Source organism: Candidatus Tisiphia endosymbiont of Nemotelus uliginosus (assembly GCF_964264755.1).
In the GTDB taxonomy this organism is placed as follows: domain Bacteria; phylum Pseudomonadota; class Alphaproteobacteria; order Rickettsiales; family Rickettsiaceae; genus Tisiphia.
In genome coordinates, this window is record NZ_OZ183481.1 from 1095421 (window position 1) to 1153091 (window position 57671).

Annotated in this window: 43 protein-coding genes, 3 tRNA genes and 1 pseudogene (2 of these 47 only partly in view); 15 read left to right on the forward strand and 32 right to left on the reverse strand. The window is 34.2% G+C overall.

Annotation, left to right across the window (positions count from 1 at the left end; genetic code table 11):
- From ACFELW_RS05615 to mgtE, 6 genes are all read left to right on the forward strand, one after another.
- A protein-coding gene (locus ACFELW_RS05615; protein WP_375329898.1) for a hypothetical protein crosses the window boundary here: on the forward strand, nucleotides 1-3864 show its 3' portion. 1380 nt of this gene lie to the left of the window's left edge; only the last 3864 of its 5244 coding nucleotides appear in the window; its start codon lies beyond the left edge, outside the window; the stop codon is at nucleotides 3862-3864.
- A gap of 51 nt (nucleotides 3865-3915) precedes the next feature.
- On the forward strand, nucleotides 3916-6921 hold the full coding sequence (locus tag ACFELW_RS05620) for an efflux RND transporter permease subunit (protein ID WP_375329899.1): 3006 nt from the start codon (nucleotides 3916-3918) through the stop codon (nucleotides 6919-6921).
- A gap of 237 nt (nucleotides 6922-7158) precedes the next feature.
- The gene (locus tag ACFELW_RS05625; RefSeq protein ID WP_375329900.1) at nucleotides 7159-7368 is read left to right on the forward strand and encodes a cold-shock protein; all 210 of its coding nucleotides are present in this window, start codon (nucleotides 7159-7161) and stop codon (nucleotides 7366-7368) included.
- Nucleotides 7369-7794: 426 nt separating this feature from the next.
- Nucleotides 7795-9027, forward strand: a complete 1233-nt coding sequence (locus ACFELW_RS05630; protein ID WP_341759322.1) for a DEAD/DEAH box helicase — start codon at nucleotides 7795-7797, stop codon at nucleotides 9025-9027.
- A 493-nt stretch (nucleotides 9028-9520) separates the two neighbouring features.
- A tRNA-Leu gene (locus ACFELW_RS05640) sits at nucleotides 9521-9605 on the forward strand.
- Nucleotides 9606-9845: 240 nt separating this feature from the next.
- Entirely contained in the window at nucleotides 9846-11216 is a 1371-nt protein-coding gene (gene mgtE, locus ACFELW_RS05645) for a magnesium transporter (RefSeq protein WP_375329901.1), read from the forward strand.
- Between the two features lie 224 nt (nucleotides 11217-11440).
- Here the strand turns inward: mgtE and ACFELW_RS05650 are convergent, their stop codons facing one another.
- From ACFELW_RS05650 to uvrA, 3 genes are all read right to left on the reverse strand, one after another.
- Complete coding sequence (locus ACFELW_RS05650; RefSeq protein WP_341759324.1) at nucleotides 11441-11989, reverse strand: GNAT family N-acetyltransferase; 549 nt, start codon at nucleotides 11987-11989, stop codon at nucleotides 11441-11443.
- Nucleotides 11990-12004: 15 nt separating this feature from the next.
- Nucleotides 12005-12838 carry a 7-cyano-7-deazaguanine synthase gene (locus ACFELW_RS05655; RefSeq protein WP_341759325.1) on the reverse strand — a complete coding sequence of 278 codons (834 nt, stop codon included), beginning with the start codon at nucleotides 12836-12838 and terminating at the stop codon, nucleotides 12005-12007.
- A 291-nt stretch (nucleotides 12839-13129) separates the two neighbouring features.
- Complete coding sequence (uvrA, locus tag ACFELW_RS05660) at nucleotides 13130-15988, reverse strand: excinuclease ABC subunit UvrA (RefSeq protein ID WP_375330526.1); 2859 nt, start codon at nucleotides 15986-15988, stop codon at nucleotides 13130-13132.
- A gap of 106 nt (nucleotides 15989-16094) precedes the next feature.
- Between uvrA and ssb the strand changes: the two genes are divergently transcribed.
- Nucleotides 16095-16538, forward strand: a complete 444-nt coding sequence (gene ssb, locus ACFELW_RS05665) for a single-stranded DNA-binding protein (RefSeq protein ID WP_341759326.1) — start codon at nucleotides 16095-16097, stop codon at nucleotides 16536-16538.
- The gene (locus tag ACFELW_RS05670; RefSeq protein ID WP_375330527.1) at nucleotides 16522-17349 is read left to right on the forward strand and encodes an alpha/beta hydrolase; all 828 of its coding nucleotides are present in this window, start codon (nucleotides 16522-16524) and stop codon (nucleotides 17347-17349) included. Before ssb ends, ACFELW_RS05670 begins: the two co-directional genes overlap by 17 nt.
- A gap of 537 nt (nucleotides 17350-17886) precedes the next feature.
- Here the strand turns inward: ACFELW_RS05670 and dnaE are convergent.
- A complete protein-coding gene (gene dnaE / locus ACFELW_RS05675) occupies nucleotides 17887-21522 on the reverse strand; it encodes a DNA polymerase III subunit alpha (RefSeq protein WP_375329902.1) in 3636 nt (1211 codons plus the stop codon).
- Entirely contained in the window at nucleotides 21512-22816 is a 1305-nt protein-coding gene (locus tag ACFELW_RS05680; protein WP_375330528.1) for a UDP-glucose dehydrogenase family protein, read from the reverse strand. The genes dnaE and ACFELW_RS05680 overlap by 11 nt, the downstream gene beginning before the upstream one ends.
- A gap of 547 nt (nucleotides 22817-23363) precedes the next feature.
- On the opposite strand from ACFELW_RS05680, the gene ACFELW_RS05685 reads away from it, so the two are divergent.
- Nucleotides 23364-25823, forward strand: a complete 2460-nt coding sequence (locus tag ACFELW_RS05685; RefSeq protein WP_375329903.1) for a palindromic element RPE1 domain-containing protein — start codon at nucleotides 23364-23366, stop codon at nucleotides 25821-25823.
- 262 nt (nucleotides 25824-26085) lie between these two features.
- On the opposite strand, the gene ACFELW_RS05690 is transcribed toward ACFELW_RS05685, so the two are convergent.
- From ACFELW_RS05690 to rpmF, 9 genes are all read right to left on the reverse strand, one after another.
- Nucleotides 26086-27582 (reverse strand): NADH-quinone oxidoreductase subunit M, encoded by a 1497-nt coding sequence (locus ACFELW_RS05690; RefSeq protein ID WP_375329904.1) that lies wholly within the window; start codon nucleotides 27580-27582, stop codon nucleotides 26086-26088.
- Between the two features lie 20 nt (nucleotides 27583-27602).
- The gene (gene gatA / locus ACFELW_RS05695) at nucleotides 27603-29093 is read right to left on the reverse strand and encodes an Asp-tRNA(Asn)/Glu-tRNA(Gln) amidotransferase subunit GatA (protein WP_375329905.1); all 1491 of its coding nucleotides are present in this window, start codon (nucleotides 29091-29093) and stop codon (nucleotides 27603-27605) included.
- Between the two features lie 3 nt (nucleotides 29094-29096).
- A complete protein-coding gene (gatC, locus tag ACFELW_RS05700) occupies nucleotides 29097-29399 on the reverse strand; it encodes an Asp-tRNA(Asn)/Glu-tRNA(Gln) amidotransferase subunit GatC (protein ID WP_094649006.1) in 303 nt (100 codons plus the stop codon).
- A gap of 256 nt (nucleotides 29400-29655) precedes the next feature.
- On the reverse strand, nucleotides 29656-30216 hold the full coding sequence (gene frr, locus ACFELW_RS05705; protein ID WP_094649316.1) for a ribosome recycling factor: 561 nt from the start codon (nucleotides 30214-30216) through the stop codon (nucleotides 29656-29658).
- 5 nt (nucleotides 30217-30221) lie between these two features.
- A complete protein-coding gene (gene pyrH, locus ACFELW_RS05710; protein ID WP_341759333.1) occupies nucleotides 30222-30938 on the reverse strand; it encodes a UMP kinase in 717 nt (238 codons plus the stop codon).
- A 370-nt stretch (nucleotides 30939-31308) separates the two neighbouring features.
- The gene (locus tag ACFELW_RS05715; protein ID WP_375329906.1) at nucleotides 31309-31809 is read right to left on the reverse strand and encodes a palindromic element RPE1 domain-containing protein; all 501 of its coding nucleotides are present in this window, start codon (nucleotides 31807-31809) and stop codon (nucleotides 31309-31311) included.
- The gene (locus ACFELW_RS05720) at nucleotides 31799-32098 is read right to left on the reverse strand and encodes an HU family DNA-binding protein (RefSeq protein WP_341759885.1); all 300 of its coding nucleotides are present in this window, start codon (nucleotides 32096-32098) and stop codon (nucleotides 31799-31801) included. The genes ACFELW_RS05715 and ACFELW_RS05720 overlap by 11 nt, the downstream gene beginning before the upstream one ends.
- Before the next feature lie 71 nt (nucleotides 32099-32169).
- A complete protein-coding gene (locus ACFELW_RS05725) occupies nucleotides 32170-33123 on the reverse strand; it encodes a beta-ketoacyl-ACP synthase III (protein WP_375329907.1) in 954 nt (317 codons plus the stop codon).
- 6 nt (nucleotides 33124-33129) lie between these two features.
- Entirely contained in the window at nucleotides 33130-33330 is a 201-nt protein-coding gene (gene rpmF, locus ACFELW_RS05730) for a 50S ribosomal protein L32 (RefSeq protein WP_341750951.1), read from the reverse strand.
- 106 nt (nucleotides 33331-33436) lie between these two features.
- Here rpmF and ACFELW_RS05735 point away from each other — a divergent pair, with 106 nt between their 5' ends.
- Both ACFELW_RS05735 and ACFELW_RS05740 read left to right on the forward strand, forming a co-directional pair.
- Complete coding sequence (locus ACFELW_RS05735) at nucleotides 33437-33898, forward strand: outer membrane protein assembly factor BamE (protein WP_375329908.1); 462 nt, start codon at nucleotides 33437-33439, stop codon at nucleotides 33896-33898.
- Nucleotides 33899-34010: 112 nt separating this feature from the next.
- Nucleotides 34011-34085 (forward strand) — tRNA-Glu (locus tag ACFELW_RS05740).
- 826 nt (nucleotides 34086-34911) lie between these two features.
- Here ACFELW_RS05740 and ACFELW_RS05745 read toward each other — a convergent pair.
- Nucleotides 34912-35430 carry a helix-turn-helix domain-containing protein gene (locus ACFELW_RS05745; RefSeq protein WP_341759336.1) on the reverse strand — a complete coding sequence of 173 codons (519 nt, stop codon included), beginning with the start codon at nucleotides 35428-35430 and terminating at the stop codon, nucleotides 34912-34914.
- 620 nt (nucleotides 35431-36050) lie between these two features.
- On the opposite strand from ACFELW_RS05745, the gene ACFELW_RS05750 reads away from it, so the two are divergent.
- From ACFELW_RS05750 to ACFELW_RS05760, 3 genes and pseudogenes are all read left to right on the forward strand, one after another.
- Nucleotides 36051-36236 carry a hypothetical protein gene (locus ACFELW_RS05750; RefSeq protein ID WP_375329909.1) on the forward strand — a complete coding sequence of 62 codons (186 nt, stop codon included), beginning with the start codon at nucleotides 36051-36053 and terminating at the stop codon, nucleotides 36234-36236.
- A 368-nt stretch (nucleotides 36237-36604) separates the two neighbouring features.
- A pseudogene (locus ACFELW_RS05755) lies at nucleotides 36605-36794 on the forward strand (type I methionyl aminopeptidase); the annotation flags it as partial.
- A gap of 418 nt (nucleotides 36795-37212) precedes the next feature.
- Entirely contained in the window at nucleotides 37213-37476 is a 264-nt protein-coding gene (locus tag ACFELW_RS05760; RefSeq protein WP_375329910.1) for a hypothetical protein, read from the forward strand.
- A 99-nt stretch (nucleotides 37477-37575) separates the two neighbouring features.
- Here ACFELW_RS05760 and ACFELW_RS05765 read toward each other — a convergent pair.
- From ACFELW_RS05765 to ACFELW_RS05785, 5 genes are all read right to left on the reverse strand, one after another.
- Nucleotides 37576-38339, reverse strand: a protein-coding gene (locus tag ACFELW_RS05765; RefSeq protein WP_375329687.1) for an IS5 family transposase whose coding sequence is annotated in 2 segments (ribosomal slippage) — nucleotides 37576-37982 and nucleotides 37982-38339 — 765 coding nt in all. Because the reading frame shifts where the segments join, the coding sequence is not laid out codon by codon here.
- 127 nt (nucleotides 38340-38466) lie between these two features.
- On the reverse strand, nucleotides 38467-39003 hold the full coding sequence (locus ACFELW_RS05770) for an acyloxyacyl hydrolase (RefSeq protein WP_375329911.1): 537 nt from the start codon (nucleotides 39001-39003) through the stop codon (nucleotides 38467-38469).
- A 5-nt stretch (nucleotides 39004-39008) separates the two neighbouring features.
- Entirely contained in the window at nucleotides 39009-40397 is a 1389-nt protein-coding gene (locus tag ACFELW_RS05775; RefSeq protein ID WP_375329912.1) for a S41 family peptidase, read from the reverse strand.
- A 7-nt stretch (nucleotides 40398-40404) separates the two neighbouring features.
- Nucleotides 40405-42387, reverse strand: coding sequence for a DNA topoisomerase IV subunit B (gene parE, locus ACFELW_RS05780; RefSeq protein ID WP_375329913.1), 1983 nt, complete (start codon nucleotides 42385-42387; stop codon nucleotides 40405-40407).
- Nucleotides 42388-42423: 36 nt separating this feature from the next.
- Nucleotides 42424-42600, reverse strand: a complete 177-nt coding sequence (locus ACFELW_RS05785; RefSeq protein ID WP_341759341.1) for an HIG1 domain-containing protein — start codon at nucleotides 42598-42600, stop codon at nucleotides 42424-42426.
- A gap of 221 nt (nucleotides 42601-42821) precedes the next feature.
- On the opposite strand from ACFELW_RS05785, the gene ACFELW_RS05790 reads away from it, so the two are divergent.
- Nucleotides 42822-43067 carry a palindromic element RPE2 domain-containing protein gene (locus ACFELW_RS05790; protein ID WP_375329914.1) on the forward strand — a complete coding sequence of 82 codons (246 nt, stop codon included), beginning with the start codon at nucleotides 42822-42824 and terminating at the stop codon, nucleotides 43065-43067.
- Here the strand turns inward: ACFELW_RS05790 and rpoC are convergent.
- The 12 genes from rpoC to fusA all read right to left on the reverse strand — a co-directional run.
- The gene (gene rpoC, locus ACFELW_RS05795) at nucleotides 43042-47187 is read right to left on the reverse strand and encodes a DNA-directed RNA polymerase subunit beta' (RefSeq protein ID WP_375329915.1); all 4146 of its coding nucleotides are present in this window, start codon (nucleotides 47185-47187) and stop codon (nucleotides 43042-43044) included. The two genes, ACFELW_RS05790 and rpoC, sit on opposite strands and share 26 nt — an antisense overlap.
- Before the next feature lie 391 nt (nucleotides 47188-47578).
- Nucleotides 47579-51685 (reverse strand): DNA-directed RNA polymerase subunit beta, encoded by a 4107-nt coding sequence (gene rpoB, locus ACFELW_RS05800; RefSeq protein WP_375329916.1) that lies wholly within the window; start codon nucleotides 51683-51685, stop codon nucleotides 47579-47581.
- 918 nt (nucleotides 51686-52603) lie between these two features.
- Nucleotides 52604-52726, reverse strand: coding sequence for a palindromic element RPE2 domain-containing protein (locus tag ACFELW_RS05805; protein WP_375329917.1), 123 nt, complete (start codon nucleotides 52724-52726; stop codon nucleotides 52604-52606).
- A 22-nt stretch (nucleotides 52727-52748) separates the two neighbouring features.
- On the reverse strand, nucleotides 52749-53117 hold the full coding sequence (rplL, locus tag ACFELW_RS05810) for a 50S ribosomal protein L7/L12 (protein ID WP_375329918.1): 369 nt from the start codon (nucleotides 53115-53117) through the stop codon (nucleotides 52749-52751).
- A gap of 32 nt (nucleotides 53118-53149) precedes the next feature.
- Nucleotides 53150-53659 carry a 50S ribosomal protein L10 gene (gene rplJ / locus ACFELW_RS05815; RefSeq protein ID WP_341752976.1) on the reverse strand — a complete coding sequence of 170 codons (510 nt, stop codon included), beginning with the start codon at nucleotides 53657-53659 and terminating at the stop codon, nucleotides 53150-53152.
- A 21-nt stretch (nucleotides 53660-53680) separates the two neighbouring features.
- The gene (rplA, locus tag ACFELW_RS05820; RefSeq protein WP_375329919.1) at nucleotides 53681-54409 is read right to left on the reverse strand and encodes a 50S ribosomal protein L1; all 729 of its coding nucleotides are present in this window, start codon (nucleotides 54407-54409) and stop codon (nucleotides 53681-53683) included.
- 3 nt (nucleotides 54410-54412) lie between these two features.
- Complete coding sequence (gene rplK, locus ACFELW_RS05825; RefSeq protein ID WP_341759347.1) at nucleotides 54413-54847, reverse strand: 50S ribosomal protein L11; 435 nt, start codon at nucleotides 54845-54847, stop codon at nucleotides 54413-54415.
- A gap of 13 nt (nucleotides 54848-54860) precedes the next feature.
- Nucleotides 54861-55079, reverse strand: coding sequence for a palindromic element RPE1 domain-containing protein (locus ACFELW_RS05830; protein ID WP_375329920.1), 219 nt, complete (start codon nucleotides 55077-55079; stop codon nucleotides 54861-54863).
- Nucleotides 55080-55222: 143 nt separating this feature from the next.
- Nucleotides 55223-55753: a transcription termination/antitermination protein NusG gene (gene nusG / locus ACFELW_RS05835; RefSeq protein WP_375329921.1), complete on the reverse strand. Its 531-nt coding sequence runs from the start codon at nucleotides 55751-55753 to the stop codon at nucleotides 55223-55225.
- Between the two features lie 20 nt (nucleotides 55754-55773).
- Complete coding sequence (gene secE / locus ACFELW_RS05840; protein WP_341751060.1) at nucleotides 55774-55974, reverse strand: preprotein translocase subunit SecE; 201 nt, start codon at nucleotides 55972-55974, stop codon at nucleotides 55774-55776.
- Nucleotides 55975-55995: 21 nt separating this feature from the next.
- Nucleotides 55996-56071: transfer RNA gene (locus ACFELW_RS05845), tRNA-Trp, on the reverse strand.
- 211 nt (nucleotides 56072-56282) lie between these two features.
- Nucleotides 56283-57671: the 3' portion of an elongation factor G gene (gene fusA / locus ACFELW_RS05850; RefSeq protein ID WP_375329922.1), read on the reverse strand. It continues 687 nt past the right edge of the window; 1389 of the gene's 2076 nt are visible here — the last part of the coding sequence; its start codon lies beyond the right edge, outside the window — the gene reads right to left on this strand; its stop codon occupies nucleotides 56283-56285.

A 57671-nucleotide genomic window follows, 5' to 3' on the forward strand; every position in this document is an offset into this window, starting at 1 on the left:
TTAGACGATGCTATTAGGGCTAATGAAGAGTTAAAAGCACAGACAACAGCTTTGACTAAGGATAAAGATGCAGCGGTTAAGGCTGCAGCAGATGCCGCAGATAAGGTAGCAACTGTGACTAAAGAGAAAGATGAAGCGGTTAAAGCTGCAGCAGAGGCAGCAGATAAGGTAGCAACTGCGAATAAAGAGAAAGATGAAGCGGTTAAAGCTGCAGCAGAGGCAGCAGATAAGGTAGCAACTGTGACTAAAGAGAAAGATGAAGCGGTTAAAGCTGCAGCAGATGCCGCAGATAAGGTAGCAACTGTGACTAAAGAGAAAGATGAAGCGGTTAAAGCTGCAGCAGATGACGCAGATAAGGTAGCAACTGTGACTAAAGAGAAAGATGAAGCTGTTAAAGCTGCAGCAGATGCAAAGGCTGCGATGGCAAAGAAAGATAAGGAATTAGAAGCTGCTAAACAACTTGCCAAAACTGAACAAGATAAGTTGGTTGCAGAGCTTAAAAATGCACAGGCTACGATGGCAGAGAAAGATAAGAAATTAGACGATGCTATTAGGGCTAATGAAGAGTTAAAAGCACAGACAACAGCTTTGACTAAGGATAAAGATGCAGCGGTTAAGGCTGCAGCAGATGCCGCAGATAAGGTAGCAACTGTGACTAAAGAGAAAGATGAAGCGGTTAAAGCTGCAGCAGAGGCAGCAGATAAGGTAGCAACTGCGAATAAAGAGAAAGATGAAGCGGTTAAAGCTGCAGCAGAGGCAGCAGATAAGGTAGCAACTGTGACTAAAGAGAAAGATGAAGCGGTTAAAGCTGCAGCAGATGCCGCAGATAAGGTAGCAACTGTGACTAAAGAGAAAGATGAAGCGGTTAAAGCTGCAGCAGAGGCAGCAGATAAGGTAGCAACTGTGACTAAAGAGAAAGATGAAGCGGTTAAAGCTGCAGCAGATGCCGCAGATAAGGTAGCAACTGTGACTAAAGAGAAAGATGAAGCGGTTAAAGCTGCAGCAGATGCCGCAGATAAGGTAGCAACTGTGACTAAAGAGAAAGATGAAGCTGTTAAAGCTGCAGCAGAGGCAGCAGATAAGGTAGCAACTGCGAATAAAGAGAAAGATGAAGCGGTTAAAGCTGCAGCAGAGGCAGCAGATAAGGTAGCAACTGCGAATAAAGAGAAAGATGAAGCGGTTAAAGCTGCAGCAGAGGCAGCAGATAAGGTAGCAACTGCGAATAAAGAGAAAGATGAAGCGGTTAAAGCTGCAGCAGATGACGCAGATAAGGTAGCAACTGTGACTAAAGAGAAAGATGAAGCGGTTAAAGCTGCAGCAGATGCCGCAGATAAGGTAGCAACTGTGACTAAAGAGAAAGATGAAGCGGTTAAAGCTGCAGCAGAGGCAGCAGATAAGGTAGCAACTGCGAATAAAGAGAAAGATGAAGCGGTTAAAGCTGCAGCAGAGGCAGCAGATAAGGTAGCAACTGCGAATAAAGAGAAAGATGAAGCTGTTAAAGCTGCAGCAGATGCCGCAGATAAGGTAGCAACTGTGACTAAAGAGAAAGATGAAGCGGTTAAAGCTGCAGCAGAGGCAGCAGATAAGGTAGCAACTGCGAATAAAGAGAAAGATGAAGCGGTTAAAGCTGCAGCAGAGGCAGCAGATAAGGTAGCAACTGCGAATAAAGAGAAAGATGAAGCAGTTAAGGCTGCAGCAGATGCACAGACTGCGATGGCAGAGAAAGATAAGGAATTAGAAGCTGCTAAACAACTTGCCAAAACTGAACAAGATAAGTTGGATAATTTGCAAAAAGCTCAGACTGAAGTTCAGGCTAAGCTGGATAAAGCGGAGCAAGAGAAAGATGCAGCGTTTAAGGCTAATGAAGAGTTAAAAGCAAAGACAGCAGCTTTGATTAAACAAAAAGAGGAAGATGATATTGAGTTAGATAAGCTGGACGAATTAGAACAAGAACTTTTAGATATAACTACAATGTATAAAGAAAAAGAAGAGGAAATACTAGAGTTGACTGAACAGGCTAAATTGTTAGAACAGACAAAACAGAGATTAGAAGAAGCAGAACAGGAGGTAGCAAAACAAGAACAGGAGTTAGCAAATGCACTGCAAAAGTTGAAGGACGAGGCAAGTATAGCAGGTACAGCAGTAAATCCAAATAATACTCTGCAACAAAAAACAATTATGCAAAAACAGGAGGAACTAAGAAAGGCAAAGGAACTGATTACTCAGCAAGTAGCACAAGCTAAAAAAGAGATTGCACAAGCTCAGTCTTTCTTAGCTAGTAAGAAACTGGAGGCTACTGATATAAAACGCAAGGCTAATGGATTAGTTAGAGCAGCTGAGAATCTCTTCAATAATAAGAAGATAGATGCTAATAATATAAAACGCAAGGCTGGTAGATTAGTTACAGCAGCTGAGAATTTCTTAGGTGATAAAAGAATAGAGGCTAATACTATAAAACGCAATGGTTCTAGATTAGTTGAAGCAGCTCAGACTACCTTAAGTAATAAGAAGATAGATGCTACTAATATAAAACGCAAGGCTGATAAAGACTTTAGCTTAGCTAAGAATAAAGCACAGGATATGAAACGAAAGGCTGATAAAATACTTAAAGAGGTTAAGCAAAAACTTACAGCAGCTCACAGTGCGGCAACTACAGCAAATGCTAGAAAAGCAAAAGCGAGTGGAGAAGGAGATTCATCTGTGAATACAGTAGGTTCAGAAGAATTAGATGACCTACGAAAACAATTCAGTGAAGCAGAAGAAAAATTAGCAGAGTTAACTAATAATATCTCAGCAAAAGATGACGAGATAACATCCTTAAATGAGGATATCGCAGAGAAAGACGCACAGATAACAACTTTAACTGATAATATCTCAGAAAAAGATGACGAGATAACAACTTTGAATTATACTATTAAAAACAAAGAGCAAGAAATTATCGCAGAGAAACGTAAAAAGGATGAAGAGATAAAAGACTTGCAGAGTACTTATCTAGACCAAGAGAAAGCACTTAAAGCGCAGCAGGAGAAGACAGTTAAAGATTTGATCAGCGAGTTCAAAACAAAAGAAAAAGACCTTAAAGATGGTCATAAGCGGATAGTTGACAATTTGAATGACGAGTTCAAAACAAAAGAACAAGAATTAAAAAAAGACAAAACTGCTCTGCAGAAAAATGTAACAGATTTGACTAAGAATAATAATGCACAAAAAAAAGCACTTGAAGCATCACAGAAAAATTTAGCAAATCTGACTAACAGTTATAAAAACTCAACACAAAAAGCTGCAGAAAGCAAGGCAGTTAAGGCTGAGCAGAAAGGAAACGAACTGGCACTCCAAGAGAAGGAAAAGCAAATTACAGATTTGAAGCTAGAACATAAAAGGGAGGTGGAAAAGCGTCAACAAGAATTAGTTGAAATACAACAAGCAATGAAGAAGTTAGAACAACAGCTAGCTAATCCAGACCCTATAGGTGGAGTTGTAGCCCATAATGACATTAAGAGTAATAGTGCAAATGATTTAACAAAATCGTCTGATATGTTAGAGCAGAAACTTGTTATGAATAACAGACTAGTACAACAGAGCAGCAAAACTTCAGTAATCCCAAAAAGCTCCCCAACTACGGTAACTGATCCAGTAAAAACAGTAGGAGTTGGAATTAAGGGTGTATCGAATAATCCTAAATCTGTAACCCAAAAGCAGCCTGTAACTAATGCAATTGATCCAGCAACAGTAAAAAAACCAGTAATCATATCTAAACCTTTAACCCCAACTCCCAACGGAATAAACACTCCCAAGCGACAACCCATCGTACAAAAATCATCACTACCGAGGTCAATAGGGGGGCAGAGCTATAGTAGAAACTAATATGAAAAAGCTTTTCTCAATTTTAACTATCATGAATCTTTGGGTTCTTTTATGATAAAAAAATTGTTGGAACATAGTAGTATTTTTATGGTGATCAATATTGTGGTGGTACTGCTTGGGATATACGCATATTTGCAGCTGAAAATTCAACTTTTACCCAATATCCCTGCTTCAAATATTTATATTTCGATCATCAACCCGAACGTCAGACCGGATTTGATAGAGAAATACATTACTAAACCTTTTGAAGAGGTTTTTTCACATGTTGATGGTCTTGAGTCGATTCTTGCTGTTAGTCAGCTAGGAGAAAGTAAAATAACGTTAAGTATTGCCAAAAAAGTTCCGATAGAACAAGCAATTAACCAAGTTAGAGATTTGATACTAAAAAATAAGGCTCTCTTGCCAGAGGGAGCTAAAGACCCGATAATCTCGACTGAAAGCTTTTCTGCTTTACCAATGATGTATATTGCTGTGGGGTCTAATAATAATTTGTTAGTTACCGCTGAGGATATTGAAACAATCAAGAAAAAGCTTAAATATGTTGATGGTGTAGCCAATTCATCTGGTTTTGGTGTGACAGAAAAAGTGGTTAATATCGATATTGATCCGGAAAAAATTGCAAAATATTATATTCCTTTAGATAGTGTCCTTGCTTCGTTAACACTACAAAATACTGATTTTTCTGGTGGTAAATTATCAAATCAATATAAAACAGAGTATATATCTTTTGATACGACAATCAATAAGTTGAGTGATTTTGGCGATATCAATTTGGAAAGTAATAATGTTGCTATAAAATTAAAAAATATTGCTAGCATTACGCTATCAGATAAAGAGGCACTTAGTTTTGCCTATTTTGGCACGAATAAAATTGTTTTATTAGGTATTTTTGCTAAGTCAGATGCCAATCCAGTTGATGTATCAAAAAATGTAAAACATTTCCTAGAATATTACGAAAAAGCTAATCCACACTTTACCTTTCAGGTTGTTATTGATGATAGCCAAGATATTTTACAAGCTTTTCAAGAAGTGAAAAAAACTTTGATTGAATCGGTATTGTTGGTGTCAGTAATTGTTTTACTGCTAATGGGATCAGTGCGATATTCAATTATTGCAATCTGTGCAATTCCAGTCTCAATGGCTGCTTGTTTGGTTATGCTATATTTGTGTGGTTTTACACTCAACTCGATAACGATGTTGGCAATGGTCTTGGCTATAGGGTTGGTGGTTGACGACTCTATCGTAGTGATTGAGAATGCTGAACATTACTATCAGAAAAATAAAAATGCTTTAACTAGTATATTGCAAGCAATTTATGGTCTCTTTTTATCTGTTTTAATATTGATGCTTACGCTAGTAGTAATATATATCCCTATTTTGTTTATTAAAGGAGAGGTAGGAAAAATTTTACAGGAATTTTCTCTATCAATCATTGCTTGTTTAGTGATGTCCTTTATCGTTGCGTTTACTTTAACACCTATATTGTTCTTAAAACTAGCAAATAATACGCATGAAAGCAAATTTGCTCAAATTGTTAATAAGACGCTGGATATGATTACGGACAAATATAAAAGTTCTTTATTTTTTATTATACGCTATGCCAGAGTATTTTTATTCTTAGTAACTATAGTTGTAGCAGCTGGTACATATGTTGCATCAAACTCTATGAAAATAGAAATTGAGCCATTTGAAAAAAAAGATATGATTATACTTACCAACATCTTTATGCCTAATACCAATTTAAGTTACATCCATCGTTATATGGAGAAAATTACTAAAATAGTCAATAGTAGTGATAATATTAAATATACCCTAAATATTGAAGAATCGCCACGTTCAACAATTTGGATAATATTAAAAGATAAAACTAAAGCGGTGCAAACCTTGCATGAAATTGAAGCTAAACTCGCAAGAATAGCAGTAGGTGGAGATGTTTCAGTGAAGTTTGCCCAGGGGAAAAATACTGGTTCAGCAAAGGGTAACGTTGAGTTGAGCTTTTATGTCAATAACCATTCATCTATGGAGAATGCTTGGCAGGATGTTCATTTTATACAGGCTAATTCACAGAATTTATTTACTAGTGTTATCGCTATTGCCACTTCACTTGTGCAAGATTATAAAATTTGGTGTAATCAAGATAAATTATTCAAATATGGCTTAAGTCAGAAAGATATATCAAATACTTTAGATATTCTGTTTAATGCTAGAAAGATAGGAAACTTTAAGCATTATGATAATACTTATGATGTTGTTGCTAAATCAGACCCTAAATTTGGTAAAATGCTAAGTAATATACAAAATATGTTTATTACAACACAGAAAAATGGAGAAAACCTTATTCAGCTTAAGGATATATGCGATATTGATAGGGTAAATACAGTTAATCAAATTATGCGTTATAATGAGCAGTATTCCATTGAAGTAATTGCCACTGCTAAACATGGCGTTAAATTGCAAGATGCAGTGCATTCTATTGATCAGTTAAATAGTAAATTGCCAAGTGATAGTGATATTAGCTATAGTGAACAAACGAAAATGCTTATTGATTCAACATCATCATTTACATTACTAATTTTAGTATCTGTATTTGGACTCTACTTATTAATGTTTGCACGCTTTAACGATTTAATGCTATCATTTATTATTCTAATTGGAGGAATTCCAGCTGCTTTAAGTATAGCTTTATTGAGTTTATATTTTACTCAAGGGGGGTTAAATATCTATACTCAAATATCACTTATCACATTAGCGGGATTAATGACTAAGCATAGTGTATTGTTATGTAGTGCAATGCATCAAAAGGGGCAAGGAGGGATAAAATCAATAGTAACAGGAGCCACATCAAGAATCAGGGCAATTTTAATTACTTCTCTGGCTATGAGTATTGGCTTGCTGTCACTTTTCTTTGATAGTGGGAATTATGCCAATAGTCGCTTCCAAATGGCTATGGTTCTAGTAACAGGCATTGCTGTTGGATCGATATTAACACTTTATGTAACCCCTTTACTTTATATTAGTTTTTATCGTATTCGTTACCAACATACTCGTATAACGTAATTAATACGAAAATGTGCTAAAATGTCTATATTTCAAAAAAAAAATATAAAATCTATGGATATTTTATTATCCTTTATTGACAATTATTAAGAAAAAGAGTAGCATGCTACTTGAGTTTAATAATTAACTCTTTAATAGCATGAAAGCCTTATGTCTGCCTGTCAGTTATGTGGTTTAATTTCTACGGAAGAGTTGCGAATTAAGTTCAGATAAGTAACTCTATACTAAAAGGTTTTTATGACTACTAAAGTAGGTAAGGTCAAATGGTTTAATACAACCAAAGGTTTTGGTTTTATTCAACCAGACGATGGTGGGAATGACGTTTTTGTTCACATCTCAGCTGTAGAGCGTGCCGGGATCCGTAATCTTAATGGAGGTCAAAATGTAGGCTTTGATCTAGAAGACAATAAGGGAAAAATTTCTGCTGTTAATCTGCAAATAAAATAATATTTATTTAAAACTACAAGCAACTACTCAAAATTTATGAGTGGTTATTAAACTAGTGAATTTTGTGTAGTATCATCTTTTTATACACTCTGTGCATTATCTTTTATAATTCAGTGTTCACTGTAAGTAAAGCTGTAATTTTATTGGACTATTTTAAGTATACTCGAATGATTTGGGGAAATGGATTTTCAAAGCAAAAGAGTATCTATGATAGGATTGTATTTATAATTACAGCCGCTTTTACTATACAACAATTAATAACCCGCTTTATAACATAAGAACTTAATCATAAATTTATTTTTTAAGGTATAGAATATATGTTTGCTCAAATGCTTTGAAGATTTGGAGTTTAATTGCATTTAACCTTTCAATTCCTTAAAGCATTTGAGTATTTTTAATTTACGATAAATAACATTGGATTTAATAATGAAAAATTTTAATTTACCAAACGAAGTGATTATATCACTTGAACAGATGAACATCACCTCTCCTACAGAAATTCAAAGAGAGGCTATACCGATTGCGATGCAAGGTAGTGATATTCTTGCTTCTAGTCAAACTGGTTCAGGTAAAACCCTTGCCTATTTACTACCAATCGTCAATTCTTTTATACAGACAAAATCAATGGCTTTGGTACTTGTACCAACTCGGGAATTAGCTAGCCAAGTACGCACTACTTTAACCAATGTAACTACTCAAATTAAGCTTCCTAGTGCGGTTTTAATAGGTGGTGAACCAATGCATAAACAATTTACGCAGCTAAAGGCAAATCCTAAAGTGGTGATTGGAACCCCTGGTCGTATTATAGATCATTTACTACGTGGTACCTTAAAATTAAACACAGTACAATTAGTGGTACTTGATGAGATGGATAGGATGCTTGATATGGGCATGAAAGAACAGTTGGAAGAAATAAATAAATATATACCTGAAAAAAGACAGGTTTTAATGTTTTCAGCTACTATGCCAAAACATATTATTGCACTATCGCAAAAATATGTGATTAACCCTAAACGCATTACTATTGGCTCAACTACTCAGGCTGCTTCTCAAATAAAACAAGAAACTTTGCGAGTTTCTGATAAAGAGAAATTCCCTGAGCTTATAAAGCAATTAAAACAACGTGATGGTTCTATAATTATTTTTGTGAAAACTAAGCGTGGTGCCGATCAGTTGGCAAAAATGTTAAAATTTGAAGATCACAAAGCTGAAGCTATCCATGGTGATTTAACACAAGGTAGAAGGGATCACGTAATTGCATCGTTTCGCTCTTCTCGTCACAGAATTATGGTGGCAACAGATGTTGCGGCTCGTGGCTTAGATATACCACATACACAGCATGTGATCAATTATGACCTACCAATGTCTCCAGAAGATTATTTACATAGAATAGGTAGAACTGGTAGAGCAGGACTTTCAGGTTGTGCATTATCCTTCATTTCGCCAGAAGATAATATTAGGTGGAAAGCTATTGATCGCCTAATGAACCAAGGTGAGAGTACTTCAAGAGAAGAAATGACCGGAAATAAGAATCGTAGAAGACCATTTAATGGTAATAATAGCAACAATAACAATAATGGTAGAAAAAGTTATTTTCCTCGTAATAATAACGATAAAAAGCCTTATTCTGGTCGCTCTAGAAATAGCCAAGCGTCCTAATTTAGTAAAAGTAGTTGTGTTAGTAAAAACACAACTGATTTTAAAACTAATTTATAGCTAACCCGTTAATGTTCTATATAATTCCTTCATCATTGCGAGAAGGCGTAGCCGACGAAGCAAGAATAATGGATTGCCACAACCACTACGTGGTCTCGCTAATAGACGCTTGGTGAGCAGATTTTTTATTCATCATATTGTTGAGTTTCATTGAGTATATATGTTGATATATATAGAATAATTTGCTATATATAGCCAAAATTCAAGCTATATAGTCAATTCAGTAGAATTTGGGGCTAGGAGCGATGGAGCGACACCTATAAGTAATAGGAGAGCGACGAATGACAACGTCCCCAACTTCTCGTCAATTGACTATAGTTGAATTAGGCACTATCCTTATCTTAGAACAACGGATATAATCCTTGCAATCCTTCTTAGGAAGCTATAGCAGATATCTGAAGAAGTCTAAGATATTGTTGAAATAATTATATTAATTGCGGTCGTGGCGAAATTGGTAGACGCACAACCTTGAGGGGGTTGTTCTTAACAGAGTGGAAGTTCAAGTCTTCTCGACCGCACCAATTCTATATGTTTCAACTTAGTTGTCTTATAAAGCCTAACATGTTAAAATAACCTGATTATTTCTACATTGATACTCAAATGATTTGAAGAATTGTTCTTTGAAAATATCAGAGACTTGAATACTCACGTACGCTGGGTATGCTCGCTCCTCATTTTCAAAGCCAATTCTCCAAATCATTTGAGTATATAACTGCATTCTAGATAACTCGTTATCCAGAATATGCACTAAACGAGGAGTTATGCAGAGTCAACCAAAAAGTATGTTATCAATCCATCAAAACCAATTTGATGAAACGTTTGAGCAGATTAATAATCTTTTGAATAATGATGATGTTGGTAAAGCCGTGGAGATTATGACTAATCTCCATTATGCAGATCTTGCAGATTTCTTAGATAATGTAAATCATAGAACATATAAAATAATTCTTCCTTTGTTAAAAGATATACTAAAGCCTGAGACTCTAGTACAGCTTAGTGTAAGCAGAAAACCACTTATAATCCAAACTTTAGGTATAGAGAAAACGGTACATTTAATTAATCAACTTGCCATAGAAGATGCTGTTGAAGTTATAGAAGATCTTGATGATATAACAAAAGAAATGATCTTAGATAATCTCAAAATAGAAAAGAGACAACAAATTATCGAAGGGTGTACTTATCCAGAAGACAGTGTTGGTAGAGTAATTGAAAGACATTTTGTGTCATTTCAAGAAGATTGGACAGTAGCTATGGCTATAGATTTTATTAGACAGCAACATATAGCACAAGATTTTCATGCTGCTATTGTGACAGATAATAAATATCGACCTATAGGCACTATACTTCTAAGCACTTTACTTAAGCATAAAGGAAATGAATTAGTAAAATATCTGATGAATCCTGAATTTAAAATTACTGATCTCTTTACTAACTTAAGTGAGTTAAGTTTTATTTTTAAGCAATATGCTTTAACAATTGTACCAGTGGTCAATAAAAGCGGTAAATTAATAGGTACCATTTCAATAGACAATATGCTCTACATCATTGAACAACAAACAGAAAAAGATATAATGTCACTTGGTGGTGTTTATACCCAAGATACATTCTACAATCTATTTTATACTGTAAGACATAGATTTCCTTGGTTATTTGTCAATCTAATTACCGCTTGTATGACATCGATAATTATTAATCAGTACAGTGTAACTATTGCCAAATTTATAACATTGGCAGCTATCACGCCTATTGTTGCTTCTATGGGGGGAAATGCTGGAACCCAAGCCATGACAGTAACAGTTAGAGCCCTTGCCAATAAAGATATCCATCATAATAACGTATTAAAAGTACTTCTTAAAGAAGTGGTTGTATGTGGATTTAACGGTTCTATATTGGCATTAGTTGGTGCACTGTTAATCTTAGTAATGCTTTCTGATCCACAGATTAGCTTAGTTTTTTCCATAGCCGTTATCCTAACTTTCTTAATTGCTGGTCTTTTTGGTTCGGCAATACCAATTACTCTACATTATTTAAATATTGATCCTGCCACTGGTTCAGGTATATTCCTGACCGCCATAACCGACTCGTTTGGATATTTTGCCTTCCTAACTTTAGCTTATATCTTTTTGGTATAGTGAAACAGATTAAATTAGTGCATAGTACCCTACAATTTTTATTCTATAAGTATTACAACAGCATAAAAACGTCATTGCGAGAAGGCGTAGCCGACTAAGCAATCCATTCCTGGTCATTTTTTGGATTGCTTCGTCGACCTATGCTCTCTTCGCAATGACGTTTGAGGCTTGTGTACTCCTCGCAATAACATCTTGTACTTTAACTTTTTTTCCGTGAACGCTCGCTACAGCACTTTAGCATAAATATAATAATCTCTATGTATTCCTTGCACAATCTCATATTTTTTGAGCAATCCCTCTTTAACAAAATTACATCGTTCCAAAACCTTAATTGAGCGAGTATTGTCAGTTATAACAGTTGCTTGGGTGCGAACAATTCCAGCATATTCGATAAACCTTAAAATAGCTTTGATAGATTTTAGCATAATTCCTTTACCCCAAAATTCCGGATCAAGATCATAGCTTATTTCCGCTTTGAGGTGCATTGCAGAAACACTATTAAACCCAACAGTCCCTATAAGTTTATTAGTATCTTTGAGGGAAATAGCCCAGTAAAATCCCCGATGATTATGAAATAAGCTGGACCAATATCTTATCTCATCAGTAGCTTGAGCCGTGTCCGATGGACAATTTTGTTCGGTCAGGAATGGTAGCATTTCTGGCTTATTCATATAGGTAAAATAGTTTTCGGAATCATCACTAGTTAATTCCCTAAGCACTATATTACCTAGGTCTAATACAGGAAATTGATGATATATAGAGTGGTTCAGCATATGTTAGAAAATAATTTATTTTTTATAATTAGCGGGGTCAGTTACATTATTCTCTTCAAAGGCTTTAAGTCTAGTTAAGCATGAAAGACATGTGCCACAAGATAGCCCATCATCTGATGGATCATAACAAGAAATCGTTTTGGAATAATCTACGCCTAATTCTAGACCAGCCTTGATAATTTCTCCCTTTGACATATTTATTAAGGGAGCATGAATGGTAATTTGTTTACCTGACACTCCTACAGCAGTTGCCAGATTTGCCAGATTATTAAAAGCTGCTAAATATTCCAGACGGCAATCTGGATAATTAGCGGAATCAGTTGCATGTATCCCTATAAAAATATCAAAAGCTCCTATTATTTCACTAAATCCTAAAGCATAACTTAAAAATATGGTGTTACGTGCTGGTACATAAGTAACTGGTATACTCAAATGATTTGAAGAATTGGTTCCGCAAAACTTCGGGGCATTCGCGTGCTCACGTACTAAGTGTACGCTCCGCTCGCTCACCCCTTGTTTTACGTTCCAATTCTCCAAATCATTTGAGTATATAATCTGCTGCTTTGAGTATAGATCATTCTGTAATTCACTATGATCTTTATATTTTGGTACGTCTATGGCATTGTCAGTAAGAGCTGATCCGCCAAAGTTACGTAAATCAATATTTACAATTTTATGCTGTTTGATGTTATAGTTGTTAACTAATTGCTTAACCTTCTCCAGTTCAACATTATTGCGTTGAGAATAGTTGAAACTTATGGCATAAATTTCGTAATTCATTTTTTCCATCATGGCTAGTACGGTAGCTGAATCTGCACCACCACTAACTAAAGCTACTGCCTTTTTCATAATAATCTGCATCCGTTTATCATTAATATATATAGCTAATCCGATTAGCACTACTCTGCCTATTAGCGAGCCGTAGTATCACTCGACTAAGCACTTGCAAGTTATCATTCCCACTTCCCTTTGCCCTTCCCGCTTCCCATTGTCATTCCCGCGTAGGCAGGAATCTGGATACCTGCCTACGCAGGTATGACAAAACAGCATTGCTTCATCGCTACTAAGTGGCTTCTCGTAATGACCTATTGGACTTCTATATCTTTGAGTATATAGCAAAATTTTTTTCCACTAAGCTAATTATAGATAATTTTTTAAATATTTTCCAGTATGGCTCTCACTGCAAGCCGCAATATCCTTCGGAGTTCCAGTAACTACTATGCTACCACCTTTATCCCCTCCCTCAGGACCAACATCTATAACGTAATCCGCTGTTTTTACAACATCTAGGTTATGCTCAATAACTACCACCGTATTACCCATGTCAACTAATTTATGTAATACTTTAAGCAATTTATTAATATCATCTATGTGTAAACCTGTTGTTGGTTCATCAAGTATGTATAAAGTTTTACCAGTTGAGCGTTTTGATAATTCCTTAGCTAATTTTATCCTTTGTGCTTCACCCCCAGACAAAGTAGTAGCCGATTGACCAATTTTTATATAACCAAGTCCTACCTCATTTAAAGTAACCAGTTTTTCGTAAATTAATGGTACTTTCTCAAAAAAGCTCATAGCATCTTCAACTGTCATCCTAAGAACATCAGATATAGACTTATCCTTATATTTAATTTCAAGAGTCTCTCTGTTATATCTATCGCCATTACACACATCACATTTTACATAAATATCAGGTAAAAAGTGCATTTCTATTTTAATCAGACCATCACCTTGACATGATTCGCATCTTCCACCTTTAACATTGAATGAAAACCTACCAACTTTATAACCCCGAGTTTTTGCAGTTGGTAATTCAGCAAACCAGTCTCTAATATGGGTAAATGCCCCTGTATAAGTTGCTGGGTTTGATCTTGGTGTACGACCTATTGGCGACTGATTGATATCAATAACCTTATCAATATATTCAAGACCAGTAATTGATTTATATTCTCCCGGAAAGACTTTTGAAGATGGTTCTAAAAACTTTAAAGCGGCTTTATATAAAGTATGAATTATTAAGCTTGATTTTCCTCCACCGGATACACCGGTTATTGCTGTAAAACTACCCAAAGGGATCGTAATATTAACATTTTGTAAATTATTAGACACAGCCCCAGTTAAGGCTATTACCTTACCGAAAGAGGGTATTCGAGTATTTGCTGGTACTTCAATAAATTGTTTACCACTTAAATAGCTGCCAGTTATGCTATTTGCACATTGTTTAATTTCCTCAATTGTTCCTTGGGCTACTATATGTCCACCATGAATACCGGCACCTGGTCCAACATCAATAATGTGATCCGATTCATACATTGTTTCTTCATCATGCTCAACAACCAGCACTGTATTACCAAGGTCTCGAAGATTTTTGAGAGTTTCTATTAAGCGAGCATTATCACGCTGATGTAAACCAATTGACGGCTCGTCAAGTACATATAACACCCCACTAAGTCCTGAACCAATTTGTGACGCTAAACGAATACGCTGGCTTTCTCCACCAGATAAAGTACCTGACCCTCTAGACAAAGCAAGATATTCAAGACCAACATTCATAAGAAATTGTAACCTTTCCTTGATTTCCTTTAATATACGCTCGGCAATAGCTACTTGTCTTTTATTAAGCTGTTGATCTAATTGATTAAACCATTTTTGTAGTTGTAAAATACTCAAGGCAGATACTTGTCCTATATGCATATCAGCAATTTTAATACAAAGAGACTCTGTCTTTAATCTATAACCTTCACAAGCTGTACATTTGTGTTCTGCTTTGTATTTTAATAATTCTTCTTTTACTAAAGAGGAATCAGTCTTACGCTCTTTTTCTTGTAAGCTAGGTATTATTCCAGCAAAAGGCTGCTGAATAATCTGAGATTTAGAACCATCATGATATTGAAAATCTATAACTTCATCACCAGACCCATTGAGCAATATTTGCTGTATCGTATTTGATAATTCTGTAAAGGGCGTGTCTAATGAAAATTTGTAATGAGTTGCTAAGGCTTTTAATGTTTCTAAAAAGAACTTTGAGGATATTTTACCCCAGGGGGCTATAGCTCCATCCTTAATACTAACTCTGCTATCGGGAATAATTAAGTCTTTATCAAGAAATAATTCTTTGCCAAGACCTTCACATTTAGGACAAGCACCAAATGGGCTATTAAAGGAAAAAATTCTTGGTTCTATCTCAGTAATCTGGAAACCAGAAACTGGACAAGAATATTTTTCTGAAAAAATGATTCTCGAGCCTTTAGTAAGGGTGGTCTCTACTCCGTTTGGTAAATCAACAATCTCGACATATACTATACCATCTGCCAATTTAAGAGCTATTTCCAAACTATCTGCAAGTCTATTGCCTAAATCACCTTCTAGAGAAATCCTATCAACAATTACTTCAATATTATGTTTTTTATTTTTGTCAAATTTTGGCAGATTATCAATCTCATAAATTTCATTGTTAATTACCAATCTGCCAAAACCCTGTTTTCTAAGATCAAGAATTTCACGTCTAAACTCACCCTTCTGTCCTCGGACAATCGGAGCTAAAATGTATAATTTACTTGCTTTAGGAAAGGCAAGAATGGCATCTATCATCTCTGATATAGTCTGATTCTTGATAGGTAGACCTGTTGCTGGAGAATATGGGACTCCTACTCTTGCATATAGTAATCTCAAATAATCATAAATCTCAGTTATCGTACCCACTGTAGAGCGTGGATTTTTAGATGTAGTTTTTTGATCAATAGCTATTGCCGGCGACAAACCAGAGACTGACTCAACATCAGGCTTATCCTGAAGATGTAAGAATTGTCTAGCATAAGAAGACAGGCTTTCAACATATCTACGTTGCCCTTCAGCATAAATAGTATCAAAGGCTAATGAAGACTTACCAGAACCACTAAGCCCAGTAATTACCACAAACTTATTTCTAGGAATATCAACATTTATATTTTTTAAATTATGCTCCTTAGCACCACGAACTTTAATATATTCTTGCATAATAATTTGTTATAAATTTTTAAGGAACTTTCAAAAAACTTGTAGCATTATAGGTCTTTTTGGATTACTATTGCAATAATAAATTTTTAAATAAATTAGGTAATGATTTGTGGCTGGTAGTTTAAATAAAGCAATATTAATAGGTAATTTAGGACGTGATCCAGAAATTAGGCATACGGCTGACGGTAAAGAGATAGCAAGTTTTAGTGTTGCTACTTCTGAGACATGGAAAGATCGTACTACTGGAGAGAAGAAAGAAAAAACCGAATGGCATAGAGTAGTAGTATTTAGTGAAGGTTTGGTATCTGTTGTAAAGAATTATGCCAAAAAAGGAGCTAGAGTTTACTTAGAAGGTACTTTACAAACTAGAAAATGGGTAGATAACCTTGGGCATGAAAAATATACGACAGAAATAGTGCTGCAGAATTTTAACTCACAATTTATATTGTTAGATTCTAAAGGTGTTGGCATTCAAACATCAGATACTGTTGTACCCAAAAATACGGTTACTAACTTTGACCATAGCGATTTAGATGATGAAATACCTTTCTAGAGTTGCGATAGTTTCTTTATCTTTGGCTCTTTCTTCTTGTGTTTCGTCTATAGAAACAAGGGTTGAGGAAGCAGAAAAACTAGCATCAATAAACAGGTTTGAGAAAAAACTTGTTAAGGCTGGGGATTTTGTCATTACAACTTACCAACATATCTCGGATAAAGATAGCCCTTATGTATTTTATATTGAGGGTGATGGAAGTATTAGTATAGGACAATATGCCATTGCAGATAATCCAACTCCTTCCAAGGTCATGTTGTTTAAGCTTGCCACCCTTGATACTAGACCTAATGTAGTTTATATAGCTCGTCCATGCCAATATACACCAGTAGAGCTTAATCCTAATTGTAATCAAGTCTATTGGACAGACAAAAGAATGGCTGAAGAGGTTATAGAATCAACAAACATAGTAATAAATAGTATAAATAATGATAAGCCAGCTAGTTTAGTTGGTTTCTCTGGTGGGGGAAGTGTTGCTATCTTGGTGGCAGCAAGAAATAAACATATTAAAGATATAATAACTGTAGTCGGTAATCTTGATATTAAAAATTTTAGTAAACATCATAAAGTATATGGATTAAAGAAGTCATTAAATCCCATAGATTATGCCATAAAAATCAATAATATCCCACAATTACATATTTCAGGAAGCAAGGATAAAATAGTACCTAGCAGTATTATGCATGGCTATATAAAAGCTAGTTCTTCAAATTGTATACAGCAAAAGATTTTTCCTAATATTACTCATACCAAAGGTTGGGATAAGGTGTGGCAGGATGTGCTGAAAATTAATCTTACCTGCAGATATTAATCCGAATAGGTTCTTTTGATGTGAGCATATCACAGAAAAAAGTAAAAAAGATAATTGCTATCCCACATAGTTCTCGTGGCAATCCATTATTCTTGGATTGCATTAATGCCACTAAAGTGGCTCCTCGCTAATAGACGCTTGGTGATTGTATAATACTATCACGAAAACTTATAATTCCAAATTGTATAATTTATAATTGATATTTATCTAAATAATTTCTTCTTTTTTTAAAAAATTGTGTTATCATTATTTTACTTACTAGCTTTTTTATAAGTGACTTAATAATTAGTTTTGCTTAGTTATTTCCGACTCCTAGCTTATAGTACCCTACAATTTTTTATTTATTTTCTTATGATGAGTAAAAAAGCTGACTGCTGAGCATCATGGCTCAGAGCTACTTTAGTAGCGACAAAGCAATCCATAAGAATTAGTATAGATACATCAAGATTATATGGATTGCTTCGTCGTGCGGTTTTCGCACTCCTCGCAATGACGTTTTATGCTGTTTAATACTTATAGAATAAAAATTGTAGGGTACTATGTCCCTAGCTTTGCAGAACATGACGTAAATTGATTGAGAAATTCAAAATCTTCAGTTTCTAGAGACAAAATCTCTGGTAAACATATTTTAGCTGTAAAGTTATTATCTATACTAACCTTAAGCAATAAAATTATTCTGATATTATTACGTTCAGGGTTAATACGTTTTTTCAGCAAATCGACTATTTGACATAATTCAGAATGATTTTGTGGGTATAGTTTTATCTCTAATCGCTCTTCATTTATTATATCATCAATAGTTGCGAAACTTTTAGCGATTAGTCTTATTCCTCCAGCGTCTTTAAACAAATCACAACTCACTACCACTAAACTTTGAACATCGAGTAAATGAACGAAATTCTTTAATATTTCTTCACTATAAATAGTCAGTTCAAAAATGCCAAATTGATCAGATAGTTGTAAAGTGATAAATCTGCCGCGAGATGACATACGTGAATCTTTTTTTTGTATTACACCAGCTATCCTTATCTGACTTGAACCATCTAGAAAGTCATTTTGTAGGTTAATTGAAGTCGAAATATTAAGCCGGGATAGCAAATCTTGATGTTTTGATAATGGATGTAATGTAATAAACAGCCCTAATACCTCAAATTCATAGCAAGATGCAGTATTATTATCCAGTGGTTCTGCGTCAATTAAAACTTGCTGATTTATGGAACTTACCTTAATCAGACTAAATTGATCAGAAGTTTTTTCAGCATGATAGGAAGAAGCATAAGCTAGAAGTTTAGAGATACTTAATAATAACTGATTACGATTAGAATGTAGTGTATCAAAACATCCAGCTTTAATAAGATTTTCTAATAATTTTCGATTAATTGATTTAAGCGGTAGCCTTTCAATAACATCTATAATATTTTTAAATTTACCATTTTTAACTCGTTCTTCTACTAATATTCTAGCAAAATCAACCGTAACGCTTTTAATAGCAGCTAGGGCATAAATTAGACCTCCTGCATAAGCCAATCTAGTTGGTGATTTTGTCGTCGAAACTCGCCTTCGCTCCTCACGTACGTCTATGTACGCTGCGGTGCTCGGCTTCGTTTCTTCTAAAAATCCCTCAACTATTTTTGACTTATGCAGAAGGTCTGTTATAGATTTAGGCTCAACATACTCTTCAGCTTCTTGTGATGTAGCTATAGTACTAAAATAACCAGAGGAAAGATTGATATTAGGAGGGATAATAGCAATGTTATTATTTTTGGCTTCTTGAATGAATAGATTGATTTTATCATGGTTATTTAGTTCAAGATTTAAGCACACTACCAAGAATTCAGCTGGGAAATTAGCTTTCAGATAGGCTGTTTGATAAGATATTACTCCATAAGCTGATGCGTGGGCTTTATTAAAACCATAGCTAGCAAATTTAGCTACCGTTGCAAAAATGGATTGGGCTTGCTGACGTGAGATACCTTTGGCTATTGCCCCTTTCACAAAACTTTCTTCTTGTTCTGCCATTTCGGATTTTATTTTTTTCCCCATAGCTTTACGAAGTATATCTGCTCCACCTAAACTATAGCCTGCCATTTCTTTGGCAATTTCTAAGACCTGTTCTTGATAGATAATAACTCCATAAGTTTCTTCTAGAATTGGTTTAAGCATCTCATGCAGGTAATCCGGTTGTTGCAAACCATGTTTACAAGCAATATAAGTTGGGATGTTCTCCATCGGACCAGGACGGTATAACGCTCCTAACGCTATTATATCTTGAATGGAGTCAGGTTTAAGACGCCTTAAACTATCCTGCATTCCGTTGCTTTCAAATTGGAATACCCCAATAGTTCGACCACTACATAGCATTTCATAAGTTTTTTGATCATCAAATAGCATATTAGTAAAATCAATATTTATGTTCTGCTCTTTTAGCAGTTCTAAACATTTAGTAATGACAGTTAGAGTTTGCAGTCCTAAAAAATCAAATTTAATTAAACCAGCAATCTCAGCATATTTCATCGAATATTGTACTACTAACATATCCGAGTTTAGGTCTTTATAAACCGGTAATATTTCTACTAAATCTTTGCCAGCTATCACAATTCCTGCTGCATGAGTAGAAGCATGTCTATTAAGCCCCTCAAGTACTAAAGATGTGTCCAGAACTTGTTTGATCAGCTCCTCTTGACCATCTAAATTATACAAACCTTCACCACGTGCTGCTATGCTTAACTCCTTTATTTCCTTAATAGCCTGATTTAGTGTAACAGGAGAAACAGCATTAAATGGTACAAGATCAGTTAAATATTCAGCATATTTATAAGGTAAACCAAGAACTCGTGAGACATCTTTGATCACAGCTTTTGCTTGCATCTTACCAAAAGTGATGATTTGTCCAACTTTGTTATCCCCATATTTAGAACATACGTAATTTATAACTTCCCCTCGTCGCTCTTGACAAAAGTCAATATCAAAATCTGGCATTGATATACGTTCTGGGTTAAGAAAACGCTCAAATAATAGACCGAACTTAAGAGGATCAAGATCAGTGATTAAAAGACTCCACGCAACTACTGATCCTACCCCAGAACCTCTACCAGGACCTACCATAATACCTTGTTGCTTGCTCCATTTTATAAAATCAGAAACTATCAGGAAATAGCCAGAAAAATCCATTCGACAAATGATATCTAGTTCATAATTAAGACGAGTTAAATATTGCTGTTTAACATCTTCCTGCTGATCTATGGCAATATTTTCTCGTTTAAATTTTGTAGCAAGTCTTAATAGTAATCCGGCTGTCGATTCTTTTTTAATTATGTCTACTTCATTAATATTTAGACTAGAGAAATTTGGTAACATTGGTGGATTAGCATGTGCCATAAAATAGCATCTTTGGGCTAAATGTACCGTATTCTGTACAGCATTAGGTAAATCACTAAAAAGTTCTAGCATTTCTTTTGGTGATTTAAAATAACATTCGTTACTTACCTTTTTACGATCCTCCACTTCTTTACTAACCCCAGTAGATATACATAATAATACGTCATGGGCATCATGCATATTAACATCACTAAACAATACTTTATTGGTAGCAACTAGTGGAATACCAAGATTACTGGCTATTTTTATATAACTTTCTTCTATAGATTGTTCTACTGCTAGATTATGTCGCATAATCTCAAAATAGAAACGATCAGCAAAAATGCTTTGTAGCTTAGTTGCCCAAAAAATGGCTAATTCCTCATCCTTAGCAATAAGACTTTTACCAATTATACCATCAGTATAACCGGATAAAATAATCAGCCCTTCCTGGTACTTAACTAAATCATCAAAAGTAATATGATTGCAAATTTTACGATCATTTTTAGTAAAACTATCACTAACCGCCTTTAGCAGATTCTTGTAACCAATTTCATCCTTGGCAATAAGCATAATTTCACAAAAACTATTCTCGGTAAAAGCAATATTTACAATTGCCGCATTTATAGGTTGTATTCCTGCTTTACAGCTAGCTAGAGCAAATTCTAACGAGCCAAATAAATTCCCCCTATCGGCTAAACAAATGGCTGGTATTTTATGCAATTTAGCTAATTCCACTATACGATCAATTGTTAAAGCACTCTCAAGAAATGAATATGAGCTTTGTACTCTTAAGTGAATGAAATCAAACTGCATCTTTTATACCAATAAGATAATATTTAAATCCAAGAGCCTTTAGCATATCTCCATCAAGAATATGCCTGAGATCAAGAATTATAGGAGATTTAACTTGATGGCGAATAAGCGACCAATCTAAATCTTTAAACTCCGACCATTCGGTAGCCACTATAATTATATCACTATTTTTGCATGCACTAAGTGCTGAATCAGCAAAAAATACATTTTTTACTTCTTTTTTAGCATTATTCATACCTACCGGATCGAAGACTCTAATATTTGCTCCTTTATCAACTAAGATTTTGACGATCTTAATAGCTGGACTCTCTCTAACATCATCCGTACCAGCCTTAAAAGTCAGGCCCAATACACTAATAACTCTATTATGTAAATCGTTGCCTATGATATCATGAATTTTATCTACCATATCATATGGTCTCTGATAATTACTATTTATAACAGAATTAACTATTTGAAAATTACATTGATAATGTTTAGCTATTTGTCCAAGTGCTAACATATCCTTAGGAAAACATGAGCCACCAAATCCGGGCCCAATATTTAAAAATTCTTTACCTATTCTCTTATCCAGTCCAACCCCACAAGACAGGTCTTTAGTATTTGCTCCCATTTTCTCGCATAAATTTGCCATCTCATTAATAAAAGCAATTTTGGTCGCTAAGAAAGCGTTTGAGACATATTTAGTAAGTTCTGCAGTAACCAAATCAGTACTTACCATAGGTATATTTTTGGTAATCAAAGGTCGATATATCTCTTTTAGTAAATCTTCTGCCTGTTTATTATTGGTGCCAATTAATATTCTATCAGGGTTTAAAAAATCCTCTATAGCAGTACCTTCTCTAAGAAATTCAGGATTTGAAGCAACGGAAAATTTAAAATTCTTGTTATTTAAATAATCAATAATTTGGTTACATGTTGTTGGAGGTACAGTCGATTTTATAATAATCAAACAATCATCTTTAATCCATGGGCATAAATTATCGATAGCAGTAAATATATATTGTAAATCAGCTTTTCCTGAAGGTAGAGACGGTGTTCCTACCGTAATAAATACCGCTTGTGAATTTTGTAATTCAGCCGAATAGCTAGCTGTAAATTGTAACTTACCAGATTTTACTAATGGCGGTAAATATTCAGCTAGTTTTGGTTCATAAATTGGTAAAATATTTTTTTTTAATTGGTCGATCTTAGAAATATCACTATCTAAACAAGTAACGTCGTGTCCTAGGTAACTCATCATTACGCCAGATACTAGCCCAACGTAACCAGTACCTATAACATGAAGTTTAATATTCATTAATTATCCTTATATACTTAGTGCAACAACTTTGTTATGCTATAATGCTATATTTAGGAGGTTGCCTCCTAACCCGATGTCATTGCGAGCGAACGTATGTGAGCGTGGCAATCCATGAAGTTTGTCATATGGATTGCTTCGTTGCCGCAAGGCGGCTCCTCGCAATGACGTTTGGGTAATTAGTATACGTCATTGCGAGAGGGCATAAGCCTCCGAAGCAATCCATTTCTGATCACTTTTTTGGGTTGTTTTATCACTACTAAAGTAGCTCTTCGCAATGACGTTTGGCTAAAAGTATACATTAATTGACCAAATACTAAATAATAAAATGATGCTCATTAAAAGATTTTTCATCAGCCTAAGCGTAATAGTTTGTATAGTTGTAGTAACTTTAAGTTTATTAATATTAAGCGGGAGTAAAGGGTATTTAGATAAGCCTATTAAGAGGGCAATAGAATTTTACCTCGATAAAAAAAATACCAAAATACGAATTGGTAATTTACAGATAAGAAATAACATTTTGTCAATCGATAAAATATTTATGGATTTAGCACATAACACCAAAAGTGAGATTAGCGACTTCAAAATCAGTTTTTTTATTGATGATATAAGAAACAAACCATTGCTTGTTAGTATTGTTGATATAGATAGTTTTTCCTTAATTTCTAAAGATAATCAACCTATAATAGATACTAAAATATCTGCTAAGTATATTGTAGATTTTTTTGAAAATAAGATTGAAACACAGTTAAACCTAAGTCCTATAAAAAATATTACTTTGCTCGATAGTTATGGTAAGAAATTACCGAAGGGGGAAGGGCTTTGTTCTTATGAAAGTAAAATTTCTACAGCTTCGAAGAAGTTAATCAATTGCAAATTAACATTTGGTGAACAAGCATATCTATCATTCAATAGTATCTTGGATGGTAGCATAATTCAAGCTAATGGTAATGTTGAAAATATTCCTATAATGATTTATCAGATTGCTGAGAAAATTATCCCTGATAATCAAGTAATTTTATTTTTACAGGAATATATTAAAGATGGTTATATCAGAAATGGAGAATTTGATATTAATTTTGATAAAAATTCTTTAGAAAACAATAGACCTCTTGCAAAACTCGCTTATGCTGAGGAATTTGAAGGAGACGCGGAACGCAGAACCGCAGCGTACTCTAGTGTACGTGAGGATTCGAGTACCGCATCGACGTCCAAATTACCAGCAGAAGTAGAGTTAGGCAAGAGGTCTAATATTTCTCTAGTAAAAGCCAAGCTGCATGTCGTAGACCTTGAATATAAATACGATGCAGATTTTCCATCTTTAAGAAAAATTGATACAGATATTACTATATCTGGAGCCTCGGTTAAGTTTATACTGAATCGTGCATATAGCGGTAACAGCCTTATTTCCAATGGAGTAATAACCTTTGATTGGCAAGGGATGGATAAATCTAATTTTGTCATCAGTGCCATAGCTAAGGGACCGGGTATCGACCTAATTGATTTTATGTCAAATGAGGATTATAACCAAGTAAAAAAACAAGGAATTGACCTTAGAAAAATTACTGGCACCGCTAATTCAAAAATTGGCATAATAATACCGATTAGTCCAGTTATAAAAAATACCTATGACATCTCTACGATAATAACTGGAGTAAATGCTAAAGCATTTAGTGACAATATCATACTAAAGAATGCAAAAATAACCGGAACATTTAATGGTGATAAGCTAAACTTAATAGGTACAGGTAAAATTAATGACTATGACAGTAATTTTACCTATCAATATAATATTGATAATAATAACCATGATGATTATCAGCATCTATTAAAAGTAAAAACTACTATTGTCGGTAATAACCAGAAATTTGGTATATTCAAGTTAATTTCAGGTAGTAGTATCCTAGATTTTGAATATAAAGAGCAACGAAATAACAGAGGTCAATCTAATACCGGCTTCATTAAAGCTAATGCTAATCTCAAAAATTTGGAATTTTATATTGATAAAATATCTATACATAAAAAGCTTTCTGATGAAGCTAAACTTGTGTTAACTGGTAAGTTATATGATGGTCTAAAAGGTGATATTAATTTTGACCTTTCAGGAGCAAATAACTTAAAAATAGTTGGCAAGGCTAAAGTGCAAGATACTAAGTATGATGTTACTTTACCGATTATTGCTTATGGTACAACTGATCTAGTAGGAAAATTACTTGTAGGTAAAGATAGCTTAAATGCTGAAATTCAGGGGAAACGACTAGATCTGTCTGGGTCTAATATGATGCAATTTTTAGAAAAAGAAGGGGAACCACAAAATATTCATCTAAGAGTTGATATAGATAGGGTAAGGTTAAAAAATAATATAATGCTTGATAAGCTTAATTTACAAATTGATTGTGATAAAATAAAATGCTTTTCTGGTTCTTTAAATTCAAAAATTGGCACTAAGTCTTTTAAAATGCTACTTACAGAAAAAAAGGATATAGAACAATGGATAGTTACCTGTGATAATGCTGGAGCTCTATTTAGAGGTATTGGCATGTATAATAACATGAAATCTGGTATTATAAATCTAACACTTGATACAAAAAGACATGAGGTTAAGAAGGGCGAAATAATACCAATCTTAGATGGGACATTTGACATAAAACGTTTTGTTATTACTGATATGTCTTTTCTAACTAGAATGGTATCATTTGTTTCGTTTCCAGGTTTTATGAGTTTTATATTAAATAATAAGGATATCTTGTTTAATAATATGACAGGTAGCTTTAGTTATATAGGTAATACCGTAAGTATTGCTAAGACATCAGCTACTGGACCATTTTTTGATTTTACCATGAAAGGTACAATTGATACTAATAAACACCAAATAAAGCTTAAAGGTAATGTAATACCTTCTTTCTTTTTTGCTAGTACCATTATCACTAAAATACCAATAATTGGTAAAGTATTTTCAAAGGTTGCTCCTTATTCTGTAGAGTTAAAATATAAGGAGTAAAACTATAAACGTCATTGTGAGGATGCATATGCCGGCGAAGCAATCCATTCCTGACTATTTTTTGGATTGCCGTGTCGCTGCAAAGTGGCTCCTCGCTAATAGACGATTGTGAGGTTGGTTGCTTCATCGGCATACGCATACTTGCAATGACGTTTTGTACTTTAACTTTCTTTCCATGAACTATAGTTAATTCAGGAAAATTTGGTGTTAGGAGAGACGAGTAACAACGTCACCAATTTCTCATCAATTGACTATATCACAACTATTTTACAACATAAAATAATTGTAACAAAATCTTGTGAATTGACACATCAAGCATATTGATAATTGCATTTGGTAGCAAACCTAAGTAAATTATTGTTATACATAATGGTATAATTGCAATCATTTCATAGAGATATAAATCTTTAAAGCTTGCAACCTGAACATTAGTAATTTGTCCTAGCATTACTTCTTTGTAAAGTTTTAGCATATAAACAGCTCCAAGAATAATACCAACAGCACTTATTATAGCTAGCACTATATTGGCTTGATAAATACCTATTAAACTTAAAAATTCTCCTATAAAACCGCTAGTGCCTGGTAAACCTATAGAGCCAAGCATGGCAATCATAAACAAAGTGGCAAGTATTGGCATTTTATTTGCTACACCACCATATTGGTCTATTTCCTTAGTATGCAATCTGTCATATAAAGTACCAACTATCAAAAACAAAGTAGATGCTACCACACCATGACTAATCATTTGATATATTGCCCCCTTAATTCCCACTTCTGTCAAACTAAAAATCCCAGCAGTAACATAGCCCATATGAGCTATTGATGAATAAGCTATCATCTTTTTCATATCTCTTTGAGCTAGTGCCACTAATGAACCATATATTACAGCAAATATACTCAGCACTAATACATAAAATGCAAATTCTTTTGATATATTTGGAAACATTGGTAATGACACTCGTAAAAAACCATATGCTCCAAGTTTTAATAATATCCCAGCCAAAATGACAGACCCAGCAGTTGGTGCTTGTACGTGTGCATCAGGAAGCCATGTGTGGAATGGTAGCATAGGCACTTTTACCGCGAAGGCTATAAAGATTGCCAACCATAAAACTCTCTGCACCGATAATGCTAATAAAGGTATTGATTCGTTCAGAACAAGCATATTAAAGCTGTGAACTTGGCTATAAATATATAGCAACGACAATAAGAAAAATACCGAACCAAAGAAAGTATAGAGGAAGAACTTTACAGCCGCATAGACTCTATTTTCACCTCCCCAAATTCCTATAATTAGATACATCGGGATTAATATTACTTCAAAAAATAAGTAAAATAATAGTAAATTCATTGAGGAAAAAGCCCCAATGCAAAAAGATTCAATTAATAAAAAACAAAACAAAAATTCTTTAATATATTTTTTGACGGTAAATAGACTAGCTATAATACAGATAAGGGTTAAAAAGCTGGTCAAAACAACAAAAAATACTGAAATTCCATCGACTCCAATGTGGAATTCAAGACCTATATATTGAACCCAATTATAGCATTCGACAAATTGATAAAGTTTTGATGTACTATCAAATTGAACTAATAAACAAATAGTAGCTATTAATGTTAGTACAGAGCTTAAAACTGCAACATATATCGCATAAACTTGTTTATTAACCGACCTACTCTGTCTAATAAACAGCAGAATATATAATGCACTTAGTAAAGGCAAGAAAATGCTTATTGATAAGATCGGTAAATCTGACATTCTAAACTCTAATAATCCAATTAACTCCGTTTATTAGAATATATAAAACTAATATTTTTCGAACCACGCTCAATTGCTGCTGCTACCTTTAAAGTATTATATTCATCAAGGGCTTTGCCTATTACTTGCATCCCAAGAGGTAATCCTCTAGAAGATAAAGCAGCTGGTACAGAACAACAAGGAAGACCGGCAAGACTAGCTGGAATAGTAAATAAATCGTTTAAATACATTGTCACAGGATTATCTTGTTTCTCACCTAAGTTAAAGGCTTCGGATGGGGCAGATGGCAAAATTATTGCTTCAACTCGCCCAAAAGCTTTGTTAAAATCATCTGAAATCAAGCGTCTTATTTTTTGTGCTTTTAAATAATAAGCATCCATAAGAGTAGATGAAAGCAAATAAGTACCAATCATAATACGTCTTTTAACTTCAGAGCCAAAACCAGCACTCCTTGTTTTTTGATACATTTCTTCAATAGATACTCCATCATTTTCTGCCCTAAAACCATATCTTACACCATCATATCTTGATAAATTAGATGAGGTTTCAGCAGGTGCTATCACATAATATGCAGATAGTGCATATTTAGAATATGGTAATGAAATATCAATAATTTCTACCCCATCATTTTTAAGAATATCAATAGTATTTTGCCACATCTTAATAATGTCAGGTTGTATACCCTGTTTTCTCATAAAATCAAATGGAACGCCTATCTTCATATTTTTTACACTAGCATTACATGCTGACCTTAGTTGTGGTACCTCGGAGTCGATAGAAGTAGAATCCTTCTCATCAAATCCCATCATGGCTTGTAGCATTAAAGCGTTATCTTCAACAGTTCTTGTAAGCACGCCAGCTTGGTCAAGCGAACTAGCAAAAGCAATCATCCCATATCTAGAACATCGACCATATGTTGGTTTGAATCCGACAACTCCGGTATAACTGGCAGGTTGACGAACAGAGCCACCTGTATCACTTCCAAGAGCTGCCATAGCTAAAAAAGCACTAACAGAAGCTGATGCTCCCCCAGAAGACCCCCCTGGAACTAGTGGAGTGGAAGGTGCGTCTACAGCCTTCCAAGGACTAATAACATTGCCGAAATAGCTGGTAATATTAGCAGAACCCATGGCAAATTCATCCATATTAGTCTTACCAAGCATTATTGTACCATGCTCTTGCACTTTATTACTTACAGTCGATTCGTATGTTGGTATAAATTTACTAAGCATTCTTGAGCCTGCAGTAGTTAGCACTCCTTTTGTGCAAAAAAGATCTTTTACAGAGATGGGAATTCCTTCTAATGACTTTTCTATTCCTTTATGGTAATTTTGATCAGCAATTTTAGCTTGCTGTAAAGCCGTATCTGTAGTTTCAGTAATATAGGCATTCAGCTCTTTATGCTTATCCATTTCTGCAATATGAGCTTTAGTTAGCTCAACACATGAGAATTCTTTGCTCTTTAGTGCTTTCAGGGCTTGGGTTATGGTTAATTTTACAATTTCTGACATATTTTACTCTACTACTTTTGGTACTACAAAACATTTTACTTCTCTGGCAAGTTCTGCTTTATCATTTGGTAAGTTAGCAAATAACTCATCAGAGAGATCACCATACAATACTTGATCTTTTCGCATTCTTTGGTTCATACCACAAACTGAAGTAAGTGGTTGAACGTTACTACAATCTACATCGTTTAAAATGTTAATCATATTCATGATCTCAGTCAGTTGCTGGGAAAAACTATTTATTTCCTCTTTACTAAAATCAAACCTAGCAAGTTTTGCTATTCTTTGTACTTCTTCATTTGTAATCATTATATACCTAAATATTTACAGTCAATGTTGTTTAAAATAATATTATAGCATGAAATATATCTACACTAATAGCATGAAGTCATTTTTTAAGAATAATTATACTTATTTTGCATTGGACGATTACGTAACTTATCCAATACGTCAAAATGATGCAAAGCAAATTGTAAGTTGTCATTCCCACCCACTATGGTAATTCCCGCTTCGGTACGGAATCTAGATACCTGCTTACGCAGGTATGACACTGAATTGAATATACTTAAACAGTCATTATTTCTTGTTCTTTTTGCTTAACATGCGAGTCGACTTTATTACTATACTCATCAGTTAATTTTTGGATTTCTTCTGAAAAATTATGATGTTCGTCCTTAGTTATGATATTGTCTTTTTCTGACTTTTTTAACTCCTCATTACCGTCCCTTCTGATATTACGCAATGCAATTTTAGTATTTTCTCCATATTTGTGAGCAAATTTAACAAGCTCTTTGCGACGTTCTTCAGTAAGTAATGGAATGGTAATTCTGACTAATTGCCCATCTGATGATGGATTTAGACCTAGATTTGCATCAGTAATGGCTTTTTCTACAGCTTTTATCATAGATTTATCCCACACTTGCACCGTGATAGTCCTGGCATCTGGAGTAGAAAGACTTGCTACTTGTGACAAAGGCATTTTATCTCCATAGGCTTCAACCAATACCGGATCAAGTAAATTAACTGAAGCTCGACCAGTTCTGAGTCCCTTAAGTTCGTGATCCAATATTTTTAACGAGCTATCCATTTTTGATTGTAACTCTTTATATATAGTTGTTTTATCCATATCTATTAATCTTCTTGAATTTTTGTATACTCACCTTTTCCTTGCAGTACTTTTGCAAAGTTACCTTTCTCTCTAATTGAAAATACCTTAATTGGCAAGTTATTTTCTCTAGCCACTGCAACGGCAGCAATATCCATAACTTGTAAGTTCTCTTTTAGAAGATCAGTATAACTGATAGTGGAATATTTTACTGCATTAGGGTTTTTCGTTGGATCGGAATCATATACACCATTAACTTTAGTGCCTTTTAATAATAAATCACAACTCATTTCAATGGCTCTTAGGACACCCGCACTATCGGTAGTGCAAAATGGATTACCAGTTCCGCCGGAAAAAATTACTACTCTACCTTTTTCTATATGTCTTTTTGCTTTACGACGTATATAAGGCTCACAAATACTCATCATGGGGATTGCTGAAAGAACTCTAGTATGAACACCTAAACTTTCCATAATATTTTGTAAAGTAAGTGCATTTATTACCGTACCAAGCATGCCAATATAATCACCGGCAGCTCTTTCAATACCAAATGCAGAATTAGTTCCACGATAAATATTACCACCGCCAACAACCACACATACCTGTACACCAATATCTATTGCTTCCTTTATATCCTCAGCAATCCTTAATATTACAGAATATTCGTGACCAAATTGCTTATCACCCATTAAGGCTTCACCAGAAACTTTTAGCAAGACCCGTTTATATTTCAAATATGACATAAATTTTACATTTTTGTTAAATTTTGATTTCTATAAATTCTCTATACAAACCTACTTGGTAGCTGTGGGAGGAGCCTCTTATAACTACTAAAACTAATCAAACTATTATTTTTGTCAAGTATTATAGTTGTTTTACAACTATTATAAATTTAAAAATATTAGTTTAAAACAAGGTATGATTACACTTATCAAGTTAAATATAATAGACTTCCTGCATAAGTCAAAGAAGCCCTCGAGATTTTGTTGTCGAAACTCGCCTCCGCTCCTCATATACGTTTGTGTACACGAAGGTAGCAGGCTTCGTTTCGCCTAAAAATCCCGAGGACTTCTTTGACTTATGCAGGAAGTCTAATGGTCAAAGCAATCCTTTCTAATCACTTTCCTGGATTACTTCGTTGCCACAAAGTGGCTCCTCGTAATGACGGCTTCCAGAAAGAATTTGCTGGATAGTTAACGATAATTCATAAAAATTTTTGATTAGACAATCAATCTTATTTATTTGATTACCTAATAGCTCAAGAGGCGGCTCTAATTCTATCGATACATTAGACCTCTTGCAAAACTCTAGTTCTGCTGGTAATTTAGACAATGATGCGGTACTCGAATCCTCACGTACGCTAGAGTACGCTGAGGTTCGAGGTGAAGCGTCTCCTTCAAATCCTTGTGCATAAGCGAGTTTTGCAAGAAGTCTATTCTTTGTTATCATCTGGGTCTTCAAATACTCAATATCCTGGCTTGTATAATATCGTCTATTACGTATCTTATGTATAGATATGTTTGGCAATATACTTTCTAGATATCTTAGTTGGTGAGAGTGAATATTTAGAATTTTTGTTACTTCACCAATAGAATAATATTTCTTATCCTGCATTTTTATTAATTAATAATTTTAATTTTCTAGCTGGTATAAAACGTATTACTTCTTTTTCTGGAATTATAACCGCTTCTTTTGTATGAAAATTTATACCAGGTCTAGGTTTTTTTATGCTAGTACAGAAGCTACCAAAACCTACTAACGTCAATCTTTGCTTGCTTACTATTTGCTGAATATTGCTAAATATTTGTTCGACTATTTCTTCGCATATAAGGTTTGATAGCCCCAATTTAGCTTTTAACATATAAGCAATTTTTTCTTTAGTAATAGAAGTAGTATAGTTAATTGATTTGGGTTCACTCAAGCTGCTCTCTTCTCTCTCATCATCATTAAATCCACCTGAATCAACCATAATTTCTACCATCTGATTAGAGCCGAACCCCAAGTTACTCCAGCACCAATAGCCGTAAAAAGCAATAGATCACCTTTTTTAATATTACCGTAAGATTTTAGAGAAGCAAGAGCTAAAGGAATTGAAGCAGCCGAACAATTAGCGTGTTTTGCAACTGTTTTTACTACTTTACTTGGATTAATCTTTAGTCGCTCCACAACTGCATCTATAATTCTTACATTTGCCTGATGTGGAATAAAATGATTAACATCATCTATGGTAAAATTATTATTATGCAATATTTCTTCGGCTACCTTACTCATCTTTTCTACTGCATGTCTAAAAACTTCCTGTCCTTTCATTTTTATTTTACCGGTTTTGCCATTACTACTTACACCACCATCAGTATAAAGAATATCGTGATAACGACCATCCGAATAGATATTACTATCTATTATACCGGAGTTATCATCACTATATTGCAAAATTACCGCACCGGCACCGTCACCAAATAAAATACAAGTAGCTCTATCGCTCCAGTCCATTAGAGACGACATTTTTTCAGCCCCAACTAGTAATATTGTTTTATATTTTCTAGATTTGATCAAAGAGTCGGCAACATGTAAACCGTATATAAACCCCGAGCATACTGCCTGTAGGTCAAATGAAGGTACATTACTAAGCCCTAGATAACCTTGTAACTTAGAGGCGGTAGAAGGAAAGCTATTATCCGGAGTAGTGGTACAGGTAATTATCAAATCTATAGATGCTGGATTTAATCCAGCATCATCTATAGCATTTTGGCTAGCTTTAATAGCTAAATGTGATGTATACTCATCATCAGCCGCAATATGTCTTTGTAATATACCAGTCCTTGAGCGAATCCATTCATCGTTAGTATCAACCGATAGCGACAATTCTGCGTTAGTAATAATACGCTCCGGCAAATAGGCTCCACACCCAAGAATTTTACAAGCCATTGTGGTTTATGCTACTTCTTCATCTTTTTCTTGCTTCTGGACAATAACTTGACGACCATTATATGTGCCATCGGCTAAAGATATGTGATGAGGAAGCTTATATTCTCCTGTCTGAGAATCTATTACTACATTAATTTTACCAAGTGCAAGGTGAGAACGTCTCATATTGCGTCTTGATTTTGATGTCTTCTTTTTTGGAACTGCCATATAGCCTCTTAAAAATTACACTTTAGGATAAAAAGTATTTGTCAAATCGATATAGCAGTATATTATACTTCCATTACAAAATCTAGGTATTTTAAACATAAACTTTATGAAATTTTTTATAATTCGAACTTTTGCTATTTCATCCATATTATTCACATTATGTAGTTGTAAAACTATAGAATCAAGGGGACAGTATGTTGATGATAATTTATTAACTACACTTGAAGAAAAAAAACTTAACAAATCGGAAGTAGAAGATTTAGTTGGTACGCCAACAATTATACCCGACTATACTCCTAATACTTGGTATTATGTTCAACGTTCTTTAGCTAGGAGAGCCTGGTTTGAGCCAAAAGTAATTGAACAAAAAATAGTAAAAATTACTTTTAATAAAAAAGATGTAATTGAGGAAGTTTTAGTACTTAGTGATTCGCATAAAGATGATATAAATATAATGGGAGAATATACGAAAACTTATGGTACAGAATTAAACGGGCTACAAAAATTTGTAAAGAATATTGGTAGGTTCAATAAAACTACAGAAGGAAAAAAGAAGAAGAAACAATAAAATCATGCTTGCAATATTTCATAGATACTGTATAAACTGAACGCTACTAGTTCTTAAAATCATTCGAATTAGATTCATTGCTAAGAGTTAATAGACGAACTAAAGAGTTTATGGCCCCTTCGTCTAGCGGTTAGGACGTTACCCTTTCACGGTGAAAACACGGGTTCAAGTCCCGTAGGGGTCACCATTACCGTACAAGTTGCTACTTCTTTGCAATTCTGTAAATGGAAAAGCCAGAACGTAATGCAGTTTACAGCCCTCGAGTGTTAGGTTCGAAAATATAAAATTTAATAATTACCTTTTTTCAGCAATTGTCGAACCTTTAAAAGTTTCATAGACGTTCGTGCTGATACATATAAGGTCTACAATCTTTTTAGAAAACTTATCATCTACTTTGTCATAACTCTTAATTAATTCAGTTAATTCATACTGTCTTCCCTTTAATTGAGCTTTCTTACAAAAAAATTCTTCTCTAGTTTAAGGTGCCATCTGCTAAGAAATCCACCAATCTATAGAGTTTATTTTGAATAACACTATGCTCTTGCGAAACTAGAGTAGAAAGAAAATAGGAATTTGTATTGCAAAAAATCAATTCACTGAATTTATGAATGCAATATGTTTTAATTTGAAATGCTTAACCGTTCTTACTATGTAAAATTAAGTATCTGACAGAACAAAAAGCTAAAATTTATAAAAAAAATTGCAATCTTTTAAAAACATCAGAGTTGATGATTTCTTTGTAATTTTTTGGACAAAAGATTTTCTTTGAAATTAGAACAATTTTTTATCCTTCAACGATCCCATAATGTCTGACTGGAGGTGGAGATGAGAAACAATCATATATGACTAATATTCATTAGGATTTTGAGAAATTTACACAAAAAATAGACTGTTTTTTGAAAATATTACTAAATTATTATGGGAGATTACGGAGGTTAAACCATTATTCCTGATCATTTCACCAACTCTTCAGGTTAATTGAGTATATATCAGCTCGCCATAACATCAGTTTGCTATTGAGAAGGTTTATCATTATCAGAAGTAGTAGGATTAATTCTGCCAACCATTTCATCTAGTGATATTTGGAAATAGTCTGCTAGGGCTATGGTGACTGCACTACCAAGGCTTTTTTTAGCATTATTATTTTCTTTTATAAAATTAAATATAGCTGTTTCACTAAAGCCACATTTTTTTGCTAATTTATAAGGATTTAAATTTTGTTCTTTTAGCTTTCTGCAAAGAAAGTGTCTTAAGTTAGCATTAACATCATCTATTGATATATTAAAAAATTCTTGTTTTTCCTCATGTGGCAATACATAACTAATTCTGCAAACAACCCTATCTATTGAACATTTAAAATAGTTGGCTATACATAATAAAGTTTTAAGACCTATATTACGGTATTCAGCTTTAATAAGTTTCCCGACAGTTGAAGGTGGAATACCACTTTTTTGTACAAAATATTTCCTTTTTAAGTGATTTTCTTTTAATTGTTGTTTAAGGAAAATCTGTACTTGCTGCGAAAGAGTCATAAGTATTTTGAATCAAGTTAGTATAAAAATATCCTAAAAGAAAGGGTATTTTACTTGACACCCCAAAATAACTATATTAGACTCTTAAGAATAGGATGAGATCATAAAAAAAATATCAGTAATTACTGAACTAATTTTTAAAAACCAAAATGGTATATTTTGGCAAGTCTCAAACTAAAGAATCCAGTGTAATATTCAAACATTTAGCTTATTAATAAGCTAAACCTTGAATGTTACATTGAGTAAACTAGTAAGTACTTGAAGGTTTTGCGGCTTAAAAGTACTTACTAGCGAAATTAATCCAATAGCATTGCTATTAAAAACCCATTATTGAGGTGTTAACTATGAACATATACAAATTTCTTCAAATAGTCAAACTCCATTATTCTTGCAATCCTATAACGTTAAGCACTATCAATATACTGTATTATAGCTAACCCGATTAGTATTTATCTGGATAATAATTTGCTATCCTCGCATATAGGGAACTAAAATAGTATTCCAAAACCCTGAGATATTATAAACTTTCGCTTGTGCGGGAACACTTTTTTATTTAAATAAGACAAATACTCATTGGGTTAGTTGTATTAAATCATTTTTATATCTAATAGAGTAGAATTATGAAAGATACATCCCAATTATTAACACCCACTAATATTCTTCAAGAGGATAGTAATGAGGTTCAAGAAGAAAAGAAGAAACATCATAATGATAGGAAAAAATCACCTGAAGAAACATTAAAAAAAATAGTTAAGCATTATGAACTAGCAAAACAAAAAGCAGAGTTAATATCACATGGGCTGTAGTTAACAGCAAAGAATGATAATGTTGTTAATCAGCAATTGTTTAAGAATAGAATAACAGATTTCCAGTATATTCATGGTCTTTCTTCTAAACAAGCAATTAGCAAATATCAAGCAATCTTAGTACTACAGTTGTAGTTTAGATGTGAGCATTCACGATTTTTTTGTGATGAATAAAAAAACCTGATCACCAAGCGTCATTGCGAGGAGACCGTAAGGTCAACGAAGCAATCCATTTCTAATCACTTTCCTGGATTGCTTCGTCGGTCTGGCAACCTCCTCGCAATGACATCTTATACTTTAACCTTTTTTCCGTGAACACTCACATTCAATCTACAACTGTAGTATTAGGTAGATTACACATTCAATAGGGATTTGTTTTAGAACAGGGAATGTTCTTTACCACAGAGTCCATGGTAAATACTGGAAGTTATAAGACTATCCTTAGTCATTTAGACGAATGGACGGTAACCACTTGTGATAAATCATTTTCTGCACAGTTTGAGCATACTATATGGTGTCATACAAAATGGTTTTGAAATATTTACGTTATCATCATAAAATCTGACTTGTAATATTATAATAAATAACAATTTCTACATCATTATTCCTGAGTACGTCACCAACTCTTCAGGTTAATTGAGTATATATCTAAAAAAATTAGCTTTGTAGCATTTTAGCAATATATTTTTTTTACCATTATAATATCATAAATTGGCTAAATTATTTATATAGCAAGGTGTTACAGCTAATTAGAAACCATATAATCTTTACAATAAATTCAATTTAAATTAATACAATCAAAAATAAATATTAATTTAATTTAAATTTATATATAATTTTTGTAGTTTAATTACTATGCTTTATGAAGGTTTCTAATTGAACTGTTTATTAGTAACAAAATAGCTAGAATTAGATTACTTTAGAAACTTTAACATAATCTAAACCATTGTAAATAATATTTAATAGAAGGTATAAAATGCTAGAAAATAATTCAGAACAAGAAGATGTATGGCGTAATGAATTGGGGGAAACATATGAAGAACAGGAGAGTCGTTTAGATCGTGAAGAATCTGTTAGAAAACGCAATGCCATTATATTTGTTTTTATTCCTATGCTAATTGGATTTCTAACATTTACTTATTTTTTCCTTAATTCAATAGAAGAAAAGAACAAATTGATGAAGCAACAACAATCAACAACTATCGATAATACTCAAGATACAAAGAAAGAAAATAATTGAATTGTATTGTAAAATCTGGGATAGTCAATTTGTATGGTTGTATCTTGAAATAGGTTTCTAGAGATTTATAGTAAAAGCAAGGAATGCTAGGGTATGTCGTCACGAGATTTGAGCCCACATTAGTAAAGCCCTTAAACAAAGACCCGCCATGTATGATTTTGTATTTTTAGCATATCTTGTTGCTATACCACGCCATTCTTTAAATTTTTGAAATGTATTTTCAATAATGTGCCTTAGCTTATATAGATATTTATCTATCTCTCTTTGAATCTTCCTGTTTCTTTTTGATGGTATTACAGGAATTATGTTTGCATTCACAGCCGATTCTATTATGGCGTTTGTATCGTAAGCTTTATCAGCCATAAGATGTTGTGCCTCCATATTCTGGATTAACTCACAAGCTTGAGTACAATCATTTCTGGAACCTTCTGTAACAATAATTCTGACCGGCATACCATACGCATCCACGGCCATATGTACCTTTGTATTGAGCCCCCTTTTGTGCGACTAACCGTTTGATTCCCGCCTTTCGCTCCAAGTCCTGCTTTGTGAGTTTTTACAAATGTAGAATCTATCATTAACCATTCAAAATCAGGAGCATTTATAAAAATATTTAGCAAATTCTCCCATATCCCATTATCACGCCATCTACAGAATCTTCTGTGTACATTCTTCCAATTGCCATAATCAGGAGGCAAATCTCTCCATGGAGCTCCCGTTCTAAATATCCACATCACTGCATTTATAAAAGTTCTATTGTCTCTTGCAATACCTCCCCAACAACCTTTCTGACCAGGTAAATTACTTTCTATCTTATTCCAAAGCTCATCGCTTATATCATGTCTTCTATGTGCTAAACTCATTGCTTCTTATCGCCTATTTTTATTACTACAATTATAATAACAAATCACATAAAATTATGCAATCACAATCTCGTGACGACATACCCTAGACAATTAAAATTTTGTTCACAGATCCTAGGTAAGTCTATTAAAATTTATAACCATACCGCATACCTAAATTAGTTAAACCAGGGTTAAATTTCCCAAGACCAGCATTAGATAAGTGGTCAATAATTACAGCAACACTGTGCTTCTCTTGAATCATTACCCCTAAACTAAGACTTTCTCTAAATAAGAATCTTGTTCCTAAGGCTCGTCTTCTTTGCTGTAATTTTTCTACTTCACCATTATGAATTCCAAATCCAAAAGTTGCCTCTAAAAATACATATTTCATGATATCAAAATGCCAAGTAATCCCAGTATAGATATTGCTAGTATATTTCTGATTGTTAATATTTGTCCCTATATGAGGATAACCAAATAAAAATTTGTATTCATCACTAAAAAGATATTCTAAATTAATGTCAGAACCCTTCTCATAACGTTGTCTTAATTTACCCTTTAGTCCAAATTTATACCCTAAATCATGTCTCAATACTCCAATTCTCATTTCGTCAGCCATGGTTCTTGAACCAATTAATAAAAGAATTAAAAAGATTAAGTGATGTATTTTTTTATATTTCATATAACTCAATGCCCTTTTGCTTTATTAGTTAAAATTAATCCCATAATCAAATCATAAGCTCTAGCAAATTGATAATCTTTTTTATAAAGATCAGATAGTTGGTCTAGAGTATTTTTCGATTCAGTCGTTTTTGTTTTATCTTTATCTTTTGTAGTATCATCTGTTTTCTTAATAGCCTCTTTATCTTTATTTGTAGAGTCTAGTTTTTTATCATCATTTTTTTTGTTATCGTTTTTTAAGTAATTTTTTAAAGAAGCTTCAGAGAATCTTCCATCTATCATTTTTGTTTCGGGATATTCAACTTTTACCATCTCAACAAATATGTCAGGTTCGATACCCTCTGCCTGAATTGAACGATCATTAGGGGTGTAGTATTTAGCCGTAGTAAGCTTTACAGCCGTTCTAGGACTGATTACCGAAAAGCTTTGTACAGATCCTTTACCGAAAGATTTTGTACCAAGTATTATCGCTCTTTTATGATCTTGCAAGCTACCTGCTACAATTTCTGCAGCTGAGGCAGAGCCCACATTAATAAGAACAATCATCGGAACTAATGGAGCTTTTTCTGCAGATTTATTGCTATTAAATACCGCATTACTATTCTTGGTTCTTCCCTTGGTAGTAACAATTACCCCAGAATCAATAAAATATTCGCTAACAGCAACAGCCTGCTCTAACAAACCACCAGGATTATCACGTAAATCTAGAATAATACCCTCTATGCTATTTTTACTACCATCTTTTAAAGTTTTCATAGATTTTTTTAATTCTTCAATGGTATGTTCATTAAAAGTTCCTATTCTTATATAAGCTATATTATTTCTTTCTAAATGAGCTTTTACTGGGGTAATGGTAACTATTTCGCGGATAAGTTCAATTTCTTTTGGCTTAAATTCACCTTCTGTAATCACCAGTAATTTCACTTTTGTTCCTGGTTCTCCACGCATCTCTTTGACGGATTTATGAAAACCCAAAGTTGATACAAACTCATCATTAACTCCTACTATATAGTCTCCGGCTTTTATACCTGCCTTATAAGCTGCTAGATCATCAATAGGGGAAATGACTTTGATGGCACCATTATCATACTGCACTTGAACACCAATACCGCCAAATTCTCCTTTAGTCTCATTAAGAAAATCTTTTAGATCATCATCAGTAAAATAGCTAGAATGGGGATCTAGCGAAGTTAACATGCCTTCGATAGCAGCATCAGTCATTTTTTGTTTTTCCGGTTCTTGAACATAGTCTTTATTAATACGCTCAAAGACCTCTTGAAATTGTTTGAGATAAGCTGTATCTGATAATTCGTTCTTTTTTTTCGGTTCTTCCGCAAATGTGATATTGGCACAAAAGATAAAACTTGATAATAACATTATAAAGCGTATGAACATAGTACTCCTAAATATCTAAATTGTTTATAATTGTATCCATCTTAATTAAAGCCTGATTATAAATGAACTGAAAACGTTTTTCTGGTTTTTTGCCCATAAGATCGTCTACTATCTTAGCAATATTATCAAAATCATCTATAGTAACTTTTAGAATGGTTCTATTTTTTGGGTTCATTGTTGTTTCTTTTAACTGAGCTGGCATCATTTCACCTAACCCCTTAAATCGACCAATATCTATTTTAGCCTTACTATTTTTTAATAATTTAGCAGTTAAATCAGTTTTTTGTTGATCATTTACTGCATAGTAAGTTTTATTAGATTGGGTTAATCTATAAAGAGGTGGTTTGGCAAGATATAAATGACCTGAAGATATTAACTTCGGCATACGAAGATAAAAGAACGTCATTAACAATGAGGCGATATGAGCTCCGTCAACATCAGCATCTGTCATAATTATTATTTTTTCATAACGCAAATTCTCCTCTCGATAATTTTTAAGACTACCACAGGCTAATGCCACCTCTAAATCTTGAATTTCTTGGTTGTTAGTAATTTTCTCGAAAGTTGCATTGGCAACATTCAAAATTTTACCTCTAAGAGGTAAAATAGCTTGTGTTTCTCGATCTCTTGCCTGTTTAGCTGATCCCCCGGCAGAATCTCCTTCAACCAAGAATAATTCCGTCCCATTAGGAGAGGTTCTTGTACAATCTGCTAATTTACCTGGTAATCGCAATTTTTGTGTAGCAGTTTTACGTGAAATATTTTTTTCGTTACGCTTATTTATTCGGTATTCCGCAATATTAACTATATGTTCAAGCAGCTGGTTGGCTACGAGTTTATTACTACTCAACCAATGATCAAAATGGTCTTTAACAATGTTCTCTACTATTTTATTAATCCCAGGCGAAACCAATTTTTCTTTTGTTTGCCCTTGAAATATTGGCTCTTGGATAAATACAGAAAAAACAATAGAAGAAGTTTCTAGAATATCCTCAATAGTAAGTAAAGTGGTTTTTTTATTACCGGTCATTTCACCATATACCTTTATACCACGCAGTAATGCACTACGCAAACCTTGCTCATGGGTTCCCCCAAGAGGGGTAGGAATAGTGTTGCAATAGGATTGGATAAAAGGTTGGTCTTCATTTTTATGCCAAGCAATTGCCCATTCCACTTTTATGTGATCCTGATCCCACTCAATATTACCACAAAAAATCTCTCCACTAACTAAATCTTCCAAATTTATTTTAGAAATTAAATAATCTTTCAAACCATCTGGAAAATGGATGAGAGCTGTTGCTGGAACATCGCTTTTAGTTTCAACTTCACATTGCCACTCTATCGTTACCCCTCTATACAAATAGGCTTTTGATTTAGCTAATTCATATATTCTTTTTGGTGAAAAGGATGGTTTCTCTCCAAAAATTTCTGGGTCAGGATGAAAATTGATAGATGTTCCCCTTAATTTTTTGGCAATATCTTCACTGGTTAAATCATTCAATTTTTGTCCTTTGGAATAAGATTGCTTGAATAATTTACCCTGCTTATATACTTTAATTTCTAAATAGTCGGATAAAGCATTAACAACCGAAATGCCAACTCCATGTAAGCCACCTGCTGTTTGATAGACATTATTTGAAAATTTACCACCAGAATGAAGGTGAGTTAAAATTACCTCAAGAGCAGATTTATCAGGAAATTTGGGATGATTATCAACAGGAATCCCTCTACCATTATCAGAGATAGTGATACTATTATTTACATGCATCTTTATGGTGATAACGCTAGCAAAACCAGCAACAGCTTCATCCATAGCATTATCTAGCACTTCCGAAACAAGATGATGCATAGCATTCTCGTCCGTCCCGCCAATATACATACCAGGACGCTTGCGTACAGGCTCAAGCCCTTCTAATACTTCAATATCTTTTGCTGTATACGAATTATTAATTTTGGGCTTTTTTTCACTAAAGCTAAATAGATCAAGCATATTATGATGTTAACTTACAAGTTTTTGATGAATATACTATTTTGAAAGATAGAGAAAAGCAAGAACACATACAGCAAATGCTTGAAATATAACCCGTAACGACATTAACTTGGAACTAAATTTTTTGTCAATTTTCCCGCCAATAGCCATAGAGACAATGCCTATCACTAAGATTAATGTAGTCAAGCTTAAAGCAATTAATATATATACCACAAAATTATCTCTAAAAATTACTTTATTATATACAATAAAATTAGAAATATACTCGAATAATCCAACATTTGCAAATCCAATTCGTAGGATTCTACAACAGAACAGTTTAAAAGTCATAGATAAAAACAACCACTGTCATTGCGAGAAGCCAACTTTAGTGGCGATGAAGCAATCCACCTTCTAGCGTCATTGCGAGCAAACATACTTGAGCGTGGCAATCAATGAAGCTTGCTATAGTCAATTCAGGAGAATTTGGGGCTAGGAGCGATGGAGCGACACCTATAAGTAATAGGCGAGCGACGAGCGACAACGTCCCCAACTTCTCATCAATTGACTATATATGGATGCTTCGTCGTGTTTACACACTCCTAGCAATGACGTATAGATGTGCCTACGAATTTGCTGTAATACTAATCGGATTAGCTATAAAAGATAAGTTAATTAATCTAAAGTTTTTTGATAATTAACCTCTTCTTGATCTAGCCTAGCTGCAAATTTACGCATTCTATTCATGTAGAAACCTGTTCCTGCCGGTACTAATCTACCAACTATGACATTTTCTTTCAGTCCACGTAACTTATCAACTCTTCCAGCTATAGCAGATTCCGTTAGAACTCTTGTTGTTTCTTGGAAAGAAGCAGCTGAAATAAACGATCTAGTTTGCAGCGATGCCTTAGTAATACCTTGCAAGATTACCTGAGCTTCCGCCGGTCTTAAACCATTCTTGATAGCTTTTTCATTAATTTCAGCAAATTCGCGATGATCTATCTTCTCATCAACCATTAATGTCGTATCACCAGAATTTGTTATCTCTACTTTTTGTAGCATCTGACGGATTATTACCTCGATATGTTTATCGTCAATTTTTACACCCTGTAAACGATATACTGCTTGAATTTCTCCAACCATGTAACTTGTAAGAGCTTCTACTCCCATCACTTTTAAAATATCTTGCAACACTGGATTACCATCAATTAACATATCGCCTTTTTTAACAAAGTCACCTTCATTAACAACAACATGCTTGCCTTTTGGTACCATATACTCAATTGGCATACCACCTTCACTTGGCTGAATAATAATACGCCTTTTTGACTTATAGTCTTTACCAAACTCAACTCTACCATCTAGTTCTGCAATAACGGCATGATTTTTTGGACGTCTAGCCTCAACAAGTTCAGCTACCCTTGGAAGACCACCAGTAATATCTTTGGTTTTAGCTGATTCCCTTGGAATACGTGCTAAAATATCACCTACCGATACTTTAGCCCCATCTTCAACACTTAAAATAGCATTTACTGGTATATAGTATCTAGCCTCTAAACCATTGGATAGCACAATAGTTTCTCCATTCTCATCAACTAATTGGATACGAGGACGCAACTCTGCTCCACGTAAATATTGTTTTGATTCAACTATGACTTTACTAGAAATACCAGTTGCTTCATCAGTAATATCACGAATTGATACCCCTTCTACCATATCTTTGAATGCAATTTTACCAGATTTCTCGGTAATAATTGGAATAGTATACGGATCCCACTCTACTAATTTCTGTGCCTTTTTTACCTTATCTGAATCATCAACTATTAATCTTGCACCATACGGTACTTTATGCCTTGCTTTCTCATTATTATCGCTATCCAACAATAATAACTCACATGAACGACCCATTACGATCTTACGACCTTCAGAATCAATAACCACATTACGTCCTAGAATCTTTACTTTTGCATCATGAGAGGCTTCTATTGAAGATATTTCCGCACCTTTTGTTGCAGCTCCTCCAATATGGAAAGTTCTCATAGTTAGCTGAGTACCTGGTTCACCAATTGACTGAGCAGCAATCACTCCTATTGCTTCCCCTACTGAAACTAAGGAACCAGTAGCTAGATCTCTACCATAGCATTTTACACATATTCCATCAGCGATCTCACATGTTAAAACAGATCGTACTAGCACTGCATCTAAACCAGAAGATTCGATTTCTTCTAATTTTACTTCGTTAATTAATTCACCAGCTGCTAGTAATAGACCATTAGTAACCGGGTGATAGACGTTAATTGCAACTGTTCTGCCTAAAATTTGCTCTGCCAGTGACACAATAACTTCACCACCATCAATAATACTTCTTACTTCTATGCCTTTTGTAGTTTGACAATCTTCATCGGTAATTATGCAATCTTGAGCAACATCAACTAATCTACGGGTTAAATACCCAGAATTAGCTGTTTTCAATGCTGTATCAGCTAGACCTTTACGAGCACCATGTGTGGAATTAAAATATTCAAGAACAGTAAGACCTTCACGGAAATTAGAGATAATAGGAGTTTCAATAATTTCACCTGACGGTTTAGAAATCAAACCACGCATACCGGCTAACTGCTTAATCTGTGCTGCCGATCCTCTTGCTCCTGAAGTAGCCATCATATATATAGCATTTACTTTCTGATGATTAGGCTTATCATTAACCTGCATCATAGCAATTTCTTTCATCATGTCATTTGCTACTTTATCAGTGCATCTAGACCAAGAATCAATTACTTTATTATATTTTTCACCATAGGTAATTAGACCATCAGAATATTGTTGTTCAAACTCCTTGACCTCAGTTAATGTTGCATTAATATGATTATCTTTTGATTTTGGTACAACCATATCATCCATACCAAAAGAAATACCTGAGGAACAAGCATATTTAAATCCAAGTTTCATTAGCTGATCAGCAAAAATTACCGTAGCCTTTTGACCACAATGACGATACACTAAATCAATTACCGCAGATATATCTTTTTTAGTCATTGCTTTGTTTACAAACTTAAATCCAACATTATAATTACGAGGCAATAAATCTCCAACAATTAATCTACCAAGGGTAGTATCCACCATAGTTGCTACAACTTCCTCTTCAGCATTAAGCATATTGCGGCGAAATTTTATCTTTGAGTGAATAGTTATTATCTTATTATACAATGCATGTTCAACCTCCGACATGTTGGCAAATGCCATTCCTTCACCAGGTTCATTGTCAAAAACCATGGTTAAATAATACAGACCAAGTACTATGTCCTTATCAGGTACGATAATCGGACGACCATTTGCCGGACTCAATATGTTGTTTGTCGACATCATGAGTACCCTTGCTTCAAGCTGAGCCTCAATTGAAAGAGGGATATGTACTGCCATCTGATCACCATCAAAATCAGCATTGAATGCAGCACAGACTAAAGGATGCAGCTGGATAGCTTTTCCTTCTATCAGTAAAGGTTCAAAAGCCTGGATACCTAAACGGTGTAAAGTTGGTGCTCTATTAAGCAATACCGGGTGTTCACGTATAACTTCTTCTAAAATATCCCATACTTCTGGTTTTTCAGCTTCAACCATTTTTTTAGCAACTTTTATAGTAGTAGCAACTCCATGTAATTCAAGCTTTGAATAAATAAATGGTTTGAATAACTCCAACGCCATGGTCTTTGGTAAACCGCACTGGTGCAACTTAAGCTCTGGTCCAACAACGATAACGGAACGACCAGAATAATCCACCCTTTTACCCAGCAAATTCTGACGAAGCCGACCTTGTTTACCTTTTAACATATCACTAAGTGACTTAAATGGACGTTTATTAGTATTTTTCACTACTTTACCACGACGACCATTATCAAATAATGCATCGACCGATTCTTGTAACATCCTTTTTTCATTTCGAATGATAATATCCGGTGCTTTTAGTTCCAGTAGTCTTTTTAATCTATTATTTCTATTAATAACTCTTCTATAAAGTTCGTTAAGATCAGAAGTTGCGAATCTTCCTCCATCAAGCATAACTAATGGTCTAATTTCAGGTGGAATAATTGGCAGGACGGTCATAATCATCCATTCCGGCTTATTCTCAGATTCCAGAAAATCTTCAACTAACTTAAGTCTTTTGACAATCTTCTTCTTTTTAATTTCCGAAGATGTATTTAATAAATCGTCCTGCAATCTCTTCTTTAATTCAGGTAAATCAAGTTCTGAAAGCATCTGGTGAACTACTTCCGCCCCAATAGAAGCCGTAAAATTATCTCCTCCATACTCATCTTGTGCCTTTTGCATACCATCTTCCGATAAAAGATCACCTTTCTGTAGAGCAGATAATCCAGGATCAACGACAACATAACTTTCAAAATACAGAACTTTTTCTAGATCCTTCATAGTCATATCTAGCAATGTACTAATCCTTGATGGTAAAGATTTCAAAAACCATATATGAGCAACTGGTGCTGCTAGTTCAATATGCCCCATTCTTTCTCTACGAACTCTAGATGTAGTAACTTCAACACCGCATTTCTCACAAGTAATGCCACGATATTTCATACGCTTATATTTACCACAAAGACACTCATAGTCTTTCACGGGTCCAAAAATCCTAGCACAGAATAACCCTTCTTTCTCTGGCTTAAAAGTACGATAATTTATCGTCTCAGGTTTCATCACCTCACCAAAAGACCATGAACGCACTTGATCAGGACTAGCAATATTAATCCTTATTTGATCAAATTGCTGAGTACTGCTCAATTGCCCATAGAAATTTGTCATTCCTGTTGTCATAAAGATTCTTCCTTAAAAAATTTTATCAGCAGCTAAATGCTAATCGGGTTAGGTATAAATTCTGTTATATCTATAACATATAGCAGATTTTTATGATCCACTAATAGCCATTTTCATTATTTTTACAGTATTGGTAATTTTTTGTAAGCATTCACGGTTTTTTTGCTATTTTCTTATAATAAATAAAAAATATGCTTGCCAAACGTCATTGCGAGGAGACATAGCCTACGAAGCAATCCAGTCCTGGTCATTTTTTGGATTGCCGCGTCGCCGCAAAGCAGCTCCTCGCAATGACGTCTTGTACTTTAACTTTTTTTTCTGTGAACGCTCACCATTTTTTTATCCTTTACCTCAGTCTTATATTTTTAAATGCCATACGTAAGGTGAGTTTTTAATCTGCTGTAGTATCTTCAAGCTTCACATTCAAACATAAGGATCTAAACTCTTTGATCATTACGTTAAATGACTCAGGGATACCAGATTCAAAATTATTATCACCTCGAACAATCGATTCATAAATTTTAATTCTACCAACCACATCGTCCGATTTTACAGTTAACATTTCTTGTAACGTATAAGCAGCACCATAAGCTTGCAAGCCCCAACATTCCATTTCCCCAAATCTCTGACCACCAAAATGCGATTTACCACCTAATGGTTGTTGAGTTACCAAACTATAAGGACCGATAGAACGAGCATGAATTTTATCATCAGCTAAATGGTGCAGTTTTAGGAAATATTTATAGCCAACTGTAACAGTACGATCAAAATACTCTCCTGTTCTACCATCAATTAACTTAATTTGACCAGATGGATCTTGATCTGCCATAGCTAGCATTTCTTTTACGTTCTCAACCTTTGCCCCATCAAAAACCGGAGTTGAAAAATATACCCCCTTATCGATATTATGACAAAATGCCATAATATCTTCATTGGACATTTGCTTTATATCTTTTGTCGTTGAATTCTCGCCATATACCTTCGATACAAAAGATTTAAACTCTTCTATATCAAGATTATTGTTATGAACTTGCTTCAACATAGAAGATATTTTTTTACCAAGATTTACTGCCGCCCAACCAAGATGAGTCTCTAAAATCTGTCCTATATTCATCCGTGAAGGTAAACCAAGTGGGTTAAGAACTATATCAACTACTGTACCATCTTCTAAAAATGGCATATCTTCTTCTGGCATAATACGGGAGATCACACCCTTATTCCCATGTCTTCCCGCCATTTTATCTCCAGGTTGCAGCTTATGTTTAGTCGCAATAAATACTTTCACAACTTTAAGTACACCTTGCGGTAAGTCATCGCCACTTTGTAATTTTTCTACTTTACTACTAAAACGCTTATTGAGCCTGTCTTTCTTTTCATCATAATGACGTTTAATTTGTTCAATTTCATTCATTACATCAGTATCTTCAACAATCAACTGCCAAAACTGTCCTTTTGATAATGATTTAAGAATTTGATCGCTAATTAATTGACCGTACTTTACGGATTTAGGGCCACTAACAACTATTTGTCCTATTAGAATCTTCTCTAAACGCATAAAAACAAAATGCTCTATGATTCGAAGTTCATCATCTCTATCTTTTGATAATTTTTCAATTTGTTGTTTTTCAATAGCTATAGCACGCTCATCTTTTTCTACTCCCCTACGGGAAAATACTCGTACCTCTACAACCGTACCAGTGATTCCAGAAGGAACGCGTAAAGAGGAGTCCCGAACATCCGAAGCCTTTTCTCCAAAAATAGCTCGGAGTAATTTTTCTTCTGGAGTCATAGGTGACTCACTTTTAGGAGTAACCTTACCCACCAAAATATCACCTGGTTTTACTTCTGCCCCAACATATACTATACCTACTTCGTCAAGGTGACGTAAACTTTCATCACTAACATTTGGAATATCACGAGTGATTTCTTCAGGACCAAGTCTGGTATCTCGAGCAATTATTTCAAATTCTTCAATATGAATTGAAGTATAAACATCATCTTTTACAATACGTTCTGATATTAAAATCGAATCTTCAAAATTATAACCACTCCATGGTAGAAAAGCCACTAGAACATTCCTACCAAGAGCTATCTCTCCATTATCGGTGCTTGGTCCATCAGCAATTACTTCACCTTTTACTACATAATCACCAACATTAATTAATGGTTTTTGATTAATACAAGTATTATGGTTAGACCTTTGAAATTTTAATAAATTATAAATGTCTACACCAGGTGAACCATCTGTTTTCTGTTCTTTAGTTCTCACTACTATTCTAGTTGAATCAACTTGTTCTACTATTCCATCATGTAAGGCTACAACTGAAACTCCAGAATCTTGGGCAACAATTCCTTCAATACCAGTACCAACTAAAGGGGCATCACTTCTAATAAGTGGTACAGCTTGACGTTGCATGTTTGATCCCATCAATGCTCTATTAGCATCATCATTTTCCAAAAATGGAATAAGTGATGCAGCAACAGAAACAACTTGCATCGGGGTAACGTCAATATAATCTATTTCTGCAGGGGTAAGCATAACAAAATTACCGCCATCAATCCGGCAATTAATTAACTCTTCCTGCAACAAACCTTTTTGATCGGTAGCTGCATTAGCTTGAGCAATTTTATATTTCCCTTCTTCAATAGCTGACAAGTAAACAACTTCATCAGTTACACGACCATCTACAACTTTTCGATAAGGAGTTTCAATGAAACCATGTTTATTAACCCTAGCATAAGTAGCCATGGAATTAATCAAACCGATATTCTGTCCTTCTGGTGTTTCGATTGGGCAAATACGTCCATAATGGGTAGGGTGAACGTCCCTTACTTCAAATCCAGCTCTCTCCCTACTAATTCCACCAGGTCCTAAAGCTGATAATCTTCTCTTATGAGTTATTTCTGATAATGGATTAGTTTGATCCATAAACTGAGAAAGTTGTGAAGTACTAAAAAATTCTTTTACTACAGAAACTAAAACTTTTGAATTTACTAAATCATGAGGCATAACCGCATCAAGATCAACCACGGACATTCTTTCAAGTACTGACTTCTCCATACGAACAAGACCAATCCTAAATTGATTCTCAATTAGTTCACCAACTGACCTAACTCTTCTGTTACCAAGGTGATCAATATCATCTATCGAACCTTTACCATCTTTTAGATCTACTAAAACCTTAAGAATATGTTTTATATCTTCAATAGTTAAAATAACTGTAGACTCTGGTATATTAAGTTCCAATCTTGAATTCATTTTAATACGACCAACTTCCGAAAGATCATATCTTTCAGGCTCAAAGAATAAATTATTAAATAATATCTTAGCAGCTTCAATGTTAGCCGGTTCTCCTGGTCTTAATACCCTAAATATGTCGATCAATGCTGATTCATAATTTTGGTTTTTATCAGCAAATAAGGTATTTCTTATGTAAGGACCTGATTGAGTATTGATAGCAAGTACGTCGACAGACGAAATTCCAAGAGTCATAATAGAATTTAACATATCTATTGTGATCATTTCGCCAATGGTAGCTAGTACCTCACCATTATCTGGATTAACAAGATCATGTGCTAAATATTTACCTACCAAATACTCCCCTTCTACCAAAATATTTTTCACTCCATCTTGAGCAAACTTCTTAGCCAAACGAGGAGTAATCTTTTGCCCAGATGCCAGTATGATATTACCAGTATCTGCATCTACTAAATCAGTAACTAGCCTATGAGCATTTACAGATTCTGGTATAAATTTCGTTGCCCAGCATCCATCCTTGGTAAAACATGTTACCGTATCATAGTAGAATTTTATAATTTCATTAGTAGACATTCCAATAGCTCTAAGCAGAGTAGTAACATAAAGCTTTCTTTTCCTATCTATTCTAAAGTACATAACATCTTTAGCATCAAATTCAAAATCTAACCATGATCCTCTATATGGTATAACCCTAGCAGAATACAAAAACTTGCCTGAAGAGTGAACTTTGCCTTCATCATGATAGAAGAATACACCAGGCGACCTATGCATCTGTGATACTACCACTCTTTCTGTACCATTAATAACAAAGGTACCATTTTTGGTCATCAGGGGAATATCCCCCATATAAACTTCTTGTTCTTTAATGCCTTTAATTTCTCTTGCTCCAGTATCTTCGTCAATATCCCAAATACTTAATCTTAATGTAACTTTAAGGGGAGCAGCATAACTAAGACCTCTTTGTGTACACTCCTCAACATCATATTTAGGATTATCAAATTCATATTTAGCAAATTCTAAATAGGCAATATTAGAGGGATCATGAATCGGGAAAATTGAACTTAATACTGATTGTAATCCTTTGTTTTCTCGCTCAAAGTCTTTAACTCCAAATTGTAAAAAACCTTTTTCATAAGAATTTTTCTGAACCTCAATCAAATTTGGTATAGATGCTACCAAATTTATGTGACCAAAATTCTTTCTTATACGTTTACCAATTGATAAGGACTGCGTTGTCATATAATCTCCCGATTCATTATCTATATCTTAACACGAGTTACCAATATATATATAATTGGTAACTCGGCTATAATCTTGAAAAAATAGACTTGTTATTGTGAACAAAGTTTCTGTCATAACTTTTTGTCATATTTTTGATAAAAATTGTAACTTTCAATAATTTTTGTTTTGAAACCAAACAAAAAGCCACTTAAAGAACTCAATTTAGAAGTAATGTATGTTCGAATTATTTGGAGAATTGGCATATAAAACAAAAAAGAAATCTGACATATGCATATTCAGAACAAAAGCCCATGCACAGTTTATAGTTTTACGAAACCAATTCTCTAATTATTCAAGCTTTAAATTATTCAAGCATAATCTCAAATTAGTTTTATTTTTGCTAAATAGTATGAATAAATTTTTTAAATTAATAGGCTCTGTGAAGCTAAAATGCATAAATCTGTTGCAAATCTTCAGCTGATTTAGAATTTTGAATAAACAAATGCCAAATTCTCCCATGACAAAAAATATCCGCCCTAGGAGTTTAATAGCTTTTTGTTTATATTTTTGTATAAAATGCAATAGTTTTTGCAGGCACGAAAGTATATTTAGCACCACAATTCTTAAGCAAAATAGAACATCACACAACAAGTTTATTCCCATTATCAACAATACAAACCTAGATTTAGTACTAAAAACGCTAAATATATCAATGTATACTCCAATAATTTAAAGAATTAGAGTATACATATAGTCAATTAACCTGAATTAGTGTCGAATAAGCACCCATCGTACGTCTATTAGCGAGAAGGCGTAAGCCTCCGAAACAATCCATTTTAATAGTTTTTTTTGGATTGCATCAATGCCACTAAAGTGTCTCCTCGCAATGACGCTGAGGCTAAATACTAATCGGATTTATAACGTTACCAATTCAAGTTATTCACTATAGTCAATTGATGAGAAGTTGGGGATGTTGTCGCTCAATGCTCGCCTATTACTTATAGGCGTTGCTCCATCGTTCCTAGCCCCAAATGCTCCTGAATCGACCATAATTCTCATAAAATAACTGATATTATGAAAATTATTTTAATTCAACTTTTGCTCCAACTGCTTCTAATTTTTCTTTAAAGCTTTCAGCTTCTTCTTTATTTACACCAGATTTAATCGTTTTTGGGGCAGCATCAACTAATTCTTTAGCTTCTTTCAAGCCAAGACCAGTAAGCTCTCTAGTGACCTTAATTACTTCTATTTTTTTATCACCACTACTAACCAAAACAACTTCAAAGGCTGTCTTTTCAGCTACTGCTTCTGATGCGGCAGGAGCTGCGGCTACTGCTACAGGAGCAGCAGCTGTTACACCCCATTTTTCTTCTAGCATTTTTGAAAGCTCTGCTGCTTGAATTACTGTAAGAGTTGATAATTGATCTACGATTTTTACTAGGTCTGTCATAATTTTCTTCCTTTTAAAACTTTTTTATTAAATTAACTTTTATTTGCATAAGCTTGCAAAACTCTAGCAAGTCCAGATGCAGGAGCTTGTATAACTCCAGCAATTTTAGTTGCAGGAGCCTGTAGAACCCCAATAATTTTACCTCTAAGCTCGTCCAATGAAGGCAATTTTGCCAGTTGTTGTACAGAATTGACATCTAATACTTGATTATTTACTAAACCACCAACTATTTTCAAACATTCATTAGCTTTTGCAAATTCTACGATAAGTTTTGCAGCTTCAACAAGGTCTTCAGAATATGCTAACGCTGTAGGACCAGCAAACAAATGTGTAATATTATCAATACCAGCCTTATTGGCTGCTATTTTTGATAAAGTATTTTTAACTACTTTGAATCCCACATTTTTTGCTTTAAGAGACCTACGTAGCGTAGTCACTTGACTAACAGTAAGTCCATGATAATGAGTAATTATCACGGAGTTTGACCGCTTATACACTTCTTCAAGTTCTACGACAAACTCATGTTTCTCTGATCTTAACACCTTAACTCTCCCTGTCGTGTTTTACGATATAGTTGCTAAATCTATTTTTACTGATGGTCCCATAGTAGAAGATAGATATATTGCTTTTAAATAATTTCCTTTAGCACCAGAAGGCTTTGCTTTAACTACAGCAGATATCAAGGTTGATGCATTATTTACTAAATCTTGTTTAGTAAATGATAATTTACCAACTCCAGCATGAATAATACCAGCCTTTTCAACCCTATACTCTACTTGACCACTTTTGGCATTTTTAATTGCCGTTACGATATCTGTAGTTACCGTGCCAAGTTTTGGATTAGGCATTAAGCCCTTTGGCCCAAGAATTCTTGCCACCGAACCTATTGCTGACATCATATTTGGTGTTGCAATACAAACGTCAAAATTAATTTTCCCAGCCTTAATATCATCGATAATCTCTGTAGAACCAGCCATATCTGCTCCAGCGGCTTTAGCTTCTTCTATCTGTTCATCCTTACAAATCACTGCAACTCTACTAACTTTACCGGTACCAGCTGGCAATGCCACAACACCACGCACCATTTGATCCGAATGTTTAGGATCTACCCCTAGTTTCATTACCACTTCCAAAGTAGAATCAAATTTAGTATAGGATGCCGACTGCAAAGCTTCTATTCCTTCTGCTAAAGTACGGTTGCTAGCCAGTTCTATATTCTTTCTCGCTGCCCGTATTTTTTTACCACCAGTTAACTTTCTATTATTCACAGCATCATTTTTATCAACTATCATATATTAATCTCCTACTACTTCAAGCCCCATAGATTCAGCAGTACCACGAATAATTTTAGCGGCAGCTATTAAATTATCAGCATTAAGATCCACCATCTTAATTTTGGCAATTTCCATACAATCTGACATGGTAACCTTACCAACAAATGCCTCTTTTTTAGTAGCACTAGAACCTTTAGGAATTTTAGCAAATTGTTTTAAATAATACGATGCCGGGGAAGTCTTGGTTACAAAAGTAAAACTATTATCCTCGTAAGCAGTAATTATAACTGGAATAGGCATCCCTGGTTCAACGTCTTGAGTAGCAGCATTAAACGCCTTACAAAACTCCATAATATTAAGCTTCTTTTGCCCAAGGGTAGAACCAATAGGTGGAGCTGGATTAGCCTTACCTGCTGGCACCGTTAACTTAATATAACATTTTATTTTTTTTGACATTATAATCCTATCTTTATTCATTCAATACCAATTGGTAATTATCTAATAATAATTTACTAATTAGTCTATTAGACCTCTTGCAAAACTCTACTTCTGCTGGTAATTTGGACAATGATGCGGTACTCGAATCCTCACGTACATTAAAGTACGCTGCGGTTCTGCGTTCCGCGTCTCCTCCAAATTCCTCAGCATAAGCGAGTTTTGCAAGAGGTCTATTATTTACCTTACACATGGCATTTAAAAGCCATAGGGAAAATAACTTAACGTCATTGCGAGACCATGTAATGGTCAAAGCAATCCATTTCTAAGCATTTTCCTAGACTGCTTTGTCGGCTTCCGCCTCCTCGCAATGACACCTAAAGCTTACAACACCCTCTAATTATTCTTCTTAACTTGCGTAAAATTTAATTCTATAGGAGTTGCTTTACCAAAAATAGATATAGACACACGCAATTTATTTTTGTCATAATCAATTTCTTCTATAACTCCTGTGAAAGTCTCAAATGGACCGTCAGTAACAATTATCGCTTCACCAATTTCATATAAATTTGAAACCCTAGCATCTTTAGTTTCAGATTCAAGCTTACTAAAAATATTTTGTATTTCTTTTTCACTAAGAGCTTGAGGAGTACTTTTACTACCTAAGAAACCTGTAACTTTAGTAACACTTTTTACCAAATGCCAAGCATCATCTGTCATCTTCATTTTAACAAAAATATAACCAGGCATAAATTTCTTTTCAGTCTTAACGTTCTTACCACTTTTAACTTCAGGTACTTCAATAACCGGAACAATGATATCTTCAAAAGATTCCGACATACCTTGCTTGGCAATTTGATCAAGAATCATTTGCTTTACACGCTTTTCTGACCCCGATAATGTATGAATAACGTACCACTGCACCACAATTTCCCTAAACTTATTCTTTATTTCCCAATATTAAGTAAAACCTGCATTATGCTATGTATACCGTAGTCTAATACTAAACAAATTATACTAAAAATAAATACAGCCACCACTACTATAATAGTTGAAGTAATCAATTCCTTCTTACCAAGCCAAACAATTTTATAAACTTCTTGCTTTACTTGCTCATAAAATTTGTAGACTCTATTTTCCTTTAACATATTATACGAACTCATTATATTTGGCAGGAGCGACAGGAATTGAACCCGCAACCTTCGGTTTTGGAGACCGACGCTCTACCAATTGAGCTACACTCCTATCACATTTTCATTAAGAAATCAAACTATTTCTTAATGAATTATAATCACAGCAATTTAAAAGCCGTAGAAAAACAGTCAACGTCATTGCGAAACCACACAAATAGGTCGAAGCAATCCTTTCTAACTATTTTCCTACAATCTTTAAACTACCATAAATTATAATATCACATCATATATGTTCCACTAATACTTTAATGTGAAAAATATTTTTATTTTTTACCTTTAATAGTCTCAGCTACCTGTAACGGCACTTGCTCATAATGAGAGAAAACCATACTATATTGAGATCTGCCTTGTGATAAAGAACGCAAAGTACTAACATAACCAAACATTTCAGCTAAAGGCACATTGGCAGTTATAACTTGTGCATTACCTCGTGGATCCATGCTTTGCATTTGTCCTCTACGACTATTTAGGTCTCCAATAATATCACCCATATATTCATTTGGAGTAATTACTTCCACTTTCATAATTGGTTCAAGTAATTTTGGATTACCTTTTGGCATACCTTCCCTAAAAGCAGCCTTGGTAGCTATTTCAAACGCTAGTACACTTGAATCCACATCATGGAATGCTCCATCTATCAAAGTTGCTTTGAAATCAATCATTGGATAACCAGCAACTACCCCTGTATCCTTAATATTATTTAAACCCTTCTCAACGCCAGGAATAAATTCCTTTGGTATAGCTCCACCAACAATTTTGCTTTCAAAAGCAAATCCTTCCCCAGCTTCTTGAGGTTCAAATATTATTTTGACCCGTGCAAACTGTCCAGCTCCACCAGATTGTTTTTTATGTGTGTAGTCAATCTCACAACGCTTAGTAATTGTCTCACGATAAGCTACTTGTGGAGCTCCAACATTCACCTCAACTTTAAACTCACGTTTCATACGATCAACCATGATCTCTAAATGCAGCTCGCCCATACCTTTAATAACAGTCTGACCGCTTTCTTGATCAGTCGACACTCTAAAAGATGGATCTTCAGCAGCTAACCTAGACAATGCCATTCCCATTTTTTCTTGATCAGCAGTTGATTTTGGTTCTACGGCTAGTTCAATAACTGGTTCAGGAAATTCCATTCTCTCTAAAATAACCTGCTTATCCGCACCACACAAAGTATCACCAGTAGTTGTATTCTTAAGACCAGCCAGGGCAACAATATCTCCTGCTAAAGCTTCTTTAACATCTTCCCTTTCATTAGCATGCATAAGCAGCATTCTGCCTACTCGTTCTTTTTGATTCTTTACCGTATTAATCACAGTAGCACCAGAACTAATCTTACCAGAGTAAATTCTAACAAATGTAAGAGATCCAACAAATGGATCAGTCATTACTTTAAATGCTAAAGCAGCAAGAGGTTCAGACGTTGAGATTTTAAAGTCTTTTTCTTCTCCAGAATCAACCTCTATTCCCCTAACGATTCCAATATCAACCGGTGAAGGTAGATAATCAACAACTGCATCTAGCAAGGGTTGCACACCTTTATTTTTAAAAGCACTACCACATAATACTGGGAAAAAAGCTCTATCAATTGTTCCTTTCCTTATTGCTGATTTAATTTTTTCTTCCGTAAACTCTTCAGCTGACAAATATTT

Bases quoted from the DNA above. Each gene is read 5' to 3' on its own strand.
- ACFELW_RS05735 (WP_375329908.1), top strand. From the start codon at position 33,437: ATGAAATTTTTTATAATTCGAACTTTTGCTATTTCATCCATATTATTC.
- ACFELW_RS05750 (WP_375329909.1), top strand. From the start codon at position 36,051: ATGAAAGATACATCCCAATTATTAACACCCACTAATATTCTTCAAGAG.
- ACFELW_RS05690 (WP_375329904.1), bottom strand. From the start codon at position 27,582: ATGTCAGATTTACCGATCTTATCAATAAGCATTTTCTTGCCTTTACTA.
- rpmF (WP_341750951.1), bottom strand. From the start codon at position 33,330: ATGGCAGTTCCAAAAAAGAAGACATCAAAATCAAGACGCAATATGAGA.
- rpoB (WP_375329916.1), bottom strand. From the start codon at position 51,685: ATGACAACGCAGTCCTTATCAATTGGTAAACGTATAAGAAAGAATTTT.
- ACFELW_RS05670 (WP_375330527.1), top strand. From the start codon at position 16,522: ATGAAATACCTTTCTAGAGTTGCGATAGTTTCTTTATCTTTGGCTCTT.
- ACFELW_RS05790 (WP_375329914.1), top strand. From the start codon at position 42,822: ATGAAGCTTGCTATAGTCAATTCAGGAGAATTTGGGGCTAGGAGCGAT.
- parE (WP_375329913.1), bottom strand. From the start codon at position 42,387: ATGCTTGATCTATTTAGCTTTAGTGAAAAAAAGCCCAAAATTAATAAT.
- frr (WP_094649316.1), bottom strand. From the start codon at position 30,216: ATGGATAAAACAACTATATATAAAGAGTTACAATCAAAAATGGATAGC.
- pyrH (WP_341759333.1), bottom strand. From the start codon at position 30,938: ATGTCATATTTGAAATATAAACGGGTCTTGCTAAAAGTTTCTGGTGAA.
- dnaE (WP_375329902.1), bottom strand. From the start codon at position 21,522: ATGCAGTTTGATTTCATTCACTTAAGAGTACAAAGCTCATATTCATTT.
- ACFELW_RS05620 (WP_375329899.1), top strand. From the start codon at position 3,916: ATGATAAAAAAATTGTTGGAACATAGTAGTATTTTTATGGTGATCAAT.
- gatA (WP_375329905.1), bottom strand. From the start codon at position 29,093: ATGTCAGAAATTGTAAAATTAACCATAACCCAAGCCCTGAAAGCACTA.
- rplK (WP_341759347.1), bottom strand. From the start codon at position 54,847: ATGTCAAAAAAAATAAAATGTTATATTAAGTTAACGGTGCCAGCAGGT.
- ACFELW_RS05805 (WP_375329917.1), bottom strand. From the start codon at position 52,726: ATGAGAATTATGGTCGATTCAGGAGCATTTGGGGCTAGGAACGATGGA.
- ACFELW_RS05625 (WP_375329900.1), top strand. From the start codon at position 7,159: ATGACTACTAAAGTAGGTAAGGTCAAATGGTTTAATACAACCAAAGGT.
- ACFELW_RS05770 (WP_375329911.1), bottom strand. From the start codon at position 39,003: ATGAAATATAAAAAAATACATCACTTAATCTTTTTAATTCTTTTATTA.
- gatC (WP_094649006.1), bottom strand. From the start codon at position 29,399: ATGATTACAAATGAAGAAGTACAAAGAATAGCAAAACTTGCTAGGTTT.
- ACFELW_RS05685 (WP_375329903.1), top strand. From the start codon at position 23,364: ATGGATTTAGCACATAACACCAAAAGTGAGATTAGCGACTTCAAAATC.
- ACFELW_RS05650 (WP_341759324.1), bottom strand. From the start codon at position 11,989: ATGCTGAACCACTCTATATATCATCAATTTCCTGTATTAGACCTAGGT.
- ACFELW_RS05760 (WP_375329910.1), top strand. From the start codon at position 37,213: ATGCTAGAAAATAATTCAGAACAAGAAGATGTATGGCGTAATGAATTG.
- mgtE (WP_375329901.1), top strand. From the start codon at position 9,846: ATGCAGAGTCAACCAAAAAGTATGTTATCAATCCATCAAAACCAATTT.
- rpoC (WP_375329915.1), bottom strand. From the start codon at position 47,187: ATGACAACAGGAATGACAAATTTCTATGGGCAATTGAGCAGTACTCAG.
- ACFELW_RS05630 (WP_341759322.1), top strand. From the start codon at position 7,795: ATGAAAAATTTTAATTTACCAAACGAAGTGATTATATCACTTGAACAG.
- ACFELW_RS05655 (WP_341759325.1), bottom strand. From the start codon at position 12,838: ATGAAAAAGGCAGTAGCTTTAGTTAGTGGTGGTGCAGATTCAGCTACC.
- ACFELW_RS05725 (WP_375329907.1), bottom strand. From the start codon at position 33,123: ATGGCTTGTAAAATTCTTGGGTGTGGAGCCTATTTGCCGGAGCGTATT.
- rplA (WP_375329919.1), bottom strand. From the start codon at position 54,409: ATGATAGTTGATAAAAATGATGCTGTGAATAATAGAAAGTTAACTGGT.
- ACFELW_RS05715 (WP_375329906.1), bottom strand. From the start codon at position 31,809: ATGCAGGATAAGAAATATTATTCTATTGGTGAAGTAACAAAAATTCTA.
- secE (WP_341751060.1), bottom strand. From the start codon at position 55,974: ATGTTAAAGGAAAATAGAGTCTACAAATTTTATGAGCAAGTAAAGCAA.
- ACFELW_RS05830 (WP_375329920.1), bottom strand. From the start codon at position 55,079: ATGTGTAAGGTAAATAATAGACCTCTTGCAAAACTCGCTTATGCTGAG.
- rplL (WP_375329918.1), bottom strand. From the start codon at position 53,117: ATGACAGACCTAGTAAAAATCGTAGATCAATTATCAACTCTTACAGTA.
- ACFELW_RS05775 (WP_375329912.1), bottom strand. From the start codon at position 40,397: ATGTTCATACGCTTTATAATGTTATTATCAAGTTTTATCTTTTGTGCC.
- ACFELW_RS05745 (WP_341759336.1), bottom strand. From the start codon at position 35,430: ATGACTCTTTCGCAGCAAGTACAGATTTTCCTTAAACAACAATTAAAA.